This window comes from Dyella choica, assembly GCF_003977665.1.
Classification (GTDB): Bacteria; Pseudomonadota; Gammaproteobacteria; order Xanthomonadales; family Rhodanobacteraceae; genus Dyella_B; species Dyella_B choica.
On the sequence record NZ_RYYV01000007.1, the window covers coordinates 1 to 57,671 of the forward strand.

Here is a 57,671-nt window from a genome sequence, read left to right on the forward strand (position 1 = left end):
CGGCATGGCGGCACCTCCGCTTGAGGGATGCCGCCATGCTCGCCCTACCTCTGCTCACCTACTGAGACTCGACGCTAATCAAGCTGCTTGCAGGGGAGGGCTAGGGTGGGGTTGCACGAGCTTGCTGCAGTGCTTGAGCTCACCGCGAGGTTGCTTCACCCCACCCCGGCCCTCCCCTACTACACGTAGGGGAGGGAGCAGATACACGCCAGCTGAGACACAGCGCTAATCAGCTGCAAGCAGGGAAGGGAGCTGCATGCCGCATAGCTGAGATTCGACGCTAATCAAGCGAGCGCAGAGCCCCTCCCCGACGATCCGATCAGAGGCGACCGGAAGCGGCGCCGTGTTTGAATGCCAGGACGACCTGGCTGCGCAGGGTACGCAGCGAACCGAGTTGCTCCGGGCTAAGTTTGATCGCACCCCGCTCCGAATCGGCATACAGCATGCCTATCGCTGTGCCCTTGATGGGAATCGGCAGCAGCAGGAAGCTCTTCGTGTTGACGCCCTGGCGAAACCACTCGGGAATCCGGCGAGCGATATGGTCAGCGTTGGCATCCTCGATCACGATGTCCACGCTCTTCTCCAGCGCGACGTGGAACACATCGGGCGCGAACGCCAAAGGGAACTCGCACAGCGGAATGAGGCGTTCCATTTCAGCGCCGAACCCAAAACGCGCGCGCATCGTGTTGAGCCGTGCGTCGCGGATGTAGATCATCGTGCGGCTGAATCCAAATCCGCGGTGCATCGTCTCCAGCACCATCCGCAAGACATCGTTGAGGGCGAAATCCGACGTCAATGCCTCGGTTACGTCGCGGATGCCGGCCGAGATGATGTGTTGCGCACCGGCGCTTGCCTCATTTGCATTCTCAAGCGCATCCAACGCCGCCACGTCCCGCATCAGTGGGTCGGCGGCAACAGCCAGGTCCGTCTGCGCGGACGTTGCTTCGTCTACCGCGCCTCCGGTCCAGACGCGCACCGCGTGCAACGCTGAACTACCTGCTATGGGAAGGCTGACGGTTGTCGAACAATCAGCGACTTCCTTTAGCGCCTGATCTACCGCCGCGACGAGGTCTTTGGTGTCCAACTTGATCGCGGCGCCGTAGCGCTTACGCAACGCCTCCAACGCTGCCGCCTTATCCTCTTGCGAGCTGCGCAGCGCGGTCACGTACAAATCATTGGCCAGGTTGGCCGCCAACCTCAGGTTCTCGGCATCGCTGGTTGGCGCACTCATGCCGTCCGCAGTGATGCGCTGCATGCCTTCCACCAGTCGGTCCGGGAAATTCCAATGCCGCGCGACGCCGACGCCCAGGTTGCGGTAGGAGATCCCAAGCACCTGCTCCGCTGCCTGCTCCTCAAGCAGGCCTTGCTCCACCAGGGAGCGTACCTTGCGGCTCTCTTCGTACAGGAAGAACGTTACCAGAAGCTTGCCGAGGTTCTGGCACATGGTGCAGATGACCGCTTCCTCGGCATTGGGCATCCCCAGTTGTGCACAAAGTGCCTTGGACAATACCCCAGCGAAGAAAGCGCCGACGAGCTCATCCTGTACCGATCTCTCCTGCGGACGACCCTTGGAGAACTCGAGCATCATTAGCGTCATCGTGGCGTTACGCACCGCTTCGCAGCCGAGTATCAGCACCGCCCTGGAAATCGTCCGAATGCGGCCGTGGAATTGGCCATACACTGCGGAGTTGACCAGCTGCAGCAACTTGGTGGTGAGGGACACGTCACGCAGGATCACTTGCGTGATCTGCTGTGCGCTGGAATCGGAGGAAACGACGCGATTGACGTCGCTGATGGTGGTGGAAAGTGTCGGGAAACCCGAGGAATCGCTTAGCCGGCGAAGTACGGCCTCCAACGGCTTCAGGGTTTCTCTCTCTTTGACCGCCAAGGTGCTCGCCATGTTGCCTTCAATCACGCATCTGCCGCATTCGAATGAGGGGCTGGCGCGCGCAGGACCACGACCGAGCCGACCCTAAGCGTTACATCGGCCAACGGCGGCCAATCTTTAGAATGAAGATCGTTGCCTGCCTGGAATCAGAGGGGGCCACGCCGAATAGCCGCGCTGGTCCTGGGGCCAACGGGACTCGCTTTTGACCGAACCACGGACACGCTACATGTCGCGTCCACCGCCGACAATGAGATCTTTGCGATACCCAATGCGGGTGTGCGCAGCACGAAGGTAAATCGAGGCAATCCTGTTTTCGCAAATTCCCATCTGCGCCCTCCTTGCGCTGGTCTTTGCACCGAATGGGTAGTCGCTTAACGCCGGAGACGGCGCTCCATCGATCTTCAATCGCGCACGCGAACTACGCGCGCGCGGCAAAATCGGCGGTAAGCAAAGGTATGCGCGGGAGCATGGCGAGATAACGATCGTAGGCGCGACCCGGATCGCATACCAGCGTCTCGTGACGGAGCCCAAGCTTTTTTGCAAGGCGGGCAGTTGATCTGAACGTTCAAGCGATCGGTGGTTCCGGCCGCCTGCGCCACGCTCGTTGCGCCACCGGCGCTCTCGTTTGTGTGGGAATCTCTCATCGCTCGAAATCCACAGCCGTTTCCTGGTTGCATTGCCGGCATTCGGGGTTGCTGGTACTCCGATGTTCAGGGGTGCTTTGCATGAAGAGGCGATTGGGAGAAAACCCGTTATGCTGCCGTGCGCATACAGAGGTGTGTCATTTCGCGGTCCTGATTTGGCCGGGCCTCCTCTTCCCACTAAGCAGCGTAAAGAGGATGACCCAAAGGCCTCCGCGGGCTTCTTATTGCCGGTAGCCGTCTACAAAAGCTTTCCCGCATCACTCTACTTCGCCCGGGGCGTAATCAACGTTGAGCCTGTTCCTCTCCATCTGCCAAGCAGCCAATGGCCCTCGTTGATGTTCTCCAGACAGATACCCTGCCTCCGAGGCACTCGCCAGGGATAGTCGGTTGCGCTAACGGGTAGATTTTCCGGACGATGGGTCGAATTCGTCTCCGGCCGCTCGTCGTGACAGGGAAGGCCCGGAACAACCCGTTCATGCTGCTTTGAGTTCAGCGAACGCGAGTTGTCGGAGTCGGTTGATCCGGCCTGTCCTTGGGTCGGAACCGTGCGAGGAGAAGGCGATGAGAGAGTTGATCCTGACCATGTCCATGTCGCTCGACGGCTTTGTCAGCGGCCCCGGCGGCGACGTCCAATGGATCTTCAGCGGTGACCAGGAGGCCATCGCCTGGAAGGTGGAGAACTTGTGGAGGGCCGGCCTGATCATCATGGGCAGCCGCTCCTTTCTGGAGATGGCCCCCTTTTGGCCAACTTCCACCCTGGTGTTCGCGCCGCCGATGAACCAGATTCCCAAGGCAGTCTTTTCAAAACAGGGGCCGGCGATCCTGCAGGCGACCATCAAGGGACTCAGGGACGCCCAGGCGCAGGCCGGCGACACGCCAACCGGGCGGCTTCAACCTGGCGCGGAAAGTTGGGCGGAGGCCTACGTGGCCAGCGGCGACCTGGCCGACGAAATCGCCAAGCTCAAGGCTGAGGACGGCAAGCCGATCATGGCCCTCGGCGGCGGCGCCTTCGCGCGTAGCCTCATCGCCCAGAACCTGGTCGATGAGTACGCCCTGATGGTCCATCCGATCGCGTTGGGCAAAGGCCTGCCGATTTTCTCCGACCTGCCCGCACCGAGGCCGCTCAAGCTGGTCAGTTCGAAGGCCTTTCCGCTCGGATCGGTGTCGCAGATCTATCGGCCGGCCTGACCGCGCGCGTGAAGGCGTACGCTCGGCCGCTGATGGGGGATGGCTGAATTCGAGGCGGTACAGGCACCTGGGACCAAGGAAATCCGCGACCGTCTCCGCGCAAAGCTCAGCGACGCCTTAGCCCGATCGAAAGGTACCGATTCGCGATGGATGCAGGAGGAGCTCTTGGCGAGCCCCTCTCTGGTTGGCATGTCGGCAATCGAGTGCGCTCAAGCGGTGCCGATGGCGAAACTAAGCGGCCAATCTTGCGCGCAAGTGGCCCGCAAATCGTTCCGATGCGGCCGGCTGGGCTCCAAGGTGCAGCAAGGGCTCGATCATCTCCAGTTCCATCAGCAGGAAGTCACCCTGGGAGATCACGCCGTCTACCCGTGCGTAGGCAATGTCTGTGTGGCCGATCGCCGCCGCGGCAGAAAGCGCCTTTTTCGCACGTGCGATAAGCGTTGCATCAGCATCGACCGCTTGGGCGGTACCACCAAACTCGCCCTGCACACGGTAGTCGCCCGCCGCCGGACGCTTGATCACGGCGTGACTGTATTCGCCTTCGAAAAACAGCAAGGACCATTCACCCTCGCTTACGACCTCGGTCAGGTAGGGCTGTACCAGGTATTCGAATTCCGGCGGCAGTTGCGCGATGGCCTGCTCAAATACCGCATCACCGATCACGCCGCGCACCGTATGCCAGGCTGTGCCGCTGATGGTCGGCTTGACCACGACCTCCTGCCCGGGCATCGCGGCCAGCGTTTGCCGTAGATCTTTCGCCGGCACGATTTTCGTGGGAATGATTTCGACACCCTGCTCCGCCAGCTCGAGCAGATAGCGCTTGTCGCTATTCCAGCGCAGCAGTCCTTTAGGGTTGATCGTCGGAATGGGCAGCCCGTCCAGCCATTGGCGAAAGGCCGCGTAATGCTTGAAATAATCCCAGGTCGAACGCATCAGTACCGCGTCATATTGCGACCAATCCACCTCAGGGTCATTCCAGACGCAGGCAGTGGTCTGGATACCGAGACCTCGAAGCGAGGCCGCCAGATGGACATCATCGGGATGGATGCCTGGAACAATCGTGGATGTAGCGACAGCGAGACGATGCGTAATGGGAACGGACATGGCAAAACCTCCAGAGGTGGAGGGCGCCCTTGTCTGATAGATCGGAATCGAGCGTGGCGGATCGCATCCGTCGCAGCACCCCTCGGTTCCGACTGCGCGGCAAGCAGGTTGCGCGCAACGGGTAGGCATTGAATGGACAATGCACGACTAGTTTCACCGACTCAACGCCGCCCCGTCAATGTTCGGTTACCGCACAAGCAGACTGCTCCATCGGCATGATCCACCATGGCAGCGTCACTAGATCCTAAGTTGCCATGCGCTTTGTCGAAGACTCTCTTAGACTTCGATAAGGACCGATCGGGAGGCGATGTGATGCAACGTTCAGGGCTGCTGATTCTTCTTTGCACGGCTTTGACCCTTATGATCGCAAGCCACGTGGCGTCGGCCGAGCCTGCCCAGACCGCACGCATCACCCTTGGCCATTCAACCGTTCCCTTGAACGGACCATGGCGATTCCATGTGGGTGACGATGCTCGTTGGTCCTCAGCGGATTTCGACGATAGCTCGTGGGAAACCGTCGATCTCACTCCCGCGCCGGGTGCGCATGACGGCGATGTCGGATTGCCGGGCTATGTATCGGGGTGGAGCCAACGTGGCCATGCGCGATATACCGGCTACGCGTGGTATCGCATCAAAGTCAGCGTCGATGGCGACAAGGACACTTCGCTTGCCTTGGCGGGACCGACCTTGGTCGACTCGACCTATCAGCTTTACGTCAACGGACAACTGCTGGGCGGCCCGGGTGTGTTCTCGGGTGCGGCGCCAACGGTGTTCGGTGTGCGGCCGAGCGTATTTCCACTGCCTCCGTCATCTTCGGCAGGCGTGCAAACCTACCTTATTGCGTTTCGCGTATGGATGGATCCCCTTGATGCGGCCGAGGACAGTGGCGGCATCCATGTCGCGCCAACCATCGGCGATGCAAACGGCATCGACCAGTTGCATCAGGTGCAATGGCTACAGGCATTCAAGGGTTACGTCGTGGATGCCATCGAGCCATTGGCCTTTGCCCTGCTTGCGCTGACAGTCTTTGCCTTGATCGCGTGGCGAACTGCCGATAGCTATCGCTGGCTGGTCACAGCGCTGCTTCTGCTTGCGCTACTGCGCGTCAATCAGGTGCTGTTTTACTGGACGCATTGGCTAAATCTGCACTGCTATGACATCGCGACGGCCGTGATCCTCAAACCCCTCAACCTGGCGGCATGGACGTTGGCCTGGCGAGACTGGTTTCGCTTGAAGGGAAATCCGTGGCTTCGCTACGTGATCAGCATGCTTACCGTGGTTTACCTGGTGTTCGCGCTAATCGGCCGTCCGTGGTTCATGCCGGAAGCGAACCACGGGCTGAAGCTGGTCGCCGATTTCTTGGTCGAAGGCGCTCGTCTAGCCTTTGCCGCGCTCTATCTAGGGATCATTGGGCTAAGCGTGATCCGCTCGACGAAGCCGTCCGGCTACCTGGCCGCACTCTGCGCCATCCTGGTCGGTATTGGTCTGTTTGCAACGGAGCTCAGTGCCCTGGGCATTCCGGGAATCTGGTTTCCTTATGGCACGGGAGTGGCAAGAGGCCAGTATGCGTACGCCCTGTTCATCCCGCTTTTGTTCTTGCTGATAGGGATGCGGTCAGTGGGCTATGCGCGAAGAAAGTAGGCTCGCATTGGGATGTCCAGCGGGTTCCTGGCCGGGGTCGCTGGTGCTCCGCCCCAAGTTACGTTTTATTAATATACCCGTTGGTATAGTTATCCCATGTCGAGAGACATCAGTCCCACCGCTTGGCAGGGCCTCCCCTCCCGCACCAAGCAACGTAAAGATGGATGACCCGAAGCCCGCAGGTTCCCCTTGCGGGCTTTTTATTGCCCCACCCTCAAAGAAGAGGTCAACGGCTGAAGGTTTCCCCATGTTCTTGGCCGCGAACCTGGCCAAAGCGCAGGGAAAACCCCAGACTTGCCCCCTTTATGGCCTCGAGACACCGCCATGATCTTTCGCCAGTCTCTACAGCAAGATCCGATCGGCAAGATCGGCAGCTACCCAACGTGCCGCCGCCCGATGCAGCCCCTTTGCGTAGCGTGAACGCGGGGCGGGCAGCCTGACCATGGCCGGCACCCCCATCGTCGCGACTCCGGCCGAGCCCGCCGTTCGGCTCGGGCTGCGGGAAAACTGGCGGCAGTTTTCACTGCTCGTGCTCATCAACGCGTTCGTCGGGGGCATGGTCGGCATCGAACGGACCGTGGTTCCGCTGATCGGCGCCGAAGCGTTTCACATCGCCTCCGCGGCGCTGGTGACCTCCTTCATCGTCAGCTTCGGCGTCGTCAAAGCCTGTGCGAATCTTGTGTCCGGCCACCTGGCGGATAGCTGGGGCCGCAAGCGCGTGCTGGTCATCGGCTGGCTGATCGGACTGCCGGTCCCCTTCATCATCATCGGGGCGCCGAGCTTTGCCTACATCGTTGCTGCCAACGCCCTGCTGGGGCTGAGCCAAGGCTTCGCATGGTCGATGACGGTGATCATGAAGGTGGATCTCGCGGGGCCGAAGGGGCGGGGCCTTGCGGTGGGCCTGAATGAGTTCGCCGGGTATTTCGCCGTTGGCGCCACGGCGTTTCTCACCGGATACCTCGCCAGCAGGTACGGGTTGAGGCCTGTACCGATCTACCTCGGCGTGGGCTACGCCATCGCGGGAACGAGCTTGTCGATGCTGGTTATCCGCGACACGCGCACGCATGTCCGCACGGAAGTGGCGAACGTGGCGGCACCTGCGTCGCCCATGAATTTCAGGCAGGTCTTTGCACTCACGACTTTTCGCAACCGCAGCCTGTTTGCCGCCTCGCAGGCGGGATTGGTGAACAACCTCAATGACGGCATGAGTTGGGGCATCTTTCCGTTGTTCTTCGCCTCGCTGGGCCTGGGCGTGCAACGCATCGGCGTGCTCAAGGCCGTCTATCCCGTGGTCTGGGGCATTCTGCAGGTCGTCACCGGCCCGTTGAGCGACCGCTGGGGGCGCAAGGGATTGATCGTGGCTGGCATGTGGGTGCAAGCACTGGGTCTACTCGTCACCGCGGCTTCAACGCACTTCATGGCATGGATGCTCGGCAGTGCGCTACTTGGCGTCGGCACGGCGATGGTTTATCCGAGCCTGATCGCTGCCGTGTCGGATGCATCCCATCCCAGCTGGCGTGCACGATCCCTCAGTGTGTATCGCTTCTGGCGTGACCTGGGCTATGCCATCGGCGCGCTGTCAGCCGGCCTCATCGCGGATCGCTTTGGCTATGCGGCGGCCATCCTGGCCATTGCCGCCTTGACCTTCCTTTCCGGAGTCGTCGTCGCGGTCGCGATGGCAGAACGTGTCCAAACACCATGAGCCCCAAGCCGATCTATCTGGACTACAACGCAACAACGCCGCTGCTGCCGGAAGTCGTCGAGGCCATGCTGCCGTATCTGACGACGCATTTCGGCAATCCGTCGAGCGCGCACATCTATGGGCAGGAACCCAAAAGGGCCGTCGCCCACGCACGCGAGTGCGTTGCGGAACTGATCGGCTGCGACGCCGACGAAATCCTGTTCACCTCTGGCGGCACCGAGGCAAACAACCTGGCGATACATGGCGTGGCCGAGGCACGGGTGGACCGGCCTTGCATCGTGACCACGGTGATCGAGCACCCGGCAACCGCACAGCCATGCAACGCGCTTCAGGCGTGCGGCCGACGCATCGTGCTGATCGGTGTCGATGCCGATGGCCGCGCGGATGTCGAAAGCGCACGCCGAGAGATCGGTTCAGACGTCGCATTGGTTACGCTCATGCACTCGAACAATGAAACGGGTGTATTGCAGCCGGTCAACGAATTTGCGCGTCTTGCGCGTGCGGCCGGCGCATTCATCCATACCGACGCGGCCCAATCGCTCGGCAAAGTGCCGGTACGAGTACACGAACTCGACGTCGATCTGTTGTCAATCGCAGGGCACAAGCTCTATGCCCCCAAAGGCATCGGCGCCCTGTATGTTCGGCGCGGCACGCCGCTGGCGCCATGGACAAGGGGAGCAAACCAGGAGCGCGGCCTCAGGCCCGGCACGGAAAACGTCGCTTCGATCGTCGCCTTGGGCGCTGCATGTGCAGCCGTAGCCCGTGACCTCGCCGAGGCCGCCGCGCGCATGCGCTCGTTGCGCGACAGGCTGGAACAACGGCTTGCTGCTTCGATTCCAGGCCTGGCGCTCAACGGCCATCGCGAACTGCGGCTGCCGAACACCCTGAATGTACGGTTTCCGCACTGCACGGGAAGCGCCGTGCTGACCGCCGCTGACACGGTTGCTGCATCCACGGGATCGGCATGTCATTCCGGTGAGGTCACAGCACCAGCCGTCATCCTGGCCATGGGCGTACCGCAAGTCGAAGCGCTCGGGTCGGTACGCCTGTCACTGGGGCGTGGAACAACTCAGTCCGACATCGATGCTGCCGCCGATGCGCTCATCGCTGCCTGGCACTGCGCGTCTGGCGAAGCGTAGGCTGGGATGGCAATCCCAGTATCGGGATGCCGAATGCAAAGCTGGGATTGTCATCCCAGCCTACGCGATTTGGCGTTCATTTCAGGGAAAGCGCGCTTTCCCAACGGGCAGCTGACGCCACTTCGATTTCACGCCACCAGCGTTCGCCAGCATGCGGTGAAGCAAGATCGAGGCGCTCGCCCATCCGCGGTGTCGCCAGTGGAATGTCGTTTTCATGGGCCAGCGTGGCGATGCGTTCGAAAGGCTCCTCCCAGCGGTGCATCGCCAGGTCAAAGGTACCGTTGTGCACCGGCATGAGCCAGCGCCCACGCAGATCCTTGTGCGCCTGCAGTGTCTGTTCCGGCTGCATGTGCACGTACGGCCATTGCTCATCGTAGGCACCGGTTTCCATCAGCGTGACATCGAAAGGTCCGAGCCGCTCGCCGATGGTTTTGAAACCTTCGAAGTAGCCAGTGTCTCCGCTGAAGAACACGCGTAGTTCGTCATCGAAGATTGCCCACGACGCCCATAGCGTGCTGTTGCCATCGAACGGCGTGCGTCCCGAGAAATGCTGGGCCGGCGCGGCAGTCATACGCAGGCCATCGATCTCGATACTCTGCCACCAGTCGAGCTGATGCACCTTGGCGGGGTCGACGCCCCATTCGATCAGGCGGTCGCCGACACCAAGCGGAGTCAGGAAGACGTCGGTCGTGGCAGCCAGCTGTTCGATGCTCCAGCGGTCCAGATGATCGTAGTGATCGTGCGAGAGGATGACGCCACGCAGCGGGGGCAGGTCCTGCAGCGCGATTGGCGGCTGGTGAAAGCGCTTGGGCCCCATCCATGTGAAGGGCGAAGCACGCTTGGAAAACACCGGATCGGTGAGCCAGTAGGCGCCACGCAATTTGACCAGCATGGTGGAGTGGCCAAGCCGATAGAGGCTGCGATCAGGCGCCGCCTCAAGCTGTGCGCGGGTCAGGGCACGCAGCGGTATCGAACCGCCCGGATGAGTCCCCGCCGGCTTCTTGAACAGCATGTTCCAGGTGATGCGCAGCATCTTGGCCATCCCTTCGGATGGCTTCGGCACCGGGTTCTGGAAGCGGGTTCCACGACGCTGCGGCGAAGACCCGTAGGGGTCCGTCTTGGCTTGAAACAGGGCGGCAAGGCGCGAACGCATGGCGGAATCCTGTAGATCGGGAGGGGGATGAGTAATTACACTACACAGTGTAGTTTATCCTCTGAACAAAGTAAACTCCCCGGTCTAAAATACCTCCTATGGCCAGACACTCCCCCACCGCCCCTCGTCTTACCGACCGCAAACGCGGCGCCATCATCGAGGCCGCCATTGATGAATTTCGCGTGGCCGGTTACGAAACCACCAGCATGGACCGCATTGCCGCCCGGGCCGGAGTATCCAAGCGCACTGTCTACAATCATTTCCCCAGCAAGGAAGTCTTGTTCGCACAGATCCTGCGCCATTTGTGGGATGCGATTGCCGGAAGCGACACAGTCGTTTTTCACGCCGATCGCCCGCTGCGTGATCAGTTGCTGGAGCTGCTTGCGCAGAAATTCCGACTGCTCAACGACGAAGCGTTTGTATCGCTCGCACGCGTTGCGATCGCCGCCGGCATCCATTCGCCCGAGCGTGCGCTGGACATGGTCGCGCGCATGAACGAGCGCGAAGAGGGGCTGACCGTCTGGATCCGTGCCGCTGCCGCGGCGGGCCGGTTGAAAACCGAAGATCCGCTTTTTGCTTCCCATCAATTGGAAGGTCTGATCAAGGGATTTGCGTTCTGGCCGCAGATCACCCTGGCTCAGGCACCGCTGGACGCCGCCACGCAGAAGAAAGTGGCCGAGTCGGCCGTGGACATGTTTCTGGCTTACTACGCCTGCTAGCGCCATTGAGCCAATCGCGTAGGCTGGGATGACAATCCCAGCACCAGGATGCCGTGTGGAAAGCTGGGATTTTCATCCCAGCCTACGCACTGACTTGGGTCCACGCTCAGCCCAACAGAAACGCGGCCCCGTCGACGATGAAGTGCGCCAACATGCTCATCCAAAGGTTGCGCCGCCATAGGTAGAACACGGTAAGAATCGCTCCGGCGGACCCAGCCACCAGCAAGTGGTGCCAGCCCCAGTAGCCCACGTGATCCAGCGTGAACACCGCGCAAGTGAGCGTACCCGCAATCAGGCGGCTGCCGGTCAGCTCCTGCAGGCGTTCGGTAGCATAGCCACGGAACAGTAATTCCTCCGATACCGCAGCGCGGACCACGATCAGGCACTGCAGCCAGTAGGGGATGGTTGCCACCTGGGCGAGCTGCTGGTTTTCGCTCCAGTGCAAGGCCGGAAAGACGACGTAGTAGATCAGTGCAAGACAGGCGAGGATCAGCACCCCGACGAAGCATGCCAACGGCCACTCTTTCCAGTTCGGCCGCCTGAACCCGACCGACGCCAGCGGCCTTCGCTCCACCTTCACCACATACAGCAACAGCGCGGCGACCAGCCCCCAATACACCAGCTCATTGCCGATCAGATGACCGAGTCCGGCAAACTCGTGGTCCCAGACGCCGAAGGGCAGGCTGATCCCTCCCAGCGCGAGCAGCAGCCCGCCCAACGTCCGCCCTATGGATCGGCCGCGCGCTGGCGCGACGGCAATCGATACGCTCATGTCATGTTCCCTGTTTGCGTGTGGATGCGTGGCGCGGCTTGCTGGTGGTGTTCGCACGATGGAGGCGCGCCTGCTCCACCAATTCGATGTAACGGTCGAGCGCGGCGGTGGTGCGCTGGCAGTCGCCGGTCGCCACCATTTCCAGAAACAGGCCGTCGAACACGGCGATCGTCAGGCTGGCCATGGCCGTATCGCGGTCGTCGTCCGGCATGAAGCGCTTGGCCAGTTCAAGCCAGCCGAGCGAATTGCCCTGCAGAAACGTGCCATAGGTTTCCGGCTGGCGAACCGCCATCATCTGCAGTTCGTAGAACAGCTTCATGTAGGCAAAATTCTCCGCCGCGATGGCCCAGTCCCAAAACCAGCGCAAGGGCTTTGCTGCCGCCGCCATCTTCGCGTCCGCCAAGGCTTGCAGGGAGCTGCGCAGGTGCGCATGCATGGCATCCATGGCCGCGGCCAGCAGGCCTTCCTTGGAACCGAAGTGGTAGATCAGCAGGCGGGCGCTGGTCCCTAGCGCAGCGGCCAATGGGCGCAGCGACAGCTCCGGCAGGCCGTGTTCCAGCAGGTAGTCGATCAGCGCTGCGGTGAGTTCTTCTTTGCGGGTTTGCATGTAACGAACGTTACATGTAACGTTCGTTACACGTCAAGCGGCTTTCCGACCGTCGTTTCCCGGCCATTCCAAACTACCTTGCGCAAGCTCATTGCTGTCCCGGGGGAATCGAGCACTTGATTGCGCAGTCGCATAGAACCTCGCCGTCATTCCGGCGCAGGCCGGTACGCGGGGAAAGCACATGGACGTGCTTGGCTTTGAGGAGCGAGGAATCCAGTCAAACCTGCGAAGTGAATTTCACCTGTCCCTATCCTTGTTGCCGCGCCTACTCCGCTATAACCGTCTCTGTTGACATCGTATGAGTAACCAAACGTGACAGGGGTGCCTAGCGCTGAAAAGCCCCCTCGACATGCTACGCCACGGATTTCCACGACATTACCAGCGGCAAGTCCGGCAGTTTTTCCACCGTGCTCGGTTATGACCTGGTAACTGGATGGGGCAGCCCGAAGGCGGGGTTGATTACTACGCTGTCGAATTTGCCGTAACACAGAGTTGAGTATCGTAATCGTAGGCTGGGATGATAATCCCAGCCTTGCACGCGGCATCCCGATGCTGGGATTGCCATCCCAGCCTACGCGTCCAACTCTCCGGTCGACATGCCGTAGACGGTGTTGCGGCCGGACAGCTTGGCCGTGTAGAGCGCGCGGTCAGCGGATTGCAAGAGCCTGTCGCGGATTTCTTCCATGCCTTGCGCATGCGGCACGCTGTCCAGGCTGGCCGCGCCGATGCTGAGTGTGAGTTTGCCGTAACGGCTTTGCGCGTGTGGCAGGTCTAGTGCTCTGATCGCATGCAGGATCGCGCCGGATATTTTCAACGCGCCTAGCGCATCCGTCCCAGGCAGGATGGCAATGAATTCCTCGCCGCCATAGCGGCCGACTACGTCGCCGTAGCGTTGCAGGGTTTTGCTCAACTGAGCGGCAACGATGCGCAAGCAGTCATCGCCGCGCAGATGTCCGTAATGGTCGTTGTACTTCTTGAAGAAATCCACGTCGATCATCAGTACCGACAGCGGGTGTTCGCCACGCATCGTGTGAAGCACTTGGTCCGTCAGCGCTTCGTCCACGTGACGGCGATTGGGCAAGCCGGTAAGGTGATCGTTGTTGGCGTAGTACTCGAGCTTGCGATTGATCTGGGCGAGTTTCTGCTCGACCTGCCTGAGGTCGGTGATATCGGTGAACGCGGCGGTGATGCCGATCACCTGTCCCGTCAGGTTGCGCACGGGGTTGGCCAACATCTGATAGAACCTTTCCTGGTGGACGATTTCCTGTGCCGGCACGTCCTGGCCCGCATCCAGCAGCTTGAGGCTTCGGCGAATGGCGATGCTTGCATTCGGCAGCAGTTCCGCCACCTTGCACCCGACCAGGGTCTCAGCGGCCACGCCGTGGATCGCGGCATAAGCGGCATTGGCCGCCAGGTAGCGGCCATCGCGGCCGATCAGGCACAACGCGCTCGGGGCAGTGTTATAGATGGCCATCATGCGATACATGTTTTCGGCGTGCGCAAGATCCATCACGCCATGCGCAACACCGCGGTAGCCGGAGAATTCGCCTTGTTCGTCCGCAAGCGCCAGCGCGTCGGATTCGAGCGCGACCATGTGACCATCCGCATGCAGGTGGCGGCTGATGGCGCAGGAAAAAGCCTTGGGCCGGGAAGTGAAGAAGCGCTCGGCGCGCGCCGCTTCGGATGGCGTCATGAAAGCGTTCACCGGCTCGCCGAGCACGGCTTCACGCTCGCGGCCCAGCAATCCAAGCAGACCTTCGGCCACCTTGGTGAAACGGTGGCACTGATCGATTTCCCACTGCCATTGGGGATGCGAGTGGATCACCGTGTTGAGCCGCTCAAGCGCCGCTCCCTGCATGTCGATGAACATCGCAGACACCTCGCACCCCCTTCCTGGTGGAACAGAAGATCCCGGCAGGCATAACTCACAGGGGGTAAATGCATGCCTGCCGCCGGCGTAGGCTCGCCGACACACGCCCGTCCATGGGTGCGCGGGAAATTTCGAACGCCATGACCATGGCGTTGCCTGATGGGCGCTAAGCATGCGTTGCAGGGGTGGGGAGCTGTATCGGACGATTCCTAAAATGCCGCTCGCGGGCAATCCCGGTCGAGCGGTGTAGGCTGGGATGACAATCCCAGCATCAGGAACCCCAAGGAAAAGCTGGGATTGTCATCTCAGCCTACGGTCATAGCAGCCCGTAAGTCCGCGCGTACTCGAACAACTGCGTATTGCTGGTAATCCCCAGCTTGCGCATCGCGTCGTTCTTCTGCTGGCTGACCGTCTTCACGCTGCGGTGCAATTGCTCGGCGATCTGGGTCACCGACAGTCCCTGAGAGTACAGGCGCACTACTTCCGCCTCGCGCTGGGATAGCACGACCGGGTCGGCGGCCCCCTCTGGTCGCTCCTGCGCAGACCAGTCGATCACGTGCTCGCGCATGGACTCGCAGATATAGGTGCGCCCGTTCATGACCGCACCGATCGCCAGCTGCAGTTCCTTGGTCATCGCCACCTTGGCGACCAGGCCGTTCACTTCCGCCGCCAGCATGCCGCGGGTAAGGGCTGCGTTGTGCACCATGGTGAGCACGATGATCGGCAGCCGGGGATGCTCGCGGCGCACGCGCCTGAGCAGGGGCAGGCCGTCGCCGGAGCCATCTTCGTAAGGCATCGAAAAATCGGTGATCAGCAGGTCACAAGGCTCGCTCGCAAGCACGGCCAGCAGTTCACCGCCGTTGCTCGCCTCGCCCACCACCTGCATGCCGCTGCGTTCTTTCAGCAGGGCGCGGATGCCAAGCATGACGACGGGGTGGTCGTCGGCAATGACGATCCGGGTTGTCTCGCCATTCGTTGCCATAGCCAGGTGGCGCTCGGATTCCCAATCCGCGGCAGGTTCCGCCGCACTCCTTGGGATTCTACCGAAAGAATGCCTCGCCCCCTCGCCGAAACTTGGGCATCATGCGCCCACAGCCGCTCACAAGGCCGGCTACACAGGGAACCCACTTCTTTCAGCACACCGCCGTGACCCTAGCCTTCTTCCTCAGCGACGCGGCCTCGGGCTGGTTCGATGCCGGCCCGGTTTCCATCGCAGTAGTGGTGCTGGCCGCCTTGCTCAGCCTTACCGCCCTACTCGCCCTGGCGGTACTTCGCATGTTGTTCCTGCAACGGGCGAAGCTTGCGGAAGCCGAACACGCGCTGCAACGGCAAAGCACGCTGATGCAGGCGCAACTGGATGCCGTGCCCTTTCCGGTGCTGGTCAAGGATGTCTCCGGCGCCTACCTGGCGCTCAACAGTGCCTGCGAGCGGCGGCTGGGGATCGAGTCCGCGCACCTGCTCGGGGCTAACAGCCTCGAACTGCCGGAACATCGCTGGCTGGCGCTGCCCGACGGCACCTCTGCAGCGCAACGCCTGCACCAGCTTGGCGCCGACGCAGTACGCGAGCACAAGGTGCAGCGCTGCGAACTGGATTACCTCAGTAGCGACGGACGGCAGCGCACCGGCCTGTTCCTGGAAGCACCCACGCAGGCGCCGGACGGCAGCGTGAACGGCTCGATCGGCATGCTGCTGGACATCACCGAGTACCGCCAGGTCGAACGGAATGCGCGCGCCACCGAACAGAGTCTGCACGACATCACGCAGCGAATTCCGGTGGTGGTGTTCGCCGTGCGCCGTGGCAATGACCGGCAACAGCGGCTGGCTTTCATCGCCGGCAACCTGCAAGCGTTGTTCGGCCTGGCGCCGGGCGACCTGCTGGAAAAGGACGATGTCCTGCGCGATTGGCCGTTCCATGACCGCATCCACCCGGAGGATGCTCCTGCCGTGCGCCGACTGCTACAGCGCGCGACACGCCATCGCGGCACTGTCACGCTGGATTTTCGCGCGTACGGCGCGGAAGGCCTGCGCTGGATCCACCTGGTGATGGGCACGCGCCGGCTGCCCGACCGCCAGGTGGAGTGGATCGGCTACTTCATCGATACCACCAGCATCAACGCCCACAACCAGACTCTGCTTGCTGCGCGTGACGCGGCCGAACGGGCGTCCAAGGCCAAGGCCGACTTCCTCGCCACGATGAGCCATGAGATCCGTACGCCGATGAACGGCGTGATCGGCATGCTCGAACTGCTGGGCCGCACGCCGCTGGACCAGGAACAGCGCGAACTGGTGCACGCCGTGGAGGACTCTGCCGGCGTGTTGCTGCAAGTGCTCAACGATGTGCTGGATTTCTCCAAGCTGGAAGCCGGTAACGTGCGCCTGGACGATGCGCCGTTCGACCTGCGTACGCTGGTCGACAACGTGGTTGGTGTGATGACCGGCCCAGCGCACAACAAAGGGCTGCTCGTCGACGTGGGCGCGGATGCCACGCTCGCCGGCAAGCTGTTGGGCGACAGTGTGCGCATCCGGCAAATCCTGATGAACCTGCTGAACAACGCGGTGAAGTTCACCGAGCACGGCAGCGTTGCGGTGAGTTTGCGCGTGGTCGGCGACGATGGCCACGCGCAACGTGTGCGCATCAGCGTGATCGATACCGGCATCGGCATCGCCGCGGACAAGCAGGCCAATCTGTTCACGCCCTTCTCGCAGGCCGAATCTTGGACCACGCGCCGCTATGGCGGCACTGGGCTGGGCCTGGCAATCTGCCGCCATCTGGTGCAATTGATGGGCGGCAGCGTCGACCTCAGCAGCCGGCTCGGCGAAGGCACCAAGGTGACGCTGGAGCTGCGCCTGACGGTAGCCCAACGCAAGGTGGAGCATTCGCCGGAACTGGCCGGACGGCATGCGATCGTGCGGCTGGCATCGGTCGGTACCGCCAATGCCCTGGCAGCGCACCTTGGCTCGCTGGGTCTGACGGTGGAGCAGATACCTCCCGCACAGCCGATGCGTAGCGGCGTGGCGGCCAATCTATTGTTTATCGACGGCAACGATCAGGAAAGCGCTGCGCTGATCGCCGCCCGGCCGATCCTGGTCGACACCCGCGCAAACGGCATCAGCGGTGATCGCGACGAACGCTTGTGGCTCAACGCCAATCCGCTGAAATGGCAATCCGTGGCGCGCGTTTGTGCCCAAGCGCTGAAACCCCAGGCAGCCGCTCCACGCGGCGCCGCGGCGCCGCCCATTTCGGCGCCGGCCGCCACGAAGCATCGCGCCCGCCGCATCCTGGTTGCGGAAGATCATCCGATCAGCCAGTCGCTGATCCGGCGCCAGCTCGACCTGCTGGGCTGGCACTGCGACGTGGTCGGCGACGGTCGCTCGGCGCTGGCTGCCTTGCGCCAGGACCATTACGCGATGCTGCTCACCGACTGCCAGATGCCGCTGATGAACGGCTACGAGCTGGCGGCGGCGTGGCGTCAGCACGAATCGGCCACGCCACAGTCCACCCGCCTGCCCATCCTCGCCATGACCGCCAACGCGCTCGACGGCGAAATCGAGCGCTGCCACGAAGCAGGCATGGACGACTATCTGAGCAAGCCGGTGCAGTTGCGCCAGCTGGAGGAAAAGCTGCTCGCCTGGGCACCTGAGGCGATCGACACACCCGCTCCGGAAGTCCCGCTGTTCGAAGACATCTTCGCCGAGCCGGGCATGCAGGACCTGCGCGCTGAAATGGTGCGGGCCATGCTCAGGAGCAGCGGTCCGGATCTGCAGAAGCTGGATCTGGCCATTGCGCAAGACGACAGTGCGCAGGCGCAGCTCACGCTGCACCGGATGCTGGGCGCACTGCAGCTTTTTACCAACGGCAGCCTCATGACGGAGGGACGCGAGCTGATGGCGGCACTGGGTGGAGCCGATGCGGATCAAGCCTTGCGGCAGCTGCCGGCTTATCTCGAAAACCTGCGCGGGCTGCTGTCCGGACTGGCGCGACAAACGCAGCTCCACTAGCGCGCCCGTGCCGTCGCTCTTTCCGGCCGCCGGCAGTCTGGTGTCATGCCCCCGCATCCCGCACAATGCGCAAACCATTCGGCAGCCTCGACAACCCCGGGACCCAAGGTTGTCCGCCGCTGCCGGCCTATGACGAAAGGGGGCGCTTTGATGGTTCTCAGGGGGAACGATGCATCCCACCCGTAATAGGTTGTTGCCACGGCTGGCTGCACTGCTGCTGCTTGTTTCACCCATGCTCTGCGCCACGGATTGGACCTATCGCGTCCGGCCGCAGGACAACATCTGGGATCTTTCCGGGCGCTATCTGAAGCCCGACGTACCCTGGCAGAAACTGCAGCAGTACAACAAGGTGGCCGATCCGTATCACCTTCCGCCGGGCATGACGCTGCGCATTCCCATCGCCTGGCTGCGCGTGCAGCCCGCGAACGCTACGGTGGTGGCGGTGATCGGCCACGCACATGTGCAGTGGCCCGGCCAGTCGCAGGCGGAAAACGTTACGCCAGGCATGACGCTTGGGTACGGCGCACATCTGAGCACCGATGCCGACACCAGCCTCACATTGCAGTTCGCCGACAGCTCTCGCCTGCTGATGGAACAAAACAGCGCGCTGGACCTGGACCAGATGAGCGCCTACGGACGTACTGGCATGGTCGATACGCGCCTGCGCCTGCAGCGCGGCCGCGTTACCAACACAGTAACGCCGATGACCGGGGTGGGTGCGCATTTCAGCGTGGAAACACCCGGGACGATTTCCAGCGTGCGGGGCACGCACTTCCGCGTCACCGCCGACGCGGGCCAGTCGCGCACTGAAGTGCTGACCGGGCGAGTGGACGTGGGCGGCGATCACGCGCACGTGCTGGTGCCCAAGGAACACGGCGTGGCCGTGAACGACGGCGCCAAACCTGTCCAGGCGCAAGCCTTGCTGCCCGCACCCACCTTGCATTGCCCCGCCCAGCCGGTAAACAAATTGCCGTTCGTGTTGGATTGGACGACGCTCGACGGCGCCACGCGCTATCGCGTGCAGCTTGCCTCCAGCGACCGATTCGAAGCCTTGCTGCTCGATCACGTCACCAGCTCTGCACAGCTCGACCTGCCCGATATACCGGATGGCGACTACGCCGTGCGCGTACGCGGCGTCGATGGGCAAAAGCTGGAGGGTGAAGATGCCGTGTGCACGCTGCACATGAATGCCCACCCGCAACCGCCGCTGGTGATGGAACCGCTGCCCGGCAGCAAGGTGCGCGACATCCGCCCGCGCTTTCAATGGACGGAAAGCCTGGAGGCCAGTTCCTACGTATGGCAGCTCGCGGGCAACGAACAGTTTGCGCAGCCGTTGGCCAGCGAAACTCAGCTCACCGGCGATCATGCCCGCGCGCCCGGCGAGTTGCCGTACGGCCACTACTATTGGCGCATTGCCACCCGCGACAAGCACGGCAAGCTCGGCCCGTTCACCGACCCGATGCCGTTCGACCTGGTGCCGCAGCCGCCCGCGCCGGAAGTGGGCAAGCCCAAGTCCTCGAAGAACGAGGTGAGCTTCGGCTGGCAGGCGGGCACCTCAGGGCAGCGCTATCACATCCAGCTCGACCGCCATCCCGACTTTGCACACCCGCAGATCGACCAGACGTTGGATCAGCCGCAGCTCAAGATCAAAAAGCCCGGCTCGGGCACCTGGTATGTGCGCGTGCAGACAGTGGATACCGACGGTTATGCCGGGCCGTGGGGAGCGGTGCAGAAGATTCGGCTGGGCGGATGCCTGGCTTGTCGCTTGGGTGCCGTGGCCGCCGGTGGCGGGATAGTGCTGTGGTTGTTGCTGTAGGAGCGATCTTGCGTCGAAGCGGCCGCCCCCATCCTGGTCATGAATTACCCCCTCCCCTACGTGCAGTAGAGGAGGGTTGGGGCGGGGTGAAGTCCCTAAGCTCGCGCCGAGTTCAAGCTCTACGGCAAGCTCATGCAACTCCGCTCCAGCCCTCCCCTGCGCGCAGGGGAGGGAGTGGCATTACGCGGAGGGCATGAAGTGCCTACGCATCCTACCACCACCCTCGCCTGGCTGGTCCGCGGCATGCTCTGGATGGCAGGCGTCGGCCTGCTGGCACTGCTGATCGTCAGCGGTATCACCGTGCCATGGGACAACGCGCTCTACGACCTGCACGCACGCTACTGGCGCTATACGCCGAACGATCACGTCGTCATTATCGCGATCGACCCCAAGAGCCTGGATGAGATCGGCCGCTTCCCCTGGCCGCGCTCGGTGCATGCGCAGCTGATCGACCGCCTCACCGCCGATGGCGCGCGTGGCGTTGGCATGGACGTCACCATGTCTACGCCTTCCAATGATCCGGGCAACGACAAACAGGTCGCCGCCGCCATCCACCGCAACGGAAGAGTAGTGCTGCCGGTATTCGCCGAAGCCGTCGCGCTGGGCGGTCAACTGCAAGAAGCGCTGCCGGTAAGCGACATCGCGCAGAACGTTGCGGCTCTCGGCCAGGTGGACGTCGCCAAGGACAACGACGAGCGAGTGCGCGGCGCCTATCTGAAAGCCGGACTTGGCAGCCCATACTGGCCCTCGCTGGCGCTGGCGTTGCTGCAGCTCGGCCACCACGACGCATCCGACACCACCCTGCCCGGCCTGCACGATCCTGCCCACAACGATGCCTCACCGTATCTGTGGATGCGCGATGACTACGTGCTGCTGCGCTACGCCGGCCCTGATGGCACCTTCGGCCGTCTGTCGTACGTCGACGTGCTCAACGACCGCGTGCCGGTGAACCTGCTCAAGGATCGCTGGGTATTGGTCGGCGCCACCGCCGAAGGCCTGGGCGACATCCTGCAAACACCCGATTCGCCCATGCCGGGGGTGGAATACCAGGCGAATGTGTTGCAATCGCTGGAGCGCGGCATGCTCGTCACGCCGCTCGATTTTCTGCGCCAGTTCGGGCTTGCCGTCGCCTTGCTGGCCGTGCCGCTGTTGCTGTACGGACTTCCCGGCATCGGCCGGAACTGGCTGTTGCTGGTGATCAGCATGGCGCTGGTGCTGACTGCGAGCCTGAGCCTGTTGCGCAGCTATTATCTATGGTGGCCACCGGCAAGCTGCCTGGCGGTTATCGTCATGGAGTTCGTCGCCTGGCAGTTGTTAATGCGCCATCGTAGTGCGGTGCGCGAGTGAAGACGCCGCACTGAGCTTGCTGAATAGACCTACGTAGGCTGGGATGACAATCCCAGCATCGCGCGTGTCACGTGCATGGCAACGCTGGGTTTCGCAACGTAAGCCTGCAGACTGAGGAAAGTTGCGCTCGTTAGCGGCGGGCTATATTTGTCTGACGATTTCTAAACACCTTTTGAACCCGTCCAAGTTCAGATTGACCAGCATAGGGGCTCAGCTCGATCATCAAGGCGGTACGTCATGCGCGTTGCAAGGTTTTCCCGTTTCGTTCCCGTCTCGCTGATCTTGTTATGGATGACGATGGCAACGGGACTTGCGCAAGCCGCCGACACCCATCAGCCGTTGAACGCCAACGAACAAGCTTTTCTCACCCGCGCCATGAACGACAACGCCAGCCAGGTCGCGATGGCGAAACTGGCGCTGGCCAAATCCATCAATCCGCGCGTGATCGAACTGGCCAGCAGCATCATCCAGCAGCGCAACGCACTCAGTGCCCGCATGGCACAGCTCCGGCCGGGCGTCGATCTACAAGCCGCACAGGTGGCAGGTGGCAACGCCATGTTGGAGCATATGCAGGCTCTCAACGGCGACGCGTTCGACCGGACTTTCACCAGCTCGGCGGTGCGCAACCATTGCCGCATGATCTCGGCCTACGAGGCCATGAAGGTCAGCTCCGCCAATCCGGCGCTACGGGATTTCACTCACGACGCCATTCCCGCGCTACGCGGCAACCTGACGGTGGCCATGTCGGTACTGCGCTCCTCCGGCTGGACCAAGCCGCAGCAGGAAGCCCTCGCCACCGTTGATACGCATAGTGGATCGAAGGCAGCCGTGTTCTGGGAGCCGATCTCGCTGGTGGCAGCGCCGTGGTAAGGCGCAGCTGACAGGGCTGAATGCAGACGGCCGCCGCGATCGAAAGGTCGCGGCGGTTTTTTTTGTGGGCAATACGTGAAAACGCCGCGCCTGTTCGCAATGAATACGTATGCATCCCCTGGTTGCTGCACCGCGATGCTTCCTACCATCCGGCGCACCAGCTTTACGCATAGCCAGCCAACGCGTTAACCACACACGCAATCGATGGGGAGATCGATTCGGCGTGCGGCAAGCTGTGGCCATGCAGATCGTTGTGCCTGCATGCACTTAAGGATGCTCAAGCGAAAGAACCTGTCATTCACGAAGCAGGAGGCACGCCCGTATGAAGTGTTCGAAGCCATTGGCCACCCTGCTGGCATGCGCCAGCCTCGCGATGTTACCCACCATGCCCGCTTACGCGGCGATCAATAGCATGAGCCTGGGCGCAAGTTATGACGCGCAGCAAACCCAGGTCACTTTTCGCGTCTACTCTTCGCAAGCCACGCGCATCGTGTTGTATCTCTACGCGAATGGGTATGGCGCACAGGAATCTGCCACCTACCCGATGATCCATCAGGGCGGCGGCGTGTGGCAGGCGGTAGTACCTGTATCGGCCATTCAGGGCGCCGGCATTAGTGGCGCGGTGTATTACGGCTATCGCGCCTGGGGCCCGAACTGGCCTTACGACGCCAGCTGGACCAAGGGCTCTTCGGCCGGATTCATCGCGGACGTTGACGGCAGCGGTAACCGCTTCAACCCGAACAAGCTGCTGCTGGACCCGTACGCTCAGGAAATCAGCCAGGACCCGCTCAATACCAGCAACCAGAACAGCCATGTCTTCGCCACCGGCGGCACGGTGGATACCTCCTTCGGTGTGGCCTATCGCCTCATCGACAGTGGCGTGTACGCTCCCAAAGGCATCGTGCTCGCGCCCAGCGCGCAAAGCACGGGCACCAAGCCGACGCGCGCGCAGAAAGACGATGTGATCTACGAAGTGAACGTGCGCGGCTTTACCAAGCAGGATTCCAGCATTCCCTCCCCGTACCAGGGCACCTACCGCGGTGCGGGATTGAAGGCGGGTTACCTGGCCAGCCTGGGCGTGACCGCGGTGGAATTCCTGCCGATCCAGGAAACCCAAAACGACGCCAACGATGTGGTGCCCAATTCGGATGCCAACCAGAACTACTGGGGCTACATGACCGAAGACTACTTCGCGCCGGATCGCCACTACGCGTACAACCAATCAGCCGGCGGCCCCACGGCGGAGTTTCAGGCCATGGTGCAGGCCTTCCATGAGGCCGGCATCAAGGTGTACCTGGACGTGGTGTACAACCACACCTCTGAAGGCGGCGCGTGGAGCAGCACCGATCCCTCCACCGCCACCGAATATTCATGGCGCGGCCTGGACAACGCTACTTATTATGAATTGACCACCGACAATCAGTATTTCTACGACGCCACCGGAACCGGCAACACCTTCAATACTTACAGTCCGGTAGCGCAGCAGATGATCGTCGACTCGCTCGCTTACTGGAGCACGACGATGGGCGTCGACGGCTTCCGCTTCGACGAAGGACCGATTCTGGGCAACAACTGCCTCAATCAGTCCTACACGTCGGCGGCGCCCAACTGCCCTAACGGCGGCTTCCATTTCGATACCTCCGACCCCAACATCGCCCTCAATCGGATTCTCAGCAACCTCACCGTACGTCCGGCGAACGGCGGCAGCGGCCTGGACCTGTTCGCCGAACCATGGGCCGCCAACGGCAGCGACAATCAGGGCCAGTTCCCGCAGGGCTGGTCGGAATGGAACGGCCTGTTCCGCGACAGCCTGCGCCAGGCGCAAAACGAGCTTGGCAACATGACGATCCGCATCACACAGGATGCGAACGACTTCGCCGGTTCGTCCAACTTGTTCCAGTCCGGCGGACGTTCGCCCTGGAATTCCACCAACTTCATCGATGTCCACGACGGCCTGACGCTGAAGGACGTGTATTCCTGCAATGGTTCCAGCAACAGCCAGGCATGGCCTTATGGCCCATCCGACGGCGGCATCAGTAACAATTTCAGTTGGGATCAAGGCATGTCCAATGGCACCGGCACGGCTGTCGATCAGCGTCGCGCTGCACGCACCGGCCTCGCTTTTGTCATGCTTTCCGCCGGCACCCCCTTGATGCAGGGCGGCGACGAATATCTGCGCACGCTCCAGTGCAACAACAACGCCTACAACCTCGACTCCACCGCCAACTGGCTCAACTACAGCTGGACGACGGATCAGTCCAACTTCTACAACTTCGCTCAACGCATCATCGCGTTCCGCAAGGCGCATCCCGCCCTACGGCCATCCACCTGGTATACGTCAAGCCAGGTCGTCTGGTACGAACCCAGTGGCGCAGTGGCCGACAGCAGCTACTGGAACAACACCAGCAACTACGCTATTGCACATACGGTCAACGGCTCCTCGTTCGGCGACGGCAACTCCATGTACATCGCCTACAACGGCTGGTCCGGCAGTGTCACCTTCACGCTCCCACCGCCGCCCACCGGCACCAAGTGGTATCGCGTGACCGATACTTGCAATTGGAACGACGGCGCCAATACCTTCGTCACACCCGGCAATGAAACGCTGATCGGTGGCAGCGGAGCCACCTATGGCCAGTGTGGACAATCGCTGCTGTTGCTGATTTCCAAATAGTCGTCCAGCAAAAAAGAGGGAGGGGCTGCATCCCCTCCCTTTCTGCTTCCTGCAGAAATACATCAACTATTGACTGAGCGAACAGGGATCTGCCGCGCTGTGCGGCGGCCGAACCCATTGAGGCTTGACGCTCGCCCTTTAGGCGGACCCCGCTTTTGTAGGCGACTGCCGTGACGCTATTGTGAACACTTGGCGTCGATCAACATTTCGATCGCGTGACTCCATTCGCGCGGCCTTCGAGTTCGGACAGCGACACGACTTTCCTTGCGCGAGCCATCCCGTTCACCCGGCGCGGCTGCGATGACGAAACGGTGACAAATCGCGCCAAGCCTTGTTTTCAAGGGTCATACGCGCTTCATAGCCCAAGCGCATGCTTGAACGGTACCGGGCGGCGACAGGACGAAGCTCGCCGGCGCCGGTGCGTAAAAAGCGATCACAGCACTACAAGTGGGACGGGTCGAGCGCCGGCATGCGCGCTGATGGGATGGTCCGCGCTTCCATCATTTTCCCCGGAACGCGCGGCAGGGTGGCAACAGCCATCCCACCGTCCGCTCCTCGGAACTGCAAAGCACGCTCCAGCAGCTCGAATGCCGACGCAACGAGGTGATTTCAGGACGGGCGCAGCACGGCGCCCATGGTCTTCTTACGAGAGGTCTTCCATGTCGACGAAACAATCCAAGAGCTTCGCGGGTCTCGCCCGCCGCACGCTTCCCTTGCTGATGGCGTTGGTGCTGCTGCCTGCCGCGGCCCATGCAAGTACTGCCAGCATGACCAACTCAAACGCCTACGTGGCGAATGAAAATGACAATACGGTCTCCGTGATCAACACCGCCACCAACACCGTAACCGCCACGGTGCCGGTAGGGACCAGCCCCGCGGGCATCGCGGTCAGCCCCAATGGCGCGATGGTCTATGTGGCCAACCTCAGTTCCAACAACGTCTCCGTGATCAACGCGGCCACCAACGCTGTTGCGGCCACGGTTCCCGTGGGGAGCAGCCCCACGGCCGCCGTGGTCAGCCCCAATGGCGCGGATGTGTATGTGGCCAATGTCAACGCGAACAACGTCTCCGTGATCGACACGGCCAGCAACGCTGTGATCGCGACTGTGCCGGTGGGGAATGGCCCCAGTGGCGTGGCGGTCAGCCCCGACGGTGCTCATGTGTATGTGGCCAATGCCAATGCGAACAGCATTTCGGTGATCAGCACGGCCACCCATGCCGTAACCGCCACAGTGACGGTTGGAGCCAATCCGACCAGCGTAGCCGCCGATCCCTTTTGCAACCTCGTTTATGTGGCCAACACCGGTGACAACACCGTCTCCGTGATCAACACCGCGACCAATAGCGTGGTCCAGACGACGACGGTGGGGAAAGGCCCCGCTGCCGTAGCGATCAGCCCGATAGGCGCACCTGGCTATGCGGCCAATTCCGTCGACAATACGGTGTCCGTGATCAACCCGTTCAACGGAAGCGTGATCGATGCGGTGCCGGTGGGAGCTGCTCCTGATGCAGTCGCGATCAGCGGCAGCACCCTGGGGGTGTATGTGGCTAACGCGAATGACAACACCGTTTCCGTGATCAATCCCTTCACCGACAAAGTGATCGCCACGGTGACCGTGGGCTCGGTTCCCGCTGCGGTGGCAACCCAGCCGGTTCAGTTCTAATGCTGGATCTCGGCGCAGCAGTGCTCGCCTGAGGAAATCAAAGCAGACGGCCATCTCTCGCGGGGTGGCCGTTTGTTTGTGCGTCCAATACCGCTCATGAAGAAAACATGACAAATCGCGCCAGGCGCGGTTTTTTTGGGTCACAAGCGCTTCATGGCTCAAGCGCATGCTTGCGCGGTGCCGTGTTGCGCCAGGACGTAGTGCGCGGGCGCGGCACTTTGAGCAGCTACAGCATTACAAGTGGGACATTTGAGCGCCGGCACGCACGCTGAAGAGATGTATCGCGCTCTCGTCATCGGCTCGGGCAACACAGGCGGGTGGCACGAGGCCTCCCATCGCTCGATCCAGGGACCGCCAAGCATCTCCAGGGGGTTCGCATACCGGCGCAACGGGATGGTTTCATGCCGGGCGTAGCGTGACGCCCATGATCTTCTTACCTGAGGTAATTCCATGTCGACTCAACAGTTCGAGACGCGCCCGATGGGGCGCCGGCGGCTTGCGGATGCGGCCCGCTGCATGCTTGCTTTGCTGATCGCAGGCGCGGCACTGCCTGCCTCGGCTCATCACATCCACCATAACAACCATGTCTATGTGGCCAATCTGAACGACAACACCGTGTCCGTGATCGATCAGGCCACCCAGGCCGTGACCGCTACGGTACCGGTGGGGACCAGTCCGTCGGGCCTGGCGGTAAGCCCCAATGGCGCTACCGTGTATGTAGCCAATTCCAGTTCCAACAGCGTCTCCGTGATCGATGCGGCCAGCAACACGGTGACCGCCACGGTGCCGGTGGGAAGCAGTCCCGTGTCCGCCGTGGTTTCTCCCAATGGCGCCGACGTGTACGTGGCCAATGCGAATGCCAACAGCGTCTCCGTGATCGACACGACCAGCAACACCGTCATCGCCACCGTGCCGGTAGGGAACAGCCCCAATGGCGTAGCGGTCACCCCCGATGGCAAGCTGGTGTATGTGGCCGACACCAATGACAACTCCATCGCCGTGATCGACACCTCCACCCACACCGTGACCGCCACCGTGCTGGTCGGAACCGGTCCGGTAAGCGTAGCGGTAGGTCACCTCGGCTCGCGTGTCTATGTGGCCAATGTAGGATCCAATTCCGTTTCGGTGATCGACAGGGCTACCCATAGCGTGATCGACACGGTAACGGCAGGGAGCGGTGCCAGTGCCGTAGCGGTCAGCCCGTTCGGCGCGCATTTGTACGTAGCCAATTTCGGCGACAACTCCGTCTCCGTGATCCGCGCGTTCAAGCCTGTCGTAACCGGCACTGTAGCAACGGGCGCTGCTCCTGATGCGCTAGCGCTCGACCGCGATGGCGATCGTCTGTTCGTGGCCAATGCCGACGCCAACACCGTTTCCGTGATCAATCCCGAGACCCGCAAAGTGGTTGCCACGGTGAACGTGGGCAACGTTCCCGCGGCAGTGGCAACTCAGCCCACCGAACTGTCCGGATGGTGATCAGCGGATGACCTTGGCGGCGCTTGCCGCCGCGCAAACAAAAGGGGATGCGCGCGCGCATCCCCTCTTTTTTCAGCTTCTTGCAGCGTGGAACGTAGAACTATTACAGCCCGTAGCAGCCGCTGACCTGGCTGGAGGTGAACGAATTGGAGCCGAGGCCAATGAACTGCAGGCCGCCAACGGCCGTCACATGGCTGGTAATGGCCGAGTTGTACGGAGAGGTCACCAGACCTTGCGTGGTGGCCTGGTCCGAGCCGTTGCCCGTGCTGTTACCGAGGAAGTACGAGACGGCCACGATCGGATAGCTGCCCACCGGCACGATGCTGCCCAGGGTGGAGCTGGGAGCGGCGTACTTGTTCGGCCTCACGATAGCGATGCACTGCGTGGTGGGCGCAGGCGAGATGGCCGTGAGCGCTGGCGTACCGTTCGTGTTGTTGGTGCTGCTGATCACCTGGTTGAAGGCGATGGAGGAACCGGTGATGGACGAAACGCTGAAGTTGCTGACCGGGCTCTTACCGTTTACAGAGCCGAACTGCAGGCCGGGGTTGGTGGCCTGGGCGTTGGCCAGTTCCACATAGCCGATGCTGCTGGCCGTAGAACCAATGGCAGCGGCTACGCCCGCGTTACCGCTGGAGCCGGTCCAGCCGGAGGGAGCCGTGGTGAAGAAGTTGGAGGTTACTGCCGGGGAAGCGCCGACGAAAGCCTGGTTGGCTTCAAACGGACCACCGCTCAAACCGGCGGCAGCGCAGACAGCCGACAAGTGGTTACTGAAGCTGAAGCTCGTGCCGCTGCCATCCTTGCGGTACTGCACGTTGATCGCCGAGGAAGGAATCGTGACGCCGGCGGTGAGGGTGAACGCGTTGGCTAGCCGGGAATCACTCCAGTTGGTGATCTGGCCGGAGAAGATCTGGCAAACCTGCAGGTCGCTGAAGTTCACTTCCGAAGAAGTCACCTGGGCGCCGGTGCTGTCCGTCAGGTTGAAGGCGATCGCCACCGCACCCACCACCACCGGGAACTGCACGGGGAGGCTACCGCCATGATTGCCGGTGTAGTTGCTGAAATCCGCTTGGCTCAGCGGTGCATCCGCAGCGGCGAAGTTCGGCTGGGTCAGGTCGGTGCGGCTGACAACCGGCGCGCCAAAGCCATGCAGCACAGGGCTGGTGCCGCTGGTCGGGCAGACATCCTGCACGCTGTTGTTGGTAATCCCGGCAAGTATGTTCTTACCCGAGCCGCTGCCGGTCAGGCAGTAGGAGGAAGTGGTGCCGTTGGTCGAATCATACACACCGAGCAGCGAACCCGAAGCGATGGCGCCGACATAGGAGGGCGGGTTGGTTACCGAAGCGTCGGTCAGTTGCGGGGTCGACGGGTTAGCGGCAGCGCTGCCGACATAGAGGAGCGACGGCAGCGTCGCACCACCACCCACTTGCGTGCCGGCATGCGACACGCCAGCCATCACCAATGCCAGAGCACCAGCGATCAGCTTGGTGCGGGTGTTTAACCGATTCAGTCCATTACTCATGGTGTTCCCCATAGCGCTTAGACCCCCGGAATTGGAGGCCATGGCTTTTTACGCTTGCGCAATGACGGGGCCATTAAGCAATGGTGTCGATGAATATGCCAACAAAATTACAATATGGACGTATGGCATTAATATTTAATGTCATATTTTTCAAGCCGAAATCGGCTGTGAAGCAACGCACATTCCATGCAATCCAAGATTTTTTCATCACCATTTTTCACGTTTTATGGTCATGTGGATTTCTATACTCACTCGGGGATTATGTACTCGCCACCATCGGCATGCACGTCGCTGGCAAATGCCATGAATAAGCCGGCATCGTTCCTTGGAGCGCCAAAAGCTAAGGGGCAAAAGCGCCGCGGTCAGCTACGTTTTTGTCCCCTGGCATGAAATCGAATGATATTCACCGGCACGTACAAGGCGATAACTCATAAGGCAGACCGTATTCGTGCAACAAGGAATACACTTCCTTGTCCAGGTCCGACATGCGTGCAAGTGCAGCGATTTCTTCCGAAGACAGTTCCATCAATGCGCAGCGGATCGCGCTGCGATGCCCTTCCATGCACCAGGCGTTCAGAATCTTCATCAGCTCGGCAAGCATGACGCCTTTCACTTTGTCCGTGGCATCACCGATACGCTTGAGCTGCTTTTCCAGCGAATAGGTAAGCCGCTGGCTGAAAGCGCGCTCCGCCACTTCCAGCAATGCTTGCAATTGCGCGCGCGTGCAGGCCCTCAACAAGGATTCGGCCATGCCGTATTGACGCAAATTGGAAAGCTGGATCAGTGTTTCGACTAGCGCACCCTGATTCACTGTGATTCGCCTCAATCCCTTGTCATGGATTCCGTTGAAAAAAAACCCGCCCCGTCCCTGGGACGGATTCCGCAAGGAGGATGTCCGATTCATGTTGTGGGCCTTGAGGCCGGCGCTGGACCCGCCGGCTTTGCTGTTTGTCCCAGCTCCGTGCTGGTTATCGGTATGTCGTCATTCGCTCAGTTGCCTGCGTTCGGCGTCAGTCAATGATTTTTTGCGCGCATCGCTGAGCGGCCCGGCGCCCAGCACTTGCACAGGGCTGTTCGGATCGTAACCACTGCCGCCACCCTGAATACTGGTGCTGCCGTCGCCGAATCCGAGCACCTGGACCGAGATGATCGACGGTTGTTTGCCGAGCGCATCGTTCTGCTGTTGCTTGGCCATATCCTGCGCCACCTTGCTGACCGCGCCCGCTGCAGCACCCGCCGCGGTGAGTGCGCCGACGTTCACCGTTTGCGCCACCGGCACGCCGATCTTCTGGCCCTGCACCTGGATGTTGTCGGCGTTCAAGACTTGCGCTGCGGCCACCACTAGGTTGCCGGAGACGCGAATGCCGGCGTCGCCCGCATCCACTGTGCCGCGCGGCGCAATCAGGTAAACGTTGCCTCTTGGCGCACCAGGTATCGTCTGCAAGGTGGCGATCCCGGCACCAGTGACCTCGCCCTTGGCATCGAGCAAGCAGAAGGCGTTCAGATCGCACAAATAGCTGGGCGGAGGGATCGCCGCCACGGTTTTCGCGCCCTGGCCCGCGTTGATGTCGCCGTTGGAACTGAAGATCACCATATTGCCGCCCTGCTCGGTGAAGATGCGGCTTTGCGCCAGCAGCAGGCTGCGGTCGGTGAAGATATCCACGTCACCCTGTTCCAGGGTGAGTACGCCTTGGCTGTTGGGACCGGCGACGACCTGACCGAGGTTGTTGGTGATCACGGGCGGCGCTTCCACGCTGCCGATCAGGGCCTGGCCGCCCGGACCCAGGATGCTGACATTGCCACCCTGCTGGGTCTGGATGGTGGAACTGCGGATATCCAGGTCGCCCGTATCGATGGTTCGGGCCTGGCCATTGATGCCGCCGGCACCGCTGCCGTTGTTGGTGTACCCCAGCGATGCAGGGAACAGGCTTTCGATCGCGGCGTAGCCACGTGCGTATTGGTTGTAGTACGGGCTGGATGGATTGTTGTAATCCGCACCCACCTGCCCTAGCAGCTTGAACAACTCCTGCTGCGCAAACAGTTGCTGCTTGTAGGCGGGCAATTGCTGGAAGGCGGCTTGCGCCTGCTGCGGTGTCAGCACCACGTTGAGCTGATCCTGCGCGAAGCCGGAATCGACCACCTGGCCATCCGCCTGCCGCTCCATGAAAGTGAGCAGATCCGGCAGCAGGCTGCCGAACCCGTCCACGCCATGGGGGCTGCTGAGATATCGGGCAAGGAAGCCGCTGGTGTTGATGCCCGGCCCTATACCGAACAGCACGCTGACGCTTGCGCCATCGTGCGGCAGATAGGGATTGAGCGTGTTGCCGATGGTTTCGATACCGGTCTGTTGATCGGCGGTGATAGCACTTGCGTTGAGGAGATCAGCCTGGCTGGTGAGCGGCCCAATGTTGCGGCCAGCCTCCACATCCAGCGTGCCAGCCCCGCCCAGCTCGATTACGGGTATGGGCTGGTAATACAAGTGGGAATCCAACACTACGGGATTGAACTGCGTATCGTAGATATCGTGGCCCGCGACGATGCGGGTGACATCCGACGCGTGCGTTTGCTGGCCGATAAAGGAGAGATTGACGATATCCCGCCCCGCCTGGATCAGCGCCGGCTTGTCCGGCTGGATCAGCATGGCATTCGCATAAATGCCGCCTGACTGCAGTGCCGTGCCATCGCTGATGCTGCCATTGAGCGCATAAATGCGCACCGGAGTAACGTCGGAGTCATGCAGTCCGACCTGGTGTAACAATGGTTCGACATCTCCAAATGCGTTATTGGGAGAAGACGCACCGTCCAGGTAATGAAGCTGAGCTAGATTTGAGTAATCGACACTATTGGAACCTTGCGGCAGCAAGGGCGAGGGCAAAAGGGAGGGGTTCGCATCGATCAGGCCAAAGCCTTTTCCGGCAAGGCCAAGATCGTTGTTCTGCTGAGCGAATTGAACGGAATCAGCGGCAAGCAGGTTCAGATTGCCTGTAGCGGAGGGATACAGCCCGCCCGAAGTAAGGATATTGATCGTGCCGTTCAAGGCGCTGAAATCCAGCGTCGAAGGCAATACTCCAAGGTCGTAGCTGCTGCCAACGTCACCCACACCAAGCACCTGGGTTTCCCCCGACAGGCTGCCCAGCGTCACATCGCCCGAGGCGGTCTTGGCATTGACCGCGGAGCGGACGCTGTAGCTTTGCGCGTCCGCCACGCCAAGCCAGCCAGGGAAGGCATAGGACGGGTCAAGAATGTCCGCGATATCCACGCCCTCGTGGGCTTGCACACTCCATTGCGCATCCTGCAAAGCCAGCAAGGTAGAGACTGGCGTGGTTTGAGGGCCGTTGCTGCCGCCAGGTAGCACGTAGGTGAAATCGGAACCGATCTGGCCGCCGGCCGATAAGCTGCCTGTACCCTTGGCGACGAAATAGCTGCCGCTGAGAATGTCGCCGCCCGCGCGCACCACAAGATTGCCGCTGCCCACGGTGGTGATGGCGGTGACTGCGGCATTGGCATACCAGGTGGTGGGCAAGGAGACCGAGAGATCGCTGATGTTGCCGCCCGCCGTGACGGTGACATTACCGCCCGCGCTCATCACGCCTTGGTCGAAATTCGCAAAATTGATCGAGCTGCGAGTGGTGAACCCGACGCCTGAGCTGGGATTGGCGTTGACGACGTTGCCGGTTTCCAGCCACGGCCACCAGAACTGGCTGATCAATGCGCCCGGCGTGCCGGTGAGGCTGCCGGTGCTGTCGTAAACCTGTTCGATGCTGTTGATGTTGCCGCCGGCGCTGAGCAGGAGATTGCCTGCGTTGACGGGATTGACCGGATCGGTGACCAGCAAATCGGGGGTGGGACCCGCGATAGGCTGAGTGGGTATGACCACCTTCACCCCGGTGCCCGCCGTAGTGCCCGCGGCCGGCTCGCCCGCGGTATAGACCGTGGTGGGCGCGGTGGAGTCCTGCCAGTCGATGTCGCCTGCCGCCACGATCTCGATGGAACCGGTACCGGTGCGCACCACGGTGGGGAAGACCAGCGTTTTGCCGTCGCCGCTGCTGGCGGTGTACTGCACCGCGAAATGCCCGTTGAGATTGACGTTGCCCGCGCTGGTGTCCGCTACAGCGGCAAGCGGGTTGGCACCGGCGAAACCGGCACCGGCCACGAGCTGGTAGCTGCTGCTCGATCCGCCCAGCAAGGTGGCCGAAGCCAGCGACGCCGGATTGCCCAGGCTTGGCATATTGGAGGGCGAGTTGTTCGCAGTCTGGGGTATGGTCGGTACTACACCTACGGGCGGGGCGGGCGCAAAGAAGAACTGCGAACCGCTGCCTTGTCCGGTAAGAATCGCATTGGCATTGCCCAGATTGTTGGCGACGTAGTTGTAGTAGTCGTTGAATCCCGTGGCAGCGGCACTTCCCGTGGCAGGAGTGCCGATATACGTGGCGTAATCCGCCGAATACTGCTGGTAATTGCCGGCCGCCTCCGACTGCAGGGGCGCCAACAAGGGCGATGGCGTCTGGATCTGTGAAAGCGCAAGGTTGAAGTTGACGTCGGCCGTATTGGGGTTGAACGTGGAGGCGTCGTGCAAATAGTTGAAATAGGCGCTTACATAAGCGGCATAGGTTGAGGAATCGCCGACCTGTGGCGCGGACAGGTTCAAGTTGTAGGGAAGAAAACCGGAGGCATTGCCTGCATCGAAGCACGAAGACCAGCTTGCACAGGGCGACGAGCCTGAGGATGTCGGGCCGGCCACCACGGTATTGATGTACAACGCGTAATCTTGGTAATACGCATGGGGTTGATTCTGCTGCGGCACAACTATCGGCTGATAGAAAGCGAAACTTCCGATGTTCGTGGTATTTCCATTACCACCCGCCAAGGGTGATTGCGCATTGCCGTTCAGGTCCCAGAAATAGGCCGCGCCTCCGTTCCACAGATTGAACGAAGAGGGGCCTCCATTGTTGACTATCAGGTTGCCGCTTTGCAGAAACGCAATCGTGTTCTGGTACGCGGCCAGATCCTGACCATACATCGGATCCGTGGTGGCTCCTCCTGATGGCTGGATAACGGGCGGCACAAGCGTTGCCCCCGTGTTCTGCTGATAGAACCCATCGGTAAGGCTGGCCTGCACATTCACATTGTGCAGGGCAAGCACGCTCAGCACAGGCGCGGTGCCCGAAGCGGAGACCGTGGGATCGGCGCCATAGCGATACGCCAACTGGATCGTGCCATCGGTCGCCGTGACGCCGGCGCCCAGGTTCCAGTTGCTAAGCACCGAAATATCCCCGCCATTGACGCCGGCATCTGGATTGATCAGCTCGATGCCCGGACGCATCTGCAGGTGGGCGATGCCTGCGTAGCGATTACCAAAGCTGTAGCCGGGCTGTTCCACATAGCCCATCAAGGTCCCTGCGGTGCCAACGTTGCCGCCGGCATAGCCGTAGAAATCCTGATGCGCTGCATTGACCGTCGTGGGTATGAAGTAGTCGTTGCCGAGATAGCTTTGCAACATCGCGGCCGTGGCGGGCGCAGCCAGTGTATTGCCTGCCTGGTCGTACCAGGTGCCCGGCATCAGTTGCGGTGTGCCGCCCGCGCCCGCGGTGTACCAGCCGGCGGGGTCGATCAGGCCATCGAAATGCTGTGACAGGTTGGTGATGTGGTCATCCGTGCTCCACACCGCATAGGGCACGAGCGTGACGCTTCTCGCACCGGTGATCGCGGCAGGATTGGCAAACGTAATCGGCACATCACCATTGGCCAGCAGAGGCGCGCGCAGGCTCACCGTGCCGCCCGCATCGGCGCTACCGCCGGAAACATTGATCACGGCATTCGGCCCGAACACGATGCGGCCGGCGCTGCCGGGCTGCACGTTCTCGTAGCCGTAGCCGGTATTGAGCGAACCATCCGGCGTGCCGGTGGTGCCGATCTCAACGATGCCACCGAATTGCTCCGGCACGCTGCTGGTGGCCAGCAGGCTGCCGTTGACCGTGACGCCGTTGCGTCCGTAAAGCTGGATGGCGCCGGCAGCGGTGCCGGAGATGTTGACCGTGCCTTCGATATCCACCACGCCTGCGTTGGTGTTGACCGCGCCATTGCCTCCATTGGCGGTGAGGTACACATCCTGCGCCATCAGGCTTTGCCCGGCGGAGAGCGACAGGTTGCCGGCACCGCTGGTGATGGAGATGCCGCCGGTGGCGCCTGCGCTGCGGGTCAACTGTGCCAACTGATCCAGATCCAGCGCGCCGCCGCTGCTTACACTGAAGTAGCCGCCCTGGTAACCGCTGGCAGCAGCGCCCTCAAAACTGCCGTTCAAGCTGGCCAGGTTGTTTGCGTTGATGGTGAGGCTGCCCGCCGTACCACCCAGCGGCGCACCAGCGAAGTTCACCACCGCGCCGCTGTCCACGCTCACCGAACCTTGTTTCGAGGTCAGCACGAGATTGCCACCGGGCGCATAGCTGGTGACGTCGTAGAAGGTTTTATTGACACCGGCGACATCGGCATTAGCGCCGCTGGCCAGGGTGAGATCACCACCGGTGGCGGTGAGCCGGAGCTGCCCGGCCAGCGCATCCACTTGGGTGCCCACACTGAGTGTGCTGCCGCTAAGTGCCAGCGAGCCGCCAAGATTGCTATCGCTCAGCGCAGTGCCGTTGGCGTGGTTGAGGGCGAAGCTGCCGGTGGTGGTAAGCGTGGTGTTCGCGCCACTGGTAGCCAGCAGGATCGGCGTGTTGAAGCTGACATTGGCCGCGCCGAAATCCATACCGCCGTTGCCGTGGCCGGTAATGCCCTGGTTTGCGTTGGCGGTGACGCTGGCGAAGCCCTGGATGACGCTGCTGCCCGCGGTGAAATCCAGTTCGTTCGCGTTGAGTATCCACTGGCCCGTGCCAGCCGAGGCCGTGGCAGTGCTGGTGCCGACAGCATTGCCCAGGCCCAGCGTGTTCGCCTTGATGCTGACCGTGCCGCCATCGCTGACATAGGCATTGGCGTTGAGGTCCAGCGTCTGCGGCAGATCGATGCCGACATGGCCCAGGAAGTCGATCGCGCCGCGGCTGCTCAATGTGATCTGGCTGGCGTTGTTGAACAAGCTCAAGGTGGCGGGGCCGATCACCAGGCCGCCGGTGCTGGCGCCGCCCTGCGCGCCACTGCCTACGAAACTGATCTGGTTGGCGGTGGCCCGGATGTTCTGCGCGGCAAAGACCGCATTCGGATCGACGCTGGTGGCGCCGGTGGTGTCCATGGTCAGCGAACCACCTCCCTGCACGGTGGCGCCAGCATCGACAGTGAGATTGCCCAGCGTATCGCCTGACACATCGTAGCGAGTGACTGGGGCAAGGCCATTCTGGGAGACGCTCAGCAGTGCGCCATTGCCGCTGACTGCGGCAGCACCAGCACTGACCGCATTGCTTCCAAATAGCAGCGGCGTGGTATTGGGCGTGCTGGCGCCGGTGGCGGCGAGATAGCTGCCCGGCTGCAGCACGATGCCTTGCGCACCCGTGTTGCCGTTGCCGTTGGCGACCAGCAGAATTTCCGGGCCTTGCAGCGGATCGGCACTGTCGTTGGACAGCACCACGCTGTCGGCGATGCTGGTGACCTGGTAACCCTTGCTGGTGAGCTGACGGGTTCCGCCCAACAGCAGGCTGCCTGCGCTCAACGCCGTCAACTGGTCGGCCGATACCTGCAGATAGCCGGTCAGCGGCGTGGAATCGGCCCCCACGACCTGGATGGCTTGCGCCGCTATATCCACCAGGCCCGGGCGTCCGCCATGGGCGGGCGTGTTATCCAGCGTGGCGCCCAACTGCAATTGCTGGGCAGCACTCAAGATCAGATGGCCGCCATCGGCGGGCAGCGAGGGCGCGAGCGTGCCGTTGCTGACGGCCTGGGCGGTGAAATAGGCGTCTGCATCGGTGAAGCGGTATTGCGAATACTGCTGCCACACCGGTGCCGACTGCACCAGGAAAGTGGTGTTGGTGGATGCGTGCGCGCCGTCCAGCGCATTGGCGAAATAGCCTGTGACGCTGAGCGTGCCATCCGGCAGGACCGCGTTCTGGCCCAGCACGGTGTTCTGCGCAACGGGGTTGGTGTTCTGCACCACCCGGTAAGCGCCGGGCAAAGTGGCGTAGCCGGCGGGCAGCAAGGTGTAGTAGCCGGCGGGCAGGCCGGCGATGCCGGACAGGTACACCGATTGGCCCATGGCCGGACCTGCGCCAGCGTTGGCGGCGCTGCTCATCGCCGCATCCTGCGGGCTCACCGGCGACGTATAGCCGGGCAGGATGGCGTAGATGGGACGCCCATCGGCGTATTGCGGTACCTGCACGCCGGCGGTGCTGTTGGCATAGCTGGTCTGGTATTGGGTAAGCACGTTGACGGTGCCGCCCGTACCCGGCACCCATTCCGAGGCCTGCAAGCTGCCGCCCCCGCGGATATCGATGGTGGCTCCGCTGTCGAGCGAGACGTTGTTGCCGGCGATGGTGATCGACTTGGCCGGCGGCGCGCTCAAGGGCGAAATGGCGACATTGGCGGCGCCGGCATAGTTCCATTCCAGGCCGTCGGTGGTGTTGCCATAGGGGATCGTTTCCCCATTCAGCGACACCGAACTGAGGCTGCCGGCACCGAGCGTGACGTTTTGCGTGGCAACCAGCTTCTCGTAACCGTTGGTGATGCCCAAAGCGGTTGCCGTGGCAGTGGGGTCCGTTACGCCAACGACTAGATTGCCTGCAGGTACCCACACGGTGCCGTCCTGCACGATGCTGTCGGCATCCAGCAGCAGACTGCCACCCGCCGACAGCGGCGTACTGGCGGCGCCATCGCCAAGGATGGTGAGCGTGGTGCTGAGGGGCTGGCCTTGCGCGTTGCTCAGTCCCGAAGGATTGGCATCGATCACGAACGGGTAATTGGTGACCGGGTAAAGCTCGGCCGCCCGCAGGGTAATGTTGCCGGTGCTGAACAACATGCCTGGAACGATATTGCCGTTGTTATTGTATGCACTGCCTGTGGCTATAGGTTCGTAGAAGCGGATTGCGTCACTGGCGGTGAGGCTGGTATTGGCCCAGCCTTGCAAGTTGATCGTGCCGCCAAGGTCCATGAAATCGGCATGGATGGCCAAGCTGCCGCTGCCTGCCACGGGAAGGGTGTTGAAGCCAAAACCGGTCAACTCCACGTAAGGAGCGCTGATCCGCACCGTGCCATCACCGGAGTTGTAGGCGGTGTAGTTGACGCCGGATAGATCCTTGCTGCCCGCCGGCAAAGCGGTGAAGGTGGTGGCATACGCCGCGAAGCTTTTGCCTAACGAAAGATCGATATTGCCGGCGAAGCCGATCGGCAGAAGAGTCTGGTGGTTGTTGACGTTGGTGCCGTTGCTGACCGAAGTATCTGGACCCAGGATCAGACTGGTGACGCCCGAACCGTCCAGGCGATCCAGCGCGAAATGCAGCACGCCCGCGGCAGCGCTTGGCGCCACTACACCGCCTTGCTGCAGTCCGGAGCCGGGTAGCAGCTCTCCGGTTGGCTGCAATACGATTGCCGTGGACTTCGGGCCGAAGAAATCGCTCTTCCTCATGCCTACTATTTGCAAGCGGCCGCCTTCCGCCTGGGAACCGCCTGACTGCGCCAGCAGGCGGCCGTCCGCGTACAGACCCGCCGAGGCGCCCAACTCGATGGAGCCGGCATTGCTCCATACAGGAGTCGGCACGAAACCAGTTTCGGTGCCGCCGGGAGTGCCACCCGCCGTGGGCAGGTCATACACATCAGCGCTACCCGATACATCGATCAGGCTGCCCTGCTCGGTAAGCACATAACCTTCGGGAGAAGTGAGGCTGACACTGCCGCCATCCAGCACCACGCCGGTACGTGGGATGGAGCGTGTCGCCACGCCCAGCCCCACGCCATTGCCAGGCTCAGCCGCTGCCAAGGGGTTGATCAGCGAAACGCCGGAGGCATTCAATACCGCCTGCGGCCCCAGCCATAGCTGCGACGTATTCGTGTAAAACGTAGTCAGGCCGCGCACCGGCTGGCTGATTTGGATGATGCCGCCGGGCGCATCAATGGTGCCGTCCACGATAACGGACTGGGTCGCGGCCAGATTGACGCTGGCGCCCGCGTCGGCGGAAATCGTCGCTCCCTCGCCCATCGTCAACGAACCCGTCACTCCGGGATAGATCACCGGTACAAAAAAATTATTTTTGTTGATGATCAGCCAGCTCTGGTACTGGCCCGCGCTCAATGAAAAGCCGGGACCGTTCGTGCCACGGGACATGTAACGGAGGTACGGCGCCAACTGCCCCACGCTGGCATAAGCGCTATCCGTCAGCGGGCTCTGGCCATAAATATCCGTGCCCGTAGGCGCCGCTTGCAAGGCAGTGACATTGGGCAACAAATTGTTGCGGCTGACCTGCACCATCGCGCCGGGCGCGATGGCGGCGTCGGTCATCGAGGTGAGTGCGTAATTGTCGAAACCCTGGCCCGCGAAGAACGAGGGAGACAGGTACAGGCCGTTGCTCAGCGCCAGATCGCTGGCACTGCCGCCGATCTGGATGTCGGCCGCCTGCAAACTGAGCGTGCCGCCGCCGCTAAATCCGTAGGCGCGCAAGCTGCCGTCCAGCACCAGCTTGCCGCCCGGCCCCAATGAGGAGGGTGGACCCATTCCCGCTGGCGCAGGTTGGGTAAACGACTGCGCACCCTGGTTTGCATAGGTGATCAGGCTGATATTGCCGCCACTGCCTACCGGCACTCCATTGGCCAGTTGCAATTGGCCGCTGCTGTTGACGTAGCCGCCGCTGGACACGTCCAGCAGACTGCCCGAATTCAGCAGGATGGAGCCGGTTTCATCAATGACTTTGCCGTTGTTGTCGCGAGCGGCGAACTGGTCGGTGACAAGACTGATGGCGCCGCCGTTGATGTACCGATCACCGATGTATTGGCCTGCGGCACTGCCTGCATCGTTGACCCACAACCCGCGGGTGCTCAGCACCGCGCCGTTGTCGATGGCGATGCCAGAAATCGCCGCGCCCGCCGGGCTGGCGGGATCAGAAGCGCTGCTGCCGAGCGACGTCAGGGTGATCGCGCCAGCAGGCGCACTGAGTTCGCCCAGAATATGCACGACAAATGCCGTCAATCCGATCGAACCGCCAGGTTGCACGCTGAACACGGTGCCGGGCTGCTCGAGGATTTCGCTCGACAGAGTGGTCGTCAGGTTCACCGCACTGAACCCGCCTTGTTGCACCAAATTGGCAGAGACCGGCATCCAGCGCGCCAGGTCATACGGGTTGGTGCCAGCGGGATCGTTCTTGCCAAGCACGGTCGACCAGGGCGTATCGGCCTGGAAACCGGAATCCACCTGCTCGATTGGCTGGATCGCCTGCTGCAGCAGAAGGGAAGGCAATGGGCCTGCGACGCCAATTCCATTTAACGAGGCTGCGTTGCTTAGCGTGATGCCCAACGTGCCGCCATGGGGCTGATTGCCTTGCACCACCTGATTGCGGCCAGCGAAGGCCTGCGCGCTGATCTGGCCATCCAGCACCAGCGCGTCGAGCGTGTTGATGTTGAGCGCGCCGGCATTGCCGCCCTGGGCAAAGCCGTTGTCCCAATAGGTGCTGCTGGCCAGCAGCGGATTGCTGTAGGAGGTGCTCACGCCCCAGCGGTTGTCGATCACGTCGTACTCGCCGGCAAAGCCGACATAGCCGAGATTGGGATCGGCATTGGCGAGGTTGTAGACGCGACCGTTGGAGGCCAGCAGGTTGGGCGTGGTGACCCAGCCGCCCTGGTAGGCGATATAGCCGCCGCCCAGGTTGACCTGTGCGCCACTGCGCACGATGACCTGGGTACCTGTAAGGTTGACGGTGCCGCCGTTCGTCATCAACTGATCGACGGTACGCGGCACGCCGTCGACATAGCCGGCAAGATTGAGGACGGGACTGCCCACCCAGGCCAGGCCGCTGGCCGTGGTGCCGCTTTGGGTGCTGTCCACCACCAGGTTCTTCTGCCGGTACAGGAAGCTGTTGCGCAGCAGCGGCGAATTCGCCAGCTCGTTCTGGCCGATGCGCGGAATCGTCACCAGCAGGTCCGAGACGGGCAGTTCCACGTCCGCCAGGCCCGAGACATCCACGACCGCGCCGTTGTCGACATAGACGCGGCCGTCCAGCGGATTGGAATTGCCGCTGTACTGGTAAGCGTTGATGTTGAGAGTGGCGCTGGGCGCTTCCAGCAGCGAGCCGGATTGCAGGGTGACCGTTCGGCCGCTCAGGGTGAGGCTGCTGTCGTTGTTGTCGAAGGCCGTGCCGGCCGCGGCGGTGGACGTGGTGCTGGCACCGTCCTTTTCCGGCAGCACGGCGGTAACGGCGTTGGGGCCGAGCACCAGGGCTCCGCCGCGCTGATAGCTGCCCGCGACGTATTCGTCCTGGGCGCTCAGGACGATGCTGCCCTGGTAGTTGACGCTGGTGGAAGCCAGCGCCACGCCATCCTGGCTGACGTTGTAGCCGTCCATTTCCACATGGCCCCGGCGCGATTGCAGCAGGCCGGTATTGGTCGCCGTGCCGCCGGGATAGTTCGCCGGGGCATTGGCTGGCTGTGCGACGACTATGGCCAGCGGCTTGATGGCCGAACCCTCGTAGTTGAATTGCGCGCCGGCGCCCAGGATCACCTGTCCCTGGTCGTCCACGATGCTGCCGGCATTGGAAACATTGGGTGCGGCCAGCAAAACGAAGCCCTGTGTGCCGCCGGTGATGGAGGCCCCGTTCTGCACCATCACATCATGATTCTTGCCGTCGGCAAATTGGCCGTTGACCAGCATCGGCGTACCGGGATTGATGCTGGCAATGCCGCTGTTGAGAAAGCTGCTGTTGCCGGTGGCGAGGTCGCCGCTGAGCAGGTCCAGCGAACTGGCGATCAGCGACTGCGTATTCACCTGGCTGCCGGCGCCGAACAGGATGCCGTTGTGGTTGAGCAGATACACCGTGCCCTCGGCCTTGATCTGGCCGAAGATCTGGCTGGGCACGCCGCTGGGGTCGGTCACGCGGTTCAGTGCGATCCAGTTGTTGTTGCTGCCGTTGGTCTGGTTGCCGCCGCTTTGATTGAAGTACAGCGTGGTGCTGCGGCCGACGTTGAAGCTGTTCCAGCTGAGGATGGCTTTTTGCGCGGTCTGTTTCACCTGGACGGTGGTTTGGCCGTTCGATGCCGTCTGCGTAGGCAGGCTGGCGTTTTGCCACAGCGATGGATTGCTCGAAATGCCGGATGCAACCACCAGGCCGCCAGGCGCAAGACCATTGGGTACCGGCGACGCCTGCTGCTGCGCGGCTTGCTGCGCCGATTGCTGTGCAGCGACTTGGGCGGCCACGGTCTGGGCTGCGCGCGCCAGATTGGCAAGCGATTGCTGTACCTGCTGCTGTTGCAACAGTTGTTGCGGTGTTTGGGCGGCGATACCCGAAAGGGCCGACGAACCTCCATTGCCGCCTGATGCGGCAGGCCGGTTCGCCGCTTGTTGCGCCAGCCATGCCGAACTCAATGCCTGCGGGCCGCCTGCGTGCGCCGGCATGGCCAGCACGGCCAGCACGGAGGCAATGGCATAAGCGAGGGGATGTCTGGCCGTTACGCTGCGCGTGGAACGGAACCCTTTGCCTGAACCGACCGGTGTGATCACGAAACTCTTCCCCTGGGCGTCTCTGTGGCACTTCGCTATGCAAAGCTGTCGCCTAAGTAGACCGCCGGGTGGATGACCGACTGAACCGTGTCATCAAAATTTCATGGGGGTTGTCGCGGGGATTTCACGCGTTGATTACGTCGCGGGTTTTCGCGCGACGGGTGATTTCAATGCGTACCGATTGGCACGCCCAGTATCGGCGGCGCAGCCAGCGGCGGTGGGCGCTGCGGCGTTACGGATTTACCGAGATGGCTGCCCATTTGATGGCTGAACGCGGAGTAGTTGAATTGCCCGACCTGCTGATTGCCGGGCATTTGCGCAACGGCATCGAGCTGCACTTGCGGTTGAGACGCCGGGTGGGTGGACGAGGCCAAGCGCTGGTTGAGGCAGGCATAGGACAAGGCCGGCCGGTTGTTGACGCTGACGTCCACACACGAAGAAGACGCCGAAGCTTGCGCGGGTGCAACCGTCTGCGCCGTCGCAGACACGGCTGCGAGACACATCATGCTTAATCCTAGGACGGGTTGCACCACGCGCATGCTTTCATCACCGGCTTATGGTTGAGCGCCGCCCGAGGCACCGCCGTTGGCGGGAAGTTGCTCCAGGTTGAATGAAAGGGTCGTGACTTTGGCATCCAGGCCTTGCACAACCAGTGGCGTCAGATCGTTGGCCATGTTGCCACCGATCACCGTGTTGCGATCCAGCAGCAAACCGCAACCCTTGCTGCGATAGGAATCGGTGATCACCGACTGCTCATACTGCGCGATCTGGCCCAGGGCCTTGATGCGCGTGGCTTCGATTTCCCGTGCGCGCAGGTTCTGGTCGGCCTGCACCTTTTGCATGCGTTGCGCCAGCGCCTGCTCGCGCGACTGGCGCTGATCGGCGGACAGCGATGCCGCTTGCGAACGATAGGCCTGCACGTCGGCATCGACCGGCTTGCGCTCCGCGTCAATTTCGCCCTGGGCCTGGTCGGCCAGCTGCTTCAGCCGTGCGGAGGCGGCCTTGCCGACCTTGGCATTGGCAAGGATCGCTTCGCGCGACAGCAAGCAGACGCCGGAGACGGCGGGGCCACCCAGCGGGGGACCATTGTCGCTCGATTGGGCGTAGGCGCCGGCGGCCGGAAGGCTGGCGAGGAAGATGGCGGCCATGGCGGAGAGCGTTCGGTCAATGCGCATGCGGGGTCCTTGAAGGTTGACGAAAACGGTTGCGAGCCTCCCAACGTACGCCAGTTGGCCTTCAATTGCAGCAACTCCGTAGGCTGGGTTGTGAAACCCAGCATTGCCATGTGGCGACTCGCGCGATGCTGGGATTGGCATCCCAGCCTACGGTTTCCTGGCGGGAGTGGCCCGTGGGTCGTAACGCTGCTCGTACAGCTTGTCCCCATACGCCTGCGCCGCGTTTTCCAGCTTCACTCGCTCTGAGGCGGCGAACGGTTCGCGGCTCGCGATGACTTTGCCAAGCGTCATATGGCTGTACTCGTCCAGGATTTCATTGCCGATCTTGTACAGCTGCTGGTTCCTGGCCGCGCAGGTAGTGACTTGCTGCTGCGCTACGTTCAATTGCCCGGCAAGTTCGGTGCCTTGCTGTTCCTGCGCATGCTCCCTGGCGTTGGCATCCGCCGCCGTTTTTTGCAGGTCCTGCAACTGCGCTTCCGCCTGCTGGCGGGCGACACGCTCGGACGCCAGCACGGTGGCGTCTTGCGTAGAGGTGGAGTGGCTCTTGCCCAGCTCAGCCTTCGCGGCATCGGCCTCCTTGCGCGCCGCATCGCGTGCCTGCTCAAGCCTGGCCTTCTCCGCCTGCCATTGCGCTTGCTGGCCTTGCAGATCCTGCAATTGATTGCGGGCATCGGCGAGCTGGGTGCGCAATTGCTGTTCCAGCGTTTGCGCGTGCAAACCACCGGCAAACATGGCGCTTAGCAGGATGGCGAGAGTTGCTGCATGTTTCATCGCTCAGCCCTCAGAATTTCGTGCTGATTTCGAACTGCACCACGTCCAGGGTGAACGGCGGGCCGTACACCTGCTTGGCGCCGAAGTAACGTGCCGACAGCCACGTACGCTGCGCAATGCCGTAGTCGGCCGTGAGGATGAAGCCTTTGGCATTGGTCCCGCCGAGGTGGAAGTTCTGGTCGGTCAGGCCATCGAGCGTGGCATCGGGCTGCAGATACTTGTAGCCCAGCGCGATGTTCCATTCGTTGAGCGCCATAGGCTGCGGCGTGCCGATGATGCCGCGCAACAGCCAGCCGACCGGGCCGCTCTTGTAGGGGCCGTTGCCGCCTGGCGTGCTGCTGCCCAGGTAATTGTTCACCGGCACGCCCAGGCCATTGGGATAGCGGTCGAATGCGGCACGCATGTGGTAAGCCATGTTGCGCTCGTATTCGGCCTGCAGCTCGATCGGCGTTTCGCCCACCTTGAAGTCGACCTTGTTGACCAGGTCGGCGACATGATAGTTGTACGACAGGCCCACGAATTGCGGCTGCGCGTAGTTGGTCGGCGAGGACGTGCTGGGGACGATGTCGCGCAGCAGGAACACCGTATTACCCCACTGCATGTAGTCGGGCACGGTGTTGTCCGTACTGCAATAGTTGATGCCGGTGTACAGCGCGCATGGCGCAGAGAGCTGGCCTTGCATGCGATTGAAGAAGTAATAGGCCAGCGCCGCCCGCCACTGCGCATCCTCGGCGAACTTCCAGGTGAAGCCCAGCTGGGTAGCCCACATCCATTTGTCCCCGGCGCCATACTTCTGGTTGCCGAAGGCCTGGGTAGGTGCGTTGTTGCTGGTGTACTGGATCGGAATTGCGCCCGCGGTGACGAAGCCCTTCAGATCGTCGGTGACGGGAAATTCACCATGGCCGATCACACCATCGAAATTGAGTTCGGGCGAAAAGATGAGATCGGTCTGCAGGAACGGCGTAGGCATGCGGCCGGCGGTGACCGAGTAATACTGGCTCGGCTGCCAGCGCACCCAGGCCTGGTCCAGCCACAGGTTCTTCTTGACCAGGCCGCCGCCCAGCGTCTGGGTGGTGGATACCGGATTGTTGTCGTTGCCCGAACCAATGCGCACACCGGCGGTGACGGTATCGCCCAGCTTCACCTTGATGCCGATATGCGCTTGCATGCGCAGCATGTTCAAACGGTTCTGGGTGGAATTGAGGATCGGCGGCGCCACCCCCTGGGTGATGCTGTTGATGTCGTACGGGCCGTTCTGGTTGAGCGCGGCGTAATTGATGAAATCCGGCGAGTTCTTGCGGCTGTAGTACCAGGACTCGTCGCGCACCCGCACGTCGCCGTACCAGCTGATTCGGTCCAGCCATTCCGGCAAGGCGTCGGGTGCGGCCCAGTGCTCGGACTTGGCTTGCGCGATCACTTCCTGCTTCACCTGCTCGCGAATTTCATTGCGCACGTTCTGCGGCACGTAGACGGCGCGCACGTCGCCTGGCTGTGCGCCATCCGCAGGGCCGGCAGTGGCGGCGGCTTTTTGCGCCTGCAAGGCTTCGTCGTCGGCCTGCTTGATCAGGCCATCGGCTTCGCCTTGGGTGATCAGCCCCTTCTTCACCATCAGGCGAATCAGGTTGACGGTAGCGTTGGTTGAGGGTGCAGCATCCTGCGCGAGCGCCGCAGCAGCTTGCCCGGCCAGCAGCAAACCGATGGCGATGCACAACACGCTCCTGCGAGGGCGCCATACATGATGGTTGGCGGTTCGAAACTTCATCACGTTCTCCAAATACGGTGGCATTGCTTATCTGGCGATACAAAAGTCGGTCGATCAGCCGGGCCGGTAACCACGCATGGCCACGCGCACCGGCATGCTCAGGCTGGGCGGCGGCGGCGTATCGATGCGCACGCCGCGCAGCACCTCGAGCAGGGCGCCGTCGGTCTTCTCGACGCCACTGGGCTTGATCAGTTGCACACGCGTCACGCCGCCATCGGGCGATAGCCACAGGTTCACGCGCACCTCGAACACCAGACGGCGCGTGCGGTCGTCGCGCTGGACGGCTTGCTGCAGGGCATAACTGAGGTATTGCTCGTAGGAGGAGCCACCCACGCCGCTGCCGCCGCCGCTGCCCACCATGCCGCCACCTTCTCCGGCGCCGATGTTGAAGGCGTCGTTACCGGCCTGGGCCGGGCCGTTGATGGTGATCTGCTTGGCGACGTCGGGTGCCTTGGGCGCCTGCACCGGCTTCAAGGGTTCAGCCGGCTTGGGCAGCTCCTGATTGGTTTCCTCCACCTTCTTCGGTTCCGGCGGCTTTTCCTTGGGCGGTGGCGGCGGTGGCGGCAATGGTGTGATGGTGGCGATGCGCGGCGCCGAGCGGCGCACGCCCACTTCGTGGCCCGCGAGCATCCACACCAGCCATGCCGCGGCAAGCAGCAGCACGATGGCGATGATGCGTGCGCGCCATCGCTGCCATCCTGTCCGCTGTGAGTAACCGGGCTCGAACATCGCTAAGCTCTCAGGTGGATTGCCTGCCGGTCACCAGACCGACCTGGGAAAGTTCGAGACGGCGCAGCAGGTCGAGCACATCGACCACTTTCTGGTACGGCACGTTGGAATCGCCCTTGACGATCACCGGGAATTCCGGCGTGAGCGCTTTCTGTTCGCGCAAACGCTGCTCCAGCTCGCCCATGCTCACCGGAAACGCATCCAGAAAGACTTGCCCGCTGTCCGAAACCGTGATCGCCTTGGTTTGCGGCCTGGCCAGGCTCACCGAGGCGCTGGCCTTGGGCAGGTTCACCTTGATCCCCTGCACGGCTGCGGTAGTCATGATGATGAAGATCACCAGCAGCACATACGCCAGGTCCAACATCGGCGTGATGTTGATGTCGTCGTAGGGCTTGTCTTCGTCTTGGACTTGCATGACCGCCTCCTCAGCCTTCCACTGTGGAGAGGTCGACGGCGCGATGCAGCTCGGCCAGGCGGGTCACGAATTCGTCGACGAACACCTGCATGTTCGCGGTGACCGCCTTGTTGCGTGTCAACAAGTAGTTGTAGCCGAACAGGGCGGGAATCGCGACGGCCAATCCAGCCACCGTCGCGAGCAGGGCCGCGGAGATACCCGGCGCAATCGCATTGATGTTCACGTCGCCCGCGGCGGCGATCGCTGCGAAAGTGATCATCACGCCGACTACCGTGCCGAGCAGGCCAAGGAACGGACCGCCCGAAATCGCAATGGTCAGCATCACCATCGAGCGCGACAGCGCCTGGTTCTCGCGCACCAGAGTGGAGTCCATCACCGCGCGGATCGCCTCGATGGATTCGGAGGCGATCACCAGTCGGCCATCTTCATCGCGGCGGCGCCATACTTCTTTCGCTCCAATTTCGTAGAGGCGATACAACGACGAGCCAGCCAGCTCGCCCTTCACCGCCGGCGAGACATGGTTGCCGGCAAGGCCCAGCAGGTTGCCGCCAAGTTCGCGGTAGCGGTGCAGAAAACGTTCATTCGCGTTCGTCACCCGCGACACGTAGTTGCCGCGCTGCCACATCACCAGCCAGGAGATGATCGCCATGATCAACAACACCGCGATCACCACCCAAGCATCCACCGTCACCGACCTGACGATGATGCCGAAGTAGCCGAAGCCGAAGCCCGACTTCTTCTCGTCCTCGCCGTAGCCGATCAGCTTGGATTGAGCACCTTGGGTAAGCACATCGGCCGCAATCATCGCTGCCGGCCGTGCGATGCGGGACAGGCGCAACTCGTCCATCTGCCCTACGAAGGCGGCAAATGGCACCGGTGCATTGGCCGTACCCGCAACGTCGCCACCCACCGCTGCACTGCCGCTCAGGGCGGGAAGGGCGGCGGCGAGGTTGGCGGATGGCTGCCCATTCACGTACAACGTGATCTGGCCATTGCCGGCGGCGATCGCCAGATGCGTCCACTGGCCCGCTTTCAACGCTGCCGAGCCGTTGGCGCGTTGCGGGGCGTTGCCGCCATCCACTTCGACGAAGGGGGCGCCGTTGTCGATACCTATCAGCAGCGCCTTGTTGTCCTGGCGATGAGCGTAGATCAGCGTCGCCGTCGTGGGCAGGACATCCAGCTTGATCCAGGTGCTGAGAGTGAAGCTACCGCCATCCTTGATTTCGAGCGAGGAACTGGTCGGCAGCGTCACCACCGTCGTGCCGTCGAAGCGCGCCGCGTTGCCTGCGATGCCTCCATCCGCTGTGCGCAACGCACCGCTCGCCGCATTGTTGCCGTAAGCGGTGGCATCCTTCGGCGGCTGCCCCGTCGACTCGTCGAAGTGATACACCAAGGTGTAGTCCGCATCGAACGTGGCGGCGCCGTTGCTGAACACTGGAGCTTTGCTGTCGCCGTAATACATCCAGATGGTCTGCTGGCCGTTGGCCGGCAGATCCGTGGCGTCGAGCCAGATCTGCGCCACGCCCATCACCGGATCGAAGTTTTCGATCTGGTAGTTCAGCGGCGTCTTGCCGTCTGCACCGACGAAGCGCAGATCGGAGCCGTTCTTGGCCACGCCGTCGAACTGGAAGTTGCCCGGATGCAGGCGGATCAGCAGCGGCATGCGCCCGACCGGCTGCGTGATGTTGCCGCCGCTGGGGCTGGTGTCCAGCGTGATGGGTTTACGGTACGACCAATCGTCGTTCCACCAGGAAGCCTCGCCGGCCAGGCCCGGTTTCGGGGCCAGCAGCAGGCACAGCGTGCACAGAAGGATGAAATACCGCATGGTCGTTTAGCCTCTATCCAAAGTGATTACAGTCCCGCCTTCACGCTGAAAAGCAGATGCCCGTCGTGCGCCCTGGTCTGCACGCCGCCACGCAGCGGATAGGCGTATTCGAGATCGCCGTTCACGGCATGAAAAAGAGTGAATGAAGTGCCTACGCCGGTACTGAGCAGGGTGAATCGCCCGCGCTGATCAGGCAGCGGATCGATCAGCATCAGGCGTGCGCTATCAACGAAGACATGGAAGCGCCAGTCGTCCGCGAACGATCCCAGCCATGCATGGATCGATGGCGTGCGCAGCTCCACCGAAGCGATCGCGCCGTTGTCAGCGGTTTCTTCCGCCGACAGGTAGCCGCGCACGCTGCTCATGCCGCCGGCCGCGAACTGCTCGCTGGAAATCAGCGGCTGATTGCTGGCCTGCGCACTGGCGCGCGTGGCAAGGGCGAAGTCGCCGGCAAAGCTGCGCGCGTAATTGAGGTCCAGGTGCAGGTCGGCGAAATTGTCGCGCGCGTTGTAGCGCTGGTTGTCGAACGCCTGGTTGCTGCTGCCAACGCCGCGCCAACCGAAGTTACCAGTGAGCGTAAAGCCGAGGGTGGATTTCTCTTCGGTGCGCTGGCCGGTGTAGGACGCCGAAAGGGGGTAATACGTGAGGGGCGCCTGCAGCGTCTGCCCACCCAGCCGAATGTTCTGCTCGAAGTGCTTGCGGCTGATGCCGAACGAGACTAGCTGCGTGTAATCGCCGCCCAACAGGGGCAACTGCTTGGTTGCCTGAAGGCTTACCGCGTTGCCCTTGCCCAGCACGGTGGTGCCGCCCAGCGTGTTGGCATTGCTGTTGGACTTGTACGCCGAACCGAGCAGGCTCCATTCCGTGTTCAGGGGTGCCAGGTACGACAGCGCATAAACTTCGGTGGCGTGCCGGTCCTGCGGTGCAACGATATAGGTGGCCGAAACGGTATGCCCCAACTGCCACAGGTTATCGTAGCGGACGGAGGCGATGGTACGCAGATCCGGCGTATAGGCACTGTGGTCGTTGTTGACCTCCACACTGCCGTGCAGCGGATAGGTATCGTCCACCTTGAGCGTGACATCCATGGTTTGCGGCATGCTGCCGGGGCTCAATAACGGCACGATTTGCCTTCCCGGCTGTCGGTTGAGATCGGTCAGTTCCTTCTGCACCTGATTGAAATTGGGTACGGAGCCTTGCGCCAGCGAGGGCACGGCATCGCGGATCTGCTGCGGCGAGTGATACTTGGCGCCTTCCACACGCAGACGGCCGATGCTGTTTTCCATCACCTGCAGCAGGATCACGCCGTGCTTCACCTGCTGCGGCGGAATCTCCACCACCACCGACTGGTAGCCCTTGGACTGATACAGCTTCTGCAGCGCATCGCGCGCAGCATGCACGTCGTTCATGCCGCGTCCGGGCCCCAGATAGGGCTCCATCGAGTTTTCGACATCGGCGGCTTGCAGCAGGGTGTTGCCGCGTACCAGATACTCATTGATCTGGAAGCTGGCCGGCGCGGACAATGCGGACGGCGCCGTTTGGTCTTGCGTTTGCGCCGCAAGCGGAAACGCTAGTACCGCACTGATCAGCGCCGCCAGCGGACGCGCAAGACGCACCGATGGGCTCGCTCCATGCCGCATGCTCATTCGCCGCCTCGTGCTTGCGCCGGCCGATCGGCGCCCATCCGTCGATGGCGCGAAGCTACTGCACCGCCGATAACCGAATCACGACAGCCGCGTGTCGACTCTACAACACGGCCCCCTGCTCCCCAACCACATCCCTGTGGCGCTTGCAATCCCTGCAACCGATGTCTGTTGTTCCTGCTCACGCAATGCGCATCCCGATCGCGACGGCGTTTGGCCGTCCATTTGCAAGAGTCGAAAAGCCCCGCACGCGAACGCCGAGCGCTGCGCGTGACCCAAAGACGGCGTCCTTAGCTTGTCCACGACATCCCTGCTCGGATAGACCGGCTGCTCGGTTCCGGACTGAACCGTGTCACGAAAAATTCATGGATCGGGCGTAGACAGGGGTTTTCGACATGCAGGTGTCATGTGTCCGGACACACGACATCGCGCGATTCACTGTCACATTGCGGGCATAGCCTTTAACAGGCTGTTGAGAAACAGTCTGATGGAGCAGGCCACGGATGGTCTGCCGCGAATCAAGCACGGCAAGTGCTTGATTCGCGGCAGCAAGTTCGGACATGCGCCGAACTTGCTGCGTTGAGAAAGTGCAGGAAGCACTTTCTCGACATCGTGTTGGAACTTGTCCAAGGAGGCCATACAACGTGTGTCGCTTTCGTATCAAAGGGTCTTGAGTACTTCGTCGTTCGACGGTTTGCCGATGTGGTTTTGTGTTTGACGCTGTGTTTGGCATCTCCTGCGGAAGCGGTTTCCACCCTGTATCAAGCGAATATCCAGACGAATTCGCTTGGGGAGCCACGGACCGGCGCCCCCCAGGCCGACGACATCATCGCGTTCGACATGCCACCGCAGTCGCTGCTGACGGCGTTGCGAACCTATAGCGAACTCACTGGGCAGGCAGTGCTCGTGGATAACGCGTTGGCGGCGGGACGGCACTCTCCCGGCATTCACGGGAGCTACGGCAAGACCGAGGCATTACAAAAGCTGCTTGCGGGGACCGGGCTGGTCGCGAGTTTCTCCAGCGACCAGGCGTTCACGTTGAAGCTTTCGGAGGTGGACGTAGCCGTTGACGGAACGGCGCGCAAAGGAGCTCAGAGCCTTGGAATGGAGGAAAACCAAGCCGTGATCGAACACTACGCCGGAAAAATCCAACGACCGATCGAGGTGGCGCTATGCCAATCCGAAGAGACGCGACCTGGTACGTATCGGCTCGCCTTGCAGATATGGATCGCGGCATCGGGCCGGATCGAGAAAGCCAGGCTGCTAAGCCCCGTCGGCAGCCAGCGTGATGACGAAGTGCGGAAAGCTTTGAACGCTCTTGAGCTAGAACCGCCGCCGTCCGGTATGCCACAGCCGATCACGCTGCTGTTGCTGCCTGGTCGAGCTGACCGGGCTTGGGCCTGTGCCCCAGCCCTGCCCTACGTGCATTGAGATGTAAGCGATGGAAACCACGCCATTGCCGTTGCTGCGCCTGTTCATGGAACGCCGTCAGGAGTTGCGGCGGCGCCTGAAACATCGCCTGGGTTCGGACGAGCTGGCCAACGACGCCTTGCAGGAAACCTACCTGCGCATCGAGCGTATGGGCGACAGCTCGTGCATATCGAGCAATCCGGCCGGTTACCTGTTCCGCATGGCGATCAACGCCGCATCGGACCAGCGTCATGCCGAGGCGCGCTACCTCACCGGCAGCGAGGTCGAAGATCTGCTGAACGTCGGGACGGATACGCTGGACCCGGCCCGGGTGGTGCATGCCGAGCAGGAGGTGCAAGCGCTGGGCCAGGCCTTGGCCGAACTGAGCGGACGGCAGCGCGCCATCCTGATCGCGGCCCGGGTCGAGGACGTGGCCCAGGAGGAGATCGCCCGCCGGTTCGGGATTTCCGTACGCATGGTGGGCAAGGAACTGAAGAAGGCGCTTGAACATTGCGGCAGGCGTCTCGATCGCAAGGTCGTGCAGCGGTTCGGTCCGGGCGCCGGAAAAGAGTCTTAGGGGTATGCCGAGAATCGACCCAATGGCCCATCATCGCGCCGTGCTGCAGAAGGAAGCGCAACGCTGGCTGCTGCGCCTGACCTCGGGCACGGCTACCACGCAGGATGCGCGCGCCTTCGAACACTGGTGCGGGCAAAGCGCTGCGCACGTGCAGGCATTCGCCGAAACCCGCCGTTTATGGGAGAACCTGGGGCCGGCTGCGCAGGCGTGGCTGGCCGGCGAGCGAGTACGCGCTGCGGCTGCATCCCAGCGTGCCGCCGACGTACCGCGCATCAGTCGCCGGGCTTTTCTCGGCGCGGCCGTCGCCGCATCCGCTGCGCTGGTTGTGATCCATCCGCCACTGCGGCTTTGGCCGTCACTGTCGGAGATGGCAGCAGACTACCGCACGGCCATCGGCGAACAGCGCGAGGTGGACCTCGGCCAGGGCATCGTGGTGCAAATGAACACACAGACCACGATGAGCCTGCACAAGTCGCAAGGCCAGCTCGCCGGTATCGAGCTACTGGGCGGCGAGATCCAGGTGAAGGCCACCACCGCAGCCTCCGGCCCGGTAAACGTGCTTGCCGGGGGCGGTCGCATCGACGTCGCGGCGTTGGGCAAGTGCAACGTGCGCTGCTACGACGGCGATGTGCAGGTCACTGGCCTGGATGGGGCCACCACTTTGCGCTATCGGGGACAGACCGCAGTGCTCCGGACAGCGCAAAGCGCTGAATACGGCAACGGCAGGGTGGGCCAGGTCAGGCCCGCGGATCTTGAAGTCACCATGGCGTGGCGGCGGCGCGTACTGATTTTTGATGGCCAGCCGCTGGCCGAGGTGGTGCGCGAGATCAATCGCTATCGTCCGGGCAGGATCATTCTGGCCAACGACGTCCTGGCTGCACGCAAGGTACAGGCGCGTTTTTCGCTCAATCAGCTCACCGACGTGGCGGCACTGATCCAGGATGCCTATGGGGCAAAGGTCACTGCGCTGCCGGGCGGGATCGTCATACTCAGTTGAGTCCGTAGGCTGGGTTGCAAAACCCAGCATTGCCATGCATGTAACAAACGCGACGCTGGGATTGTCATCCCAGCCTACATGTCGCTGGAACGGATAAAGGACAGGCCTTTGGGCGTCAGCTGCAGCGTCACGCCGTGCCCTTGTGCATTCAACGGCTGGACCAGGCCCATGGCGAGCAGACGCGAGGCGATGGATTCCGGCACCGCCGATGCGCGTCCTTCGGCAACGCATTCCAGGCCGGATACTTCATGCTTTTCGAGCTGGATCGCCACGTTCACGGATGCTTTGCCTCGAAGGTTGGATGGATCAAGCTTGCATCGGATGTATGACAAAATTCCACCCGATGCGTGAATCCAGAGTATGGCCAGGACGCTGGCAAAGAAAGCGCCATGGCGCAGCGGGACGCCGTCTTTTGGATCGATCTGGGTGCTGAGCGTTGCCGCCTGGACGCGTACGCACCGGTCATGGCACTGGGGGCAGGCCCTTCCTCCGCGCGAATTGCTCGATTTGCATGCCACCCTGTTTTGCGCCACAGTCGACCCACTCTGGATGGGGAGTAGGTGCGAAAGCGGGGATGAAGAACAAGCAGGAGAGTGCGCCGATAGGGGGGCCGGGCATGCCGGTTCTTGGCGCACGCGACAATGCGCATCATTTCGAGACGTTTCTGCGTGGCCAGTTCCGTGGCCTGGTGCAGTTCCTGCGCGCGCGCACGGCCAACGAGCAGGATGCGGAAGATGCGGCGCAGGAGAGCATGACCAAGCTGCTGCGATATCGCGAGTCGGAGCCACCGTCAGCCTGGAAACAGCTGCTGTACAGGATCGCGGTAAACGTGGCGCATGACCAGTACCGGGTCGCACTCAGTCACCATAACAAGGATCACGTCGGGCTGGATGGCCTGGAAATTGCCACCGGCGAGCACACGCCCGAACAGCGAGCTCTGTACGACCAGCAGGTGGCGCGGTTGTCCAAGGCCATCCTGGAACTGCCGCCCAAATGCCAGCGCGTGTACCTGCTCAAGCGCGCGCAAGGCATGAGCCATGCTGACATCGCAAAGCGCTGCGACATCTCGGTAAAGATGGTCGAAAAGCATCTGGCCACCGCCCTGGCGCAGTTGCGGCGCAAGGTAGGTGATTCGTCGTCGGAAACGTTTTGATGAACATGGACAGGGAAAATGCCAACCGTGGTGTGCAGGCCGGCTCGCAGGACGAGGCCGAGCAATGGTTTGCCCGTCTGCTCGACCGGAACTGTCCGCCACAACAGCGTGCCGCGTTCGAGCGCTGGCGCGACGCCGATCCGGCGCATGCGCAGGCATACCGCGAACTGGAATTGCTGTGGAAACGCAGCGAAGAGGCCATCAAGGACCCTGCGGTGATGGAAGCCGCTCGTCGCGCCTTGGGCCACGAGCCGGCTGCTCGTACGCCGCGGCGCTGGGCCCTTCCTGCCCTGGCAGCCGGCCTGGCCATGCTGGCTGCCCTGTTTGCCCTGCCCCGTTGGCTGTCGCTCCCTGCCGATCCGGCCGGCACCGCCTACAGCACGGCCGCAGGTCAGCAGCGCACGGTGCAGCTTGCCGATGGTTCGTCGATCCTGCTCGACACGGACAGCCAGATCTCAGTGCGCTACAGCTCGCGTACGCGGCGTGTGGATCTGCTGCAAGGGCAGGCGCAGTTCACCGTGCAGGGCAATCATGCCTGGCCGTTCGTGGTGCATGCGGGCAGCGGAACGGTAACCGCGGTCGGCACACAGTTCCAGGTACGCGTCAACGGAACTTCCACTGACGTGGCGCTGTTGAAAGGCAAGTTGGCGATTGCCACGCAGGTAGCCGATGGCACAGCACAAAACGCCGCGCTGATCGGTGGAGAAAGCCTGGGCTTCGACCAGGGCGGACACATCACGCCGGCGCATCCCCTCGATCTGCAGAGAGCGCAAGGCTGGACCCAGGGCAAGTTGTTCGTGCACGACTGGCGGCTGCCGCAATTGCTGCTGGAGATGAATCGCTACAGCAGCACGAAGCTTGCCATTGGCGATCCGTCGCTGCAGGACATCCATGTCAGCGGCATTTTCCGCACCAACGATCAGCAGACGTTCTTGCTGCTGCTTCAGCAGGGTTGGGACATTCACGCCAGGCGCGTCGGGCATACGCAGATCGTATTGTCGCGGTGAAGCTAGGTTGGGGGTTGAGCCCCCAACAGCCCCCGTTGATTACGCGCAGTTGCTGCATGTCGTAGCTTGCTACATTGCCTGCGGCGCTTTCTGGTCGCAAGCGACCGAGTTACTTTCTCTTGCGTGACCAAAGAAGAATAACCAAGAGGGATTTCGCACTGTTGCTGCATCTTGCAGATCGGTGCATTGCCTGCGGCGCTTTCGGTCGCAAGCGACCGAAAGCGCCGCAGGCAATGCACCGGTCTACGACATGCAGCAACTGTGCGTGATCAACGGGGGATATTGGGGTTCACCCCCCAATTCACGTGCGCGTGTACGCAATTCACGCGCAAGCTTTCTTCTCCCAGGTAGGGTTGTATTCACCGTCTCCGTCTTAAAGTTTGGCGACGCTTCAATACGGCTTGCGTAGAGGGATCAAGGGGACGCAGCCGTCGATAGGAGTTCTTTTCAGCGGCGCCGGGCATCGCTGCGAATCAACGTGCCGCACTTGCGGCAAAAACTATTGCATGGGGCTTTCGAGCCGCATCGGCTTCGTTTGCCCTAAAGAAATCGGGGAGTTCATACATGTCAAAACGTTTCGCACTCTTGGGGATTCGTCCATTGCTGTTGCCGGCGGCGTTGTCGCTGGCGTTGCTGTCCACGGCGCACGCCGCCGAAACGCGGGTGGGAACCCGCACGCATGCAGGCATTCAACACGTCGACAACAAAGTTTCCAAATTGGTGATGACCGGGCATCCTTCCATCGATGCCACGCAGATCGTCGCGCTCGAAGCCAGCAAACCGCTGCATGTGGAAATAAG

General features: G+C 62.1%; 37 protein-coding genes (1 of these 37 running past the window's edge). 18 read left to right on the forward strand and 19 right to left on the reverse strand.

Going from position 1 to position 57,671, the window contains the following annotated elements; all coding sequences use genetic code 11:
• Positions 1-319: 319 nt before the first annotated feature.
• Positions 320-1,900: an HDOD domain-containing protein gene (locus EKH80_RS10780; RefSeq protein WP_126684773.1), complete on the reverse strand. Its 1,581-nt coding sequence runs from the start codon at positions 1,898-1,900 to the stop codon at positions 320-322.
• A 1,193-nt stretch (positions 1,901-3,093) separates the two neighbouring features.
• Here EKH80_RS10780 and EKH80_RS10790 point away from each other — a divergent pair.
• Positions 3,094-3,720 carry a dihydrofolate reductase family protein gene (locus EKH80_RS10790; protein ID WP_126684775.1) on the forward strand — a complete coding sequence of 209 codons (627 nt, stop codon included), beginning with the start codon at positions 3,094-3,096 and terminating at the stop codon, positions 3,718-3,720.
• A 231-nt stretch (positions 3,721-3,951) separates the two neighbouring features.
• Here the strand turns inward: EKH80_RS10790 and EKH80_RS10795 are convergent, their stop codons facing one another.
• Entirely contained in the window at positions 3,952-4,824 is an 873-nt protein-coding gene (locus EKH80_RS10795) for an ATP-grasp domain-containing protein (protein WP_126684776.1), read from the reverse strand.
• Positions 4,825-5,184: 360 nt separating this feature from the next.
• On the opposite strand from EKH80_RS10795, the gene EKH80_RS10800 reads away from it, so the two are divergent.
• The 3 genes from EKH80_RS10800 (at position 5,185) to EKH80_RS10810 (ending at position 9,306) form a co-directional block, all read left to right on the forward strand.
• Positions 5,185-6,465, forward strand: coding sequence for a glycoside hydrolase (locus tag EKH80_RS10800; protein ID WP_126684777.1), 1,281 nt, complete (start codon positions 5,185-5,187; stop codon positions 6,463-6,465).
• Positions 6,466-6,907: 442 nt separating this feature from the next.
• Positions 6,908-8,167, forward strand: a complete 1,260-nt coding sequence (locus EKH80_RS10805; RefSeq protein ID WP_126684778.1) for an MFS transporter — start codon at positions 6,908-6,910, stop codon at positions 8,165-8,167.
• The gene (locus EKH80_RS10810; protein WP_126684779.1) at positions 8,164-9,306 is read left to right on the forward strand and encodes a cysteine desulfurase family protein; all 1,143 of its coding nucleotides are present in this window, start codon (positions 8,164-8,166) and stop codon (positions 9,304-9,306) included. The genes EKH80_RS10805 and EKH80_RS10810 overlap by 4 nt, the downstream gene beginning before the upstream one ends.
• Before the next feature lie 76 nt (positions 9,307-9,382).
• Here the strand turns inward: EKH80_RS10810 and EKH80_RS10815 are convergent, their stop codons facing one another.
• Positions 9,383-10,459 (reverse strand): MBL fold metallo-hydrolase, encoded by a 1,077-nt coding sequence (locus EKH80_RS10815; RefSeq protein ID WP_126684780.1) that lies wholly within the window; start codon positions 10,457-10,459, stop codon positions 9,383-9,385.
• Between the two features lie 98 nt (positions 10,460-10,557).
• Here EKH80_RS10815 and EKH80_RS10820 point away from each other — a divergent pair, with 98 nt between their 5' ends.
• On the forward strand, positions 10,558-11,178 hold the full coding sequence (locus EKH80_RS10820) for a TetR/AcrR family transcriptional regulator (protein ID WP_126684781.1): 621 nt from the start codon (positions 10,558-10,560) through the stop codon (positions 11,176-11,178).
• A 106-nt stretch (positions 11,179-11,284) separates the two neighbouring features.
• Here the strand turns inward: EKH80_RS10820 and EKH80_RS10825 are convergent, their stop codons facing one another.
• The 4 genes from EKH80_RS10825 to EKH80_RS10840 all read right to left on the reverse strand — a co-directional run bounded on the left by EKH80_RS10825 (position 11,285) and on the right by EKH80_RS10840 (position 15,409).
• A complete protein-coding gene (locus tag EKH80_RS10825; protein WP_126684782.1) occupies positions 11,285-11,950 on the reverse strand; it encodes a CPBP family intramembrane glutamic endopeptidase in 666 nt (221 codons plus the stop codon).
• Position 11,951: 1 nt separating this feature from the next.
• Complete coding sequence (locus tag EKH80_RS10830) at positions 11,952-12,557, reverse strand: TetR/AcrR family transcriptional regulator (protein WP_126684783.1); 606 nt, start codon at positions 12,555-12,557, stop codon at positions 11,952-11,954.
• Between the two features lie 571 nt (positions 12,558-13,128).
• Positions 13,129-14,427: a sensor domain-containing diguanylate cyclase gene (locus EKH80_RS10835; protein ID WP_329955481.1), complete on the reverse strand. Its 1,299-nt coding sequence runs from the start codon at positions 14,425-14,427 to the stop codon at positions 13,129-13,131.
• Between the two features lie 316 nt (positions 14,428-14,743).
• The gene (locus tag EKH80_RS10840) at positions 14,744-15,409 is read right to left on the reverse strand and encodes a response regulator (protein WP_126684785.1); all 666 of its coding nucleotides are present in this window, start codon (positions 15,407-15,409) and stop codon (positions 14,744-14,746) included.
• Between the two features lie 164 nt (positions 15,410-15,573).
• Between EKH80_RS10840 and EKH80_RS10845 the strand changes: the two genes are divergently transcribed.
• From EKH80_RS10845 to EKH80_RS10875, 7 genes are all read left to right on the forward strand, one after another.
• Positions 15,574-18,426: an ATP-binding protein gene (locus tag EKH80_RS10845; protein WP_158628814.1), complete on the forward strand. Its 2,853-nt coding sequence runs from the start codon at positions 15,574-15,576 to the stop codon at positions 18,424-18,426.
• Between the two features lie 169 nt (positions 18,427-18,595).
• On the forward strand, positions 18,596-20,242 hold the full coding sequence (locus EKH80_RS10850) for a FecR family protein (RefSeq protein ID WP_126684787.1): 1,647 nt from the start codon (positions 18,596-18,598) through the stop codon (positions 20,240-20,242).
• A 198-nt stretch (positions 20,243-20,440) separates the two neighbouring features.
• Positions 20,441-21,589 carry a CHASE2 domain-containing protein gene (locus EKH80_RS10855; protein WP_158628815.1) on the forward strand — a complete coding sequence of 383 codons (1,149 nt, stop codon included), beginning with the start codon at positions 20,441-20,443 and terminating at the stop codon, positions 21,587-21,589.
• Positions 21,590-21,826: 237 nt separating this feature from the next.
• Positions 21,827-22,459 (forward strand): DUF4142 domain-containing protein, encoded by a 633-nt coding sequence (locus tag EKH80_RS10860; protein WP_126684789.1) that lies wholly within the window; start codon positions 21,827-21,829, stop codon positions 22,457-22,459.
• Positions 22,460-22,781: 322 nt separating this feature from the next.
• Complete coding sequence (locus EKH80_RS10865) at positions 22,782-25,133, forward strand: isoamylase (RefSeq protein WP_126684790.1); 2,352 nt, start codon at positions 22,782-22,784, stop codon at positions 25,131-25,133.
• A gap of 659 nt (positions 25,134-25,792) precedes the next feature.
• Positions 25,793-26,797, forward strand: a complete 1,005-nt coding sequence (locus EKH80_RS10870; RefSeq protein ID WP_158628816.1) for a YVTN family beta-propeller repeat protein — start codon at positions 25,793-25,795, stop codon at positions 26,795-26,797.
• A 450-nt stretch (positions 26,798-27,247) separates the two neighbouring features.
• Positions 27,248-28,273 (forward strand): YVTN family beta-propeller repeat protein, encoded by a 1,026-nt coding sequence (locus tag EKH80_RS10875; protein WP_126684792.1) that lies wholly within the window; start codon positions 27,248-27,250, stop codon positions 28,271-28,273.
• A 103-nt stretch (positions 28,274-28,376) separates the two neighbouring features.
• Here EKH80_RS10875 and EKH80_RS10880 read toward each other — a convergent pair whose 3' ends face one another.
• From EKH80_RS10880 to EKH80_RS10930, 11 genes are all read right to left on the reverse strand, one after another.
• Positions 28,377-29,792 carry a substrate-binding domain-containing protein gene (locus tag EKH80_RS10880; protein WP_158628817.1) on the reverse strand — a complete coding sequence of 472 codons (1,416 nt, stop codon included), beginning with the start codon at positions 29,790-29,792 and terminating at the stop codon, positions 28,377-28,379.
• A 403-nt stretch (positions 29,793-30,195) separates the two neighbouring features.
• Positions 30,196-30,603, reverse strand: a complete 408-nt coding sequence (locus EKH80_RS10885; RefSeq protein WP_126684794.1) for a hypothetical protein — start codon at positions 30,601-30,603, stop codon at positions 30,196-30,198.
• 171 nt (positions 30,604-30,774) lie between these two features.
• Positions 30,775-43,407, reverse strand: coding sequence for a filamentous haemagglutinin family protein (locus tag EKH80_RS10890; RefSeq protein WP_126684795.1), 12,633 nt, complete (start codon positions 43,405-43,407; stop codon positions 30,775-30,777).
• A 167-nt stretch (positions 43,408-43,574) separates the two neighbouring features.
• Positions 43,575-43,913 (reverse strand): hypothetical protein, encoded by a 339-nt coding sequence (locus EKH80_RS10895; protein ID WP_126684796.1) that lies wholly within the window; start codon positions 43,911-43,913, stop codon positions 43,575-43,577.
• A gap of 48 nt (positions 43,914-43,961) precedes the next feature.
• The gene (locus EKH80_RS10900; protein ID WP_126684797.1) at positions 43,962-44,582 is read right to left on the reverse strand and encodes an OmpH/Skp family outer membrane protein; all 621 of its coding nucleotides are present in this window, start codon (positions 44,580-44,582) and stop codon (positions 43,962-43,964) included.
• A 147-nt stretch (positions 44,583-44,729) separates the two neighbouring features.
• Entirely contained in the window at positions 44,730-45,353 is a 624-nt protein-coding gene (locus EKH80_RS10905) for a hypothetical protein (protein ID WP_126684798.1), read from the reverse strand.
• Positions 45,354-45,363: 10 nt separating this feature from the next.
• The gene (locus EKH80_RS10910) at positions 45,364-47,115 is read right to left on the reverse strand and encodes a putative porin (protein WP_158628818.1); all 1,752 of its coding nucleotides are present in this window, start codon (positions 47,113-47,115) and stop codon (positions 45,364-45,366) included.
• 54 nt (positions 47,116-47,169) lie between these two features.
• Entirely contained in the window at positions 47,170-47,844 is a 675-nt protein-coding gene (locus EKH80_RS10915) for an energy transducer TonB family protein (protein WP_126684800.1), read from the reverse strand.
• Between the two features lie 10 nt (positions 47,845-47,854).
• Positions 47,855-48,259: an ExbD/TolR family protein gene (locus EKH80_RS10920; protein WP_126684801.1), complete on the reverse strand. Its 405-nt coding sequence runs from the start codon at positions 48,257-48,259 to the stop codon at positions 47,855-47,857.
• A gap of 10 nt (positions 48,260-48,269) precedes the next feature.
• On the reverse strand, positions 48,270-50,084 hold the full coding sequence (locus tag EKH80_RS10925; protein WP_126684802.1) for a DUF2341 domain-containing protein: 1,815 nt from the start codon (positions 50,082-50,084) through the stop codon (positions 48,270-48,272).
• Positions 50,085-50,110: 26 nt separating this feature from the next.
• Positions 50,111-51,730 (reverse strand): ShlB/FhaC/HecB family hemolysin secretion/activation protein, encoded by a 1,620-nt coding sequence (locus tag EKH80_RS10930; protein ID WP_230473619.1) that lies wholly within the window; start codon positions 51,728-51,730, stop codon positions 50,111-50,113.
• Positions 51,731-52,258: 528 nt separating this feature from the next.
• Here EKH80_RS10930 and EKH80_RS10935 point away from each other — a divergent pair.
• Genes EKH80_RS10935 through EKH80_RS10945 form a run of 3 tightly spaced genes read left to right on the forward strand, consistent with a single transcriptional unit; the run spans position 52,259 to position 54,711 of the window.
• The gene (locus EKH80_RS10935) at positions 52,259-53,158 is read left to right on the forward strand and encodes a secretin and TonB N-terminal domain-containing protein (RefSeq protein WP_126684803.1); all 900 of its coding nucleotides are present in this window, start codon (positions 52,259-52,261) and stop codon (positions 53,156-53,158) included.
• A gap of 10 nt (positions 53,159-53,168) precedes the next feature.
• The gene (locus tag EKH80_RS10940; RefSeq protein WP_126684804.1) at positions 53,169-53,714 is read left to right on the forward strand and encodes an RNA polymerase sigma factor; all 546 of its coding nucleotides are present in this window, start codon (positions 53,169-53,171) and stop codon (positions 53,712-53,714) included.
• A gap of 22 nt (positions 53,715-53,736) precedes the next feature.
• On the forward strand, positions 53,737-54,711 hold the full coding sequence (locus EKH80_RS10945; protein WP_158628819.1) for a FecR family protein: 975 nt from the start codon (positions 53,737-53,739) through the stop codon (positions 54,709-54,711).
• A gap of 74 nt (positions 54,712-54,785) precedes the next feature.
• Here the strand turns inward: EKH80_RS10945 and EKH80_RS10950 are convergent, their stop codons facing one another.
• Complete coding sequence (locus EKH80_RS10950) at positions 54,786-54,989, reverse strand: hypothetical protein (protein WP_126684806.1); 204 nt, start codon at positions 54,987-54,989, stop codon at positions 54,786-54,788.
• A 296-nt stretch (positions 54,990-55,285) separates the two neighbouring features.
• Between EKH80_RS10950 and EKH80_RS10955 the strand changes: the two genes are divergently transcribed.
• From EKH80_RS10955 to EKH80_RS10965, 3 genes are all read left to right on the forward strand, one after another.
• On the forward strand, positions 55,286-55,864 hold the full coding sequence (locus EKH80_RS10955; RefSeq protein ID WP_158628820.1) for an RNA polymerase sigma factor: 579 nt from the start codon (positions 55,286-55,288) through the stop codon (positions 55,862-55,864).
• Positions 55,864-56,871 carry a FecR family protein gene (locus tag EKH80_RS10960; RefSeq protein WP_126684808.1) on the forward strand — a complete coding sequence of 336 codons (1,008 nt, stop codon included), beginning with the start codon at positions 55,864-55,866 and terminating at the stop codon, positions 56,869-56,871. The genes EKH80_RS10955 and EKH80_RS10960 overlap by 1 nt, the downstream gene beginning before the upstream one ends.
• A 564-nt stretch (positions 56,872-57,435) precedes the next feature.
• Positions 57,436-57,671 carry the 5' portion of a protease pro-enzyme activation domain-containing protein gene (locus EKH80_RS10965; protein ID WP_158628821.1) on the forward strand. The gene runs 2,245 nt beyond the window's last position, so the window shows 236 of its 2,481 coding nt (coding positions 1-236); its start codon is at positions 57,436-57,438; the stop codon falls past the right edge of the window.

What these genes read in the sequence shown, in the direction of transcription:
- EKH80_RS10860 (WP_126684789.1), top strand. Translation starts at nt 21,827, where the DNA reads ATGCGCGTTGCAAGGTTTTCCCGTTTCGTTCCCGTCTCGCTGATCTTG.
- EKH80_RS10895 (WP_126684796.1), bottom strand. Translation starts at nt 43,913, where the DNA reads ATGATGTGTCTCGCAGCCGTGTCTGCGACGGCGCAGACGGTTGCACCC.
- EKH80_RS10840 (WP_126684785.1), bottom strand. Translation starts at nt 15,409, where the DNA reads ATGGCAACGAATGGCGAGACAACCCGGATCGTCATTGCCGACGACCAC.
- EKH80_RS10815 (WP_126684780.1), bottom strand. Translation starts at nt 10,459, where the DNA reads ATGCGTTCGCGCCTTGCCGCCCTGTTTCAAGCCAAGACGGACCCCTAC.
- EKH80_RS10915 (WP_126684800.1), bottom strand. Translation starts at nt 47,844, where the DNA reads ATGTTCGAGCCCGGTTACTCACAGCGGACAGGATGGCAGCGATGGCGC.
- EKH80_RS10875 (WP_126684792.1), top strand. Translation starts at nt 27,248, where the DNA reads ATGTCGACTCAACAGTTCGAGACGCGCCCGATGGGGCGCCGGCGGCTT.
- EKH80_RS10870 (WP_158628816.1), top strand. Translation starts at nt 25,793, where the DNA reads ATGTCGACGAAACAATCCAAGAGCTTCGCGGGTCTCGCCCGCCGCACG.
- EKH80_RS10900 (WP_126684797.1), bottom strand. Translation starts at nt 44,582, where the DNA reads ATGCGCATTGACCGAACGCTCTCCGCCATGGCCGCCATCTTCCTCGCC.
- EKH80_RS10790 (WP_126684775.1), top strand. Translation starts at nt 3,094, where the DNA reads ATGAGAGAGTTGATCCTGACCATGTCCATGTCGCTCGACGGCTTTGTC.
- EKH80_RS10850 (WP_126684787.1), top strand. Translation starts at nt 18,596, where the DNA reads ATGCATCCCACCCGTAATAGGTTGTTGCCACGGCTGGCTGCACTGCTG.
- EKH80_RS10880 (WP_158628817.1), bottom strand. Translation starts at nt 29,792, where the DNA reads ATGAGTAATGGACTGAATCGGTTAAACACCCGCACCAAGCTGATCGCT.
- EKH80_RS10940 (WP_126684804.1), top strand. Translation starts at nt 53,169, where the DNA reads ATGGAAACCACGCCATTGCCGTTGCTGCGCCTGTTCATGGAACGCCGT.
- EKH80_RS10905 (WP_126684798.1), bottom strand. Translation starts at nt 45,353, where the DNA reads ATGAAACATGCAGCAACTCTCGCCATCCTGCTAAGCGCCATGTTTGCC.
- EKH80_RS10925 (WP_126684802.1), bottom strand. Translation starts at nt 50,084, where the DNA reads ATGCGGTATTTCATCCTTCTGTGCACGCTGTGCCTGCTGCTGGCCCCG.
- EKH80_RS10910 (WP_158628818.1), bottom strand. Translation starts at nt 47,115, where the DNA reads ATGAAGTTTCGAACCGCCAACCATCATGTATGGCGCCCTCGCAGGAGC.
- EKH80_RS10960 (WP_126684808.1), top strand. Translation starts at nt 55,864, where the DNA reads ATGAACATGGACAGGGAAAATGCCAACCGTGGTGTGCAGGCCGGCTCG.
- EKH80_RS10835 (WP_329955481.1), bottom strand. Translation starts at nt 14,427, where the DNA reads ATGTTCATCGACATGCAGGGAGCGGCGCTTGAGCGGCTCAACACGGTG.
- EKH80_RS10830 (WP_126684783.1), bottom strand. Translation starts at nt 12,557, where the DNA reads ATGCAAACCCGCAAAGAAGAACTCACCGCAGCGCTGATCGACTACCTG.
- EKH80_RS10945 (WP_158628819.1), top strand. Translation starts at nt 53,737, where the DNA reads ATGGCCCATCATCGCGCCGTGCTGCAGAAGGAAGCGCAACGCTGGCTG.
- EKH80_RS10800 (WP_126684777.1), top strand. Translation starts at nt 5,185, where the DNA reads ATGATCGCAAGCCACGTGGCGTCGGCCGAGCCTGCCCAGACCGCACGC.
- EKH80_RS10820 (WP_126684781.1), top strand. Translation starts at nt 10,558, where the DNA reads ATGGCCAGACACTCCCCCACCGCCCCTCGTCTTACCGACCGCAAACGC.
- EKH80_RS10795 (WP_126684776.1), bottom strand. Translation starts at nt 4,824, where the DNA reads ATGTCCGTTCCCATTACGCATCGTCTCGCTGTCGCTACATCCACGATT.
- EKH80_RS10805 (WP_126684778.1), top strand. Translation starts at nt 6,908, where the DNA reads ATGGCCGGCACCCCCATCGTCGCGACTCCGGCCGAGCCCGCCGTTCGG.
- EKH80_RS10920 (WP_126684801.1), bottom strand. Translation starts at nt 48,259, where the DNA reads ATGCAAGTCCAAGACGAAGACAAGCCCTACGACGACATCAACATCACG.
- EKH80_RS10930 (WP_230473619.1), bottom strand. Translation starts at nt 51,730, where the DNA reads ATGAGCATGCGGCATGGAGCGAGCCCATCGGTGCGTCTTGCGCGTCCG.
- EKH80_RS10865 (WP_126684790.1), top strand. Translation starts at nt 22,782, where the DNA reads ATGAAGTGTTCGAAGCCATTGGCCACCCTGCTGGCATGCGCCAGCCTC.
- EKH80_RS10810 (WP_126684779.1), top strand. Translation starts at nt 8,164, where the DNA reads ATGAGCCCCAAGCCGATCTATCTGGACTACAACGCAACAACGCCGCTG.
- EKH80_RS10955 (WP_158628820.1), top strand. Translation starts at nt 55,286, where the DNA reads ATGAAGAACAAGCAGGAGAGTGCGCCGATAGGGGGGCCGGGCATGCCG.
- EKH80_RS10780 (WP_126684773.1), bottom strand. Translation starts at nt 1,900, where the DNA reads ATGGCGAGCACCTTGGCGGTCAAAGAGAGAGAAACCCTGAAGCCGTTG.
- EKH80_RS10825 (WP_126684782.1), bottom strand. Translation starts at nt 11,950, where the DNA reads ATGAGCGTATCGATTGCCGTCGCGCCAGCGCGCGGCCGATCCATAGGG.